The organism is Pseudomonas sp. PL-6 (genome assembly GCF_054110165.1).
Genome location: NZ_CM134189.1, coordinates 3399504 through 3457174 on the forward strand (window position 1 = coordinate 3399504; position 57671 = coordinate 3457174).

43 protein-coding genes and 4 tRNA genes (1 of these 47 only partly in view) are annotated in these 57671 nt (G+C 62.7%); 11 read left to right on the top strand and 36 right to left on the bottom strand.

Annotated features, from left to right (window positions below; genetic code table 11):
• Position 1: 1 nt before the first annotated feature.
• The 5 genes from ACW9UL_RS14455 to ACW9UL_RS14475 all read right to left on the bottom strand — a co-directional run bounded on the left by ACW9UL_RS14455 (position 2) and on the right by ACW9UL_RS14475 (position 2951).
• Positions 2 to 77: transfer RNA gene (locus tag ACW9UL_RS14455), tRNA-Ala, on the bottom strand.
• A gap of 49 nt (positions 78 to 126) precedes the next feature.
• Positions 127 to 202, bottom strand: a tRNA-Glu gene (locus ACW9UL_RS14460).
• A 60-nt stretch (positions 203 to 262) separates the two neighbouring features.
• A tRNA-Ala gene (locus ACW9UL_RS14465) sits at positions 263 to 338 on the bottom strand.
• Positions 339 to 515: 177 nt separating this feature from the next.
• Positions 516 to 1997 (bottom strand): glutamate--tRNA ligase, encoded by a 1482-nt coding sequence (gene gltX / locus ACW9UL_RS14470; RefSeq protein ID WP_122108484.1) that lies wholly within the window; start codon positions 1995 to 1997, stop codon positions 516 to 518.
• A gap of 33 nt (positions 1998 to 2030) precedes the next feature.
• Positions 2031 to 2951 (bottom strand): LysR family transcriptional regulator, encoded by a 921-nt coding sequence (locus tag ACW9UL_RS14475; RefSeq protein WP_457787434.1) that lies wholly within the window; start codon positions 2949 to 2951, stop codon positions 2031 to 2033.
• 104 nt (positions 2952 to 3055) lie between these two features.
• Here ACW9UL_RS14475 and ACW9UL_RS14480 point away from each other — a divergent pair, with 104 nt between their 5' ends.
• From ACW9UL_RS14480 to ACW9UL_RS14490, 3 genes are read left to right on the top strand one after another with little or no spacing between them, the layout of a single operon-like run.
• A complete protein-coding gene (locus tag ACW9UL_RS14480) occupies positions 3056 to 4105 on the top strand; it encodes an HlyD family secretion protein (protein WP_457787435.1) in 1050 nt (349 codons plus the stop codon).
• Positions 4095 to 5645 carry an MDR family MFS transporter gene (locus ACW9UL_RS14485; RefSeq protein ID WP_522731729.1) on the top strand — a complete coding sequence of 517 codons (1551 nt, stop codon included), beginning with the start codon at positions 4095 to 4097 and terminating at the stop codon, positions 5643 to 5645. The genes ACW9UL_RS14480 and ACW9UL_RS14485 overlap by 11 nt, the downstream gene beginning before the upstream one ends.
• Before the next feature lie 43 nt (positions 5646 to 5688).
• The gene (locus ACW9UL_RS14490) at positions 5689 to 6579 is read left to right on the top strand and encodes an EamA family transporter (protein ID WP_457787436.1); all 891 of its coding nucleotides are present in this window, start codon (positions 5689 to 5691) and stop codon (positions 6577 to 6579) included.
• Positions 6580 to 6648: 69 nt separating this feature from the next.
• Here ACW9UL_RS14490 and uvrB read toward each other — a convergent pair whose 3' ends face one another.
• Entirely contained in the window at positions 6649 to 8664 is a 2016-nt protein-coding gene (gene uvrB / locus ACW9UL_RS14495) for an excinuclease ABC subunit UvrB (protein WP_457787437.1), read from the bottom strand.
• 236 nt (positions 8665 to 8900) lie between these two features.
• Between uvrB and ACW9UL_RS14500 the strand changes: the two genes are divergently transcribed.
• Together ACW9UL_RS14500 and ACW9UL_RS14505 are read left to right on the top strand one after the other, a co-directional pair.
• The gene (locus tag ACW9UL_RS14500; protein ID WP_457787438.1) at positions 8901 to 10097 is read left to right on the top strand and encodes an amino acid aminotransferase; all 1197 of its coding nucleotides are present in this window, start codon (positions 8901 to 8903) and stop codon (positions 10095 to 10097) included.
• Between the two features lie 258 nt (positions 10098 to 10355).
• Positions 10356 to 10431 (top strand) — tRNA-Asn (locus ACW9UL_RS14505).
• A gap of 621 nt (positions 10432 to 11052) precedes the next feature.
• Here ACW9UL_RS14505 and ACW9UL_RS14510 read toward each other — a convergent pair.
• The 23 genes from ACW9UL_RS14510 to mtnA form a co-directional block, all read right to left on the bottom strand.
• The gene (locus ACW9UL_RS14510) at positions 11053 to 11376 is read right to left on the bottom strand and encodes a ComEA family DNA-binding protein (protein ID WP_457787439.1); all 324 of its coding nucleotides are present in this window, start codon (positions 11374 to 11376) and stop codon (positions 11053 to 11055) included.
• Between the two features lie 86 nt (positions 11377 to 11462).
• A complete protein-coding gene (locus ACW9UL_RS14515; RefSeq protein ID WP_457787440.1) occupies positions 11463 to 13463 on the bottom strand; it encodes a polysaccharide biosynthesis protein in 2001 nt (666 codons plus the stop codon).
• A 105-nt stretch (positions 13464 to 13568) separates the two neighbouring features.
• On the bottom strand, positions 13569 to 14573 hold the full coding sequence (locus tag ACW9UL_RS14520) for an MraY family glycosyltransferase (RefSeq protein WP_457790967.1): 1005 nt from the start codon (positions 14571 to 14573) through the stop codon (positions 13569 to 13571).
• Positions 14573 to 15532: an NAD-dependent epimerase/dehydratase family protein gene (locus ACW9UL_RS14525; protein WP_457787441.1), complete on the bottom strand. Its 960-nt coding sequence runs from the start codon at positions 15530 to 15532 to the stop codon at positions 14573 to 14575. The genes ACW9UL_RS14520 and ACW9UL_RS14525 overlap by 1 nt, the downstream gene beginning before the upstream one ends.
• Positions 15532 to 16725 (bottom strand): glycosyltransferase family 4 protein, encoded by a 1194-nt coding sequence (locus ACW9UL_RS14530; RefSeq protein WP_457787442.1) that lies wholly within the window; start codon positions 16723 to 16725, stop codon positions 15532 to 15534. Before ACW9UL_RS14530 ends, ACW9UL_RS14525 begins: the two co-directional genes overlap by 1 nt.
• A gap of 173 nt (positions 16726 to 16898) precedes the next feature.
• Complete coding sequence (locus tag ACW9UL_RS14535; RefSeq protein ID WP_457787443.1) at positions 16899 to 18062, bottom strand: glycosyltransferase; 1164 nt, start codon at positions 18060 to 18062, stop codon at positions 16899 to 16901.
• A 116-nt stretch (positions 18063 to 18178) separates the two neighbouring features.
• Positions 18179 to 19921 carry a hypothetical protein gene (locus ACW9UL_RS14540; protein ID WP_457787444.1) on the bottom strand — a complete coding sequence of 581 codons (1743 nt, stop codon included), beginning with the start codon at positions 19919 to 19921 and terminating at the stop codon, positions 18179 to 18181.
• The gene (locus ACW9UL_RS14545; RefSeq protein ID WP_457787445.1) at positions 19918 to 21240 is read right to left on the bottom strand and encodes a glycosyltransferase family protein; all 1323 of its coding nucleotides are present in this window, start codon (positions 21238 to 21240) and stop codon (positions 19918 to 19920) included. The genes ACW9UL_RS14540 and ACW9UL_RS14545 overlap by 4 nt, the downstream gene beginning before the upstream one ends.
• Positions 21240 to 22295: a glycosyltransferase family 4 protein gene (locus ACW9UL_RS14550; protein WP_457787446.1), complete on the bottom strand. Its 1056-nt coding sequence runs from the start codon at positions 22293 to 22295 to the stop codon at positions 21240 to 21242. The genes ACW9UL_RS14545 and ACW9UL_RS14550 overlap by 1 nt, the downstream gene beginning before the upstream one ends.
• A gap of 715 nt (positions 22296 to 23010) precedes the next feature.
• On the bottom strand, positions 23011 to 24033 hold the full coding sequence (locus ACW9UL_RS14555) for a hypothetical protein (protein WP_457787447.1): 1023 nt from the start codon (positions 24031 to 24033) through the stop codon (positions 23011 to 23013).
• A gap of 8 nt (positions 24034 to 24041) precedes the next feature.
• Entirely contained in the window at positions 24042 to 29366 is a 5325-nt protein-coding gene (locus ACW9UL_RS14560; RefSeq protein WP_457787448.1) for an FkbM family methyltransferase, read from the bottom strand.
• Between the two features lie 24 nt (positions 29367 to 29390).
• Entirely contained in the window at positions 29391 to 30650 is a 1260-nt protein-coding gene (gene wecC, locus ACW9UL_RS14565; RefSeq protein ID WP_457787449.1) for a UDP-N-acetyl-D-mannosamine dehydrogenase, read from the bottom strand.
• 2 nt (positions 30651 to 30652) lie between these two features.
• On the bottom strand, positions 30653 to 31786 hold the full coding sequence (wecB, locus tag ACW9UL_RS14570) for a non-hydrolyzing UDP-N-acetylglucosamine 2-epimerase (protein WP_457787450.1): 1134 nt from the start codon (positions 31784 to 31786) through the stop codon (positions 30653 to 30655).
• Positions 31787 to 31845: 59 nt separating this feature from the next.
• Positions 31846 to 33342, bottom strand: coding sequence for an MBL fold metallo-hydrolase RNA specificity domain-containing protein (locus ACW9UL_RS14575; RefSeq protein ID WP_457787451.1), 1497 nt, complete (start codon positions 33340 to 33342; stop codon positions 31846 to 31848).
• Between the two features lie 218 nt (positions 33343 to 33560).
• Positions 33561 to 33845: an integration host factor subunit beta gene (ihfB, locus tag ACW9UL_RS14580; protein ID WP_003243558.1), complete on the bottom strand. Its 285-nt coding sequence runs from the start codon at positions 33843 to 33845 to the stop codon at positions 33561 to 33563.
• A gap of 357 nt (positions 33846 to 34202) precedes the next feature.
• Positions 34203 to 35885 (bottom strand): 30S ribosomal protein S1, encoded by a 1683-nt coding sequence (rpsA, locus tag ACW9UL_RS14585; RefSeq protein WP_021445094.1) that lies wholly within the window; start codon positions 35883 to 35885, stop codon positions 34203 to 34205.
• A gap of 146 nt (positions 35886 to 36031) precedes the next feature.
• On the bottom strand, positions 36032 to 36697 hold the full coding sequence (gene cmk, locus ACW9UL_RS14590) for a (d)CMP kinase (protein WP_021445093.1): 666 nt from the start codon (positions 36695 to 36697) through the stop codon (positions 36032 to 36034).
• Complete coding sequence (locus ACW9UL_RS14595) at positions 36694 to 38934, bottom strand: bifunctional prephenate dehydrogenase/3-phosphoshikimate 1-carboxyvinyltransferase (protein ID WP_457787452.1); 2241 nt, start codon at positions 38932 to 38934, stop codon at positions 36694 to 36696. The genes cmk and ACW9UL_RS14595 overlap by 4 nt, the downstream gene beginning before the upstream one ends.
• On the bottom strand, positions 38931 to 40040 hold the full coding sequence (gene hisC / locus ACW9UL_RS14600; RefSeq protein ID WP_457787453.1) for a histidinol-phosphate transaminase: 1110 nt from the start codon (positions 40038 to 40040) through the stop codon (positions 38931 to 38933). The genes ACW9UL_RS14595 and hisC overlap by 4 nt, the downstream gene beginning before the upstream one ends.
• Positions 40041 to 40136: 96 nt before the next feature.
• Positions 40137 to 41231 carry a prephenate dehydratase gene (pheA, locus tag ACW9UL_RS14605; RefSeq protein ID WP_021445090.1) on the bottom strand — a complete coding sequence of 365 codons (1095 nt, stop codon included), beginning with the start codon at positions 41229 to 41231 and terminating at the stop codon, positions 40137 to 40139.
• A 1-nt stretch (position 41232) separates the two neighbouring features.
• Entirely contained in the window at positions 41233 to 42318 is a 1086-nt protein-coding gene (gene serC / locus ACW9UL_RS14610) for a 3-phosphoserine/phosphohydroxythreonine transaminase (protein ID WP_122108509.1), read from the bottom strand.
• A gap of 122 nt (positions 42319 to 42440) precedes the next feature.
• A complete protein-coding gene (gene gyrA, locus ACW9UL_RS14615; RefSeq protein ID WP_021445088.1) occupies positions 42441 to 45209 on the bottom strand; it encodes a DNA gyrase subunit A in 2769 nt (922 codons plus the stop codon).
• A 322-nt stretch (positions 45210 to 45531) separates the two neighbouring features.
• On the bottom strand, positions 45532 to 46608 hold the full coding sequence (gene mtnA, locus ACW9UL_RS14620; protein WP_457787454.1) for an S-methyl-5-thioribose-1-phosphate isomerase: 1077 nt from the start codon (positions 46606 to 46608) through the stop codon (positions 45532 to 45534).
• A 169-nt stretch (positions 46609 to 46777) separates the two neighbouring features.
• Between mtnA and ACW9UL_RS14625 the strand changes: the two genes are divergently transcribed.
• From ACW9UL_RS14625 to ACW9UL_RS14645, 5 genes are all read left to right on the top strand, one after another.
• Positions 46778 to 48097: a TRZ/ATZ family hydrolase gene (locus tag ACW9UL_RS14625; protein WP_457787455.1), complete on the top strand. Its 1320-nt coding sequence runs from the start codon at positions 46778 to 46780 to the stop codon at positions 48095 to 48097.
• A gap of 159 nt (positions 48098 to 48256) precedes the next feature.
• Complete coding sequence (ubiG, locus tag ACW9UL_RS14630; RefSeq protein ID WP_122108512.1) at positions 48257 to 48955, top strand: bifunctional 2-polyprenyl-6-hydroxyphenol methylase/3-demethylubiquinol 3-O-methyltransferase UbiG; 699 nt, start codon at positions 48257 to 48259, stop codon at positions 48953 to 48955.
• Positions 48955 to 49626 carry an N-acetylmuramic acid 6-phosphate phosphatase MupP gene (mupP, locus tag ACW9UL_RS14635; protein ID WP_457787456.1) on the top strand — a complete coding sequence of 224 codons (672 nt, stop codon included), beginning with the start codon at positions 48955 to 48957 and terminating at the stop codon, positions 49624 to 49626. Before ubiG ends, mupP begins: the two co-directional genes overlap by 1 nt.
• Before the next feature lie 54 nt (positions 49627 to 49680).
• A complete protein-coding gene (locus ACW9UL_RS14640) occupies positions 49681 to 50421 on the top strand; it encodes a YciK family oxidoreductase (RefSeq protein ID WP_021444340.1) in 741 nt (246 codons plus the stop codon).
• A 242-nt stretch (positions 50422 to 50663) separates the two neighbouring features.
• Positions 50664 to 51590: a GGDEF domain-containing protein gene (locus ACW9UL_RS14645; RefSeq protein WP_021444341.1), complete on the top strand. Its 927-nt coding sequence runs from the start codon at positions 50664 to 50666 to the stop codon at positions 51588 to 51590.
• 102 nt (positions 51591 to 51692) lie between these two features.
• Here ACW9UL_RS14645 and rluB read toward each other — a convergent pair whose 3' ends face one another.
• From rluB to ACW9UL_RS14670, 5 genes are all read right to left on the bottom strand, one after another.
• Positions 51693 to 52850, bottom strand: a complete 1158-nt coding sequence (gene rluB / locus ACW9UL_RS14650) for a 23S rRNA pseudouridine(2605) synthase RluB (RefSeq protein ID WP_122108515.1) — start codon at positions 52848 to 52850, stop codon at positions 51693 to 51695.
• An 82-nt stretch (positions 52851 to 52932) separates the two neighbouring features.
• Positions 52933 to 53115 (bottom strand): DUF1289 domain-containing protein, encoded by a 183-nt coding sequence (locus ACW9UL_RS14655; protein WP_021442447.1) that lies wholly within the window; start codon positions 53113 to 53115, stop codon positions 52933 to 52935.
• Positions 53116 to 53212: 97 nt separating this feature from the next.
• Positions 53213 to 54004, bottom strand: coding sequence for an SMC-Scp complex subunit ScpB (gene scpB / locus ACW9UL_RS14660; protein WP_457787457.1), 792 nt, complete (start codon positions 54002 to 54004; stop codon positions 53213 to 53215).
• Entirely contained in the window at positions 54001 to 54813 is an 813-nt protein-coding gene (locus ACW9UL_RS14665; protein WP_122108521.1) for a segregation and condensation protein A, read from the bottom strand. The genes scpB and ACW9UL_RS14665 overlap by 4 nt, the downstream gene beginning before the upstream one ends.
• 14 nt (positions 54814 to 54827) lie before the next feature.
• The gene (locus ACW9UL_RS14670) at positions 54828 to 56042 is read right to left on the bottom strand and encodes a tryptophan--tRNA ligase (RefSeq protein ID WP_397496868.1); all 1215 of its coding nucleotides are present in this window, start codon (positions 56040 to 56042) and stop codon (positions 54828 to 54830) included.
• 163 nt (positions 56043 to 56205) lie between these two features.
• Here ACW9UL_RS14670 and ACW9UL_RS14675 point away from each other — a divergent pair, with 163 nt between their 5' ends.
• Positions 56206 to 56559, top strand: a complete 354-nt coding sequence (locus ACW9UL_RS14675) for a PA2779 family protein (RefSeq protein WP_457787458.1) — start codon at positions 56206 to 56208, stop codon at positions 56557 to 56559.
• Here the strand turns inward: ACW9UL_RS14675 and ACW9UL_RS14680 are convergent.
• The gene (locus tag ACW9UL_RS14680) at positions 56556 to 57182 is read right to left on the bottom strand and encodes an L-threonylcarbamoyladenylate synthase (RefSeq protein WP_021442452.1); all 627 of its coding nucleotides are present in this window, start codon (positions 57180 to 57182) and stop codon (positions 56556 to 56558) included. The two genes, ACW9UL_RS14675 and ACW9UL_RS14680, sit on opposite strands and share 4 nt — an antisense overlap.
• Before the next feature lie 13 nt (positions 57183 to 57195).
• Positions 57196 to 57671, bottom strand: partial view of a PHP domain-containing protein gene (locus tag ACW9UL_RS14685; protein WP_397496869.1) — the 3' portion only. 391 nt of this gene lie beyond the right edge of the window; 476 of the gene's 867 nt are visible here — the last part of the coding sequence; its start codon lies beyond the right edge, outside the window; its stop codon occupies positions 57196 to 57198.

Consider the following 57671-nt stretch of genomic DNA (forward strand, 5'->3'; position numbering starts at 1 on the left):
TTGGTGGAGCTAAACGGGATCGAACCGTTGACCTCTTGCATGCCATGCAAGCGCTCTCCCAGCTGAGCTATAGCCCCGAAACCTTGCGGTCTGGCTGCAACGCCTGAGCGTTGCGGCTGGAATAAGTGGCGTCCCCTAGGGGACTCGAACCCCTGTTACCGCCGTGAAAGGGCGGTGTCCTAGGCCACTAGACGAAGGGGACGCAAGACCCTGATCGTGAATCGATCTACACCGATTCTGGCACTCCCGGAGGAGTCGAGATTGGTGGAGCTAAACGGGATCGAACCGTTGACCTCTTGCATGCCATGCAAGCGCTCTCCCAGCTGAGCTATAGCCCCATCTCGAGGACGGGGCGCATGTTAAGAGCGCCCCGATTGGCTGTCAACAACATTTTTCCTGCCAGCCAAAAGTTTTTGCCACTAGAACAACTACTTAGGGTCGCGCGACGTCCCGTAGGGTGCGCCGTGCGCACCGCCACAACCGAGAGTGCCGCGGTGCGCGCGGCACACCCCAGCTCAGGCGATGCTCGCCAGCAGCTTCTCCCACTCCTTGGCTTCTTTCTTCGAAGTACCGCCGAGCAGCTCCAGCGCCTGGCGCAGACGGAAGCGGGTCAGGTCCGGACCGAGGATTTCCATGGCATCGAGCACCGACACCGAGCTGGCCTGGCCGGTGATGGCGGCGAACATCAGCGGCATGGCGTCGCGCAGCTTCAGCTCCAGGTGCTCGACCACCGCCTGGATGCAGCCGGTGATGCGCTCCTTTTCCCACTGGCGCAGGGCCTCGAGCTTCCACAGGATCAGCTGCATCAGCTGGCGCACCTGGTCGGGTGACAGTTTCTTGTGCTCGAACAGCTTGGCGTCCAGGTTCAGGCCGCCGGAGAAGAAGAAGCCGGCCAAGGGCGCGATCTGGCTGAAGGTTTCCACCCTGCCCTGCACGTGCGGCGCGATCTGCATCAGGTACTCGGGATTGAGCGCCCACTTCTGCACCTCGGCGGCGAAGGTCTCCACCGGCAGCTCGCGCAGCCACTGGCCGTTGAGCCAGGAGAGTTTTTCCAGGTCGAAGATCGGACCGCCCAGCGACACCCGGTTGATGTCGAAGTGCTCGATCATCTCGTTCAGGGAGAACTTCTCGCGCTCGTCCGGCATCGACCAGCCCATGCGGCCGAGGTAGTTGAGCATGGCCTGCGGCAGGTAGCCCATGCGCTCGTAAAAGGTGATGCTGGTGGGGTTCTTGCGCTTGGACAGCTTGCTCTTGTCCGGATTGCGCAGCAGCGGCATATAGCACAGCGCCGGTTGCTCCCAGCCGAAGTATTCGTAGAGCTTGATCAGCTTGGGCGCCGACGGCAGCCATTCCTCACCGCGCAACACATGGGTGATGCCCATCAGGTGGTCGTCGACCACGTTGGCCAGGAAGTAGGTGGGCAGGCCGTCGGCCTTCATCAGCACCTGCATGTCCATGCGATCCCAGGGGATCTCGACGTCGCCGCGCAGCATATCCGGCACCACGCAGACGCCCTCGCTCGGCACCTTCATCCGTACCACGTGCGACTCGCCGGCGGCGATGCGGCGCTGCGCCTCGGCCGGGTCGAGGTGCATGCAATGACCGTCGTAACGCGGGGTTTCCTTGTTGGCCATTTGCTGCGCGCGCACCTCGTCGAGGCGCTCGGCGCTGCAGAAGCAGGGGAAGGCATGGCCTTTGCCGACCAGTTCGTCCGAATACTGCTTGTAGATCGCGCCGCGCTCGCTCTGCCGGTACGGGCCGTGCGGGCCGCCGACGTCCGGGCCCTCGTCCCACTCGATACCCAGCCAGCGCAGGGCGTCGAAGATCTGCTGCTCGGACTCGCGGGTCGAACGCAGCTGGTCGGTGTCCTCGATGCGCAGGATGAACTGACCGCCGTGCTGACGGGCGAAGCACAGGTTGAACAGCGCGATATAGGCGGTGCCGACGTGGGGATCGCCGGTCGGCGATGGCGCGATACGGGTACGAACGGTGGTCATGAAGGCTCTCGGACAGTCGAAGCGTGGGTTCAATCAAGCCGGCGATGTTAACAGGCCGGGGGCGCCGGGCTCCAGCAGGCCGCCGGCGCTGAGCGGCAGGCTGGCCATGAGGAAATCGAGGAAGGCCTTGACCTTCATCGCCTGGAACCGTCGCGAAGGATAGACCGCATAGACCTCACCCAGCGGCAGGCGCGCCTGGCTCAGCAGCTCGACCAGACGACCGGCGCGCACCGCCTCGTCGCTGATCATCAGCGGCAGGCCGGCGATGCCGGCGCCGGCCAGCGCCGCCTCGCGGGCGAAGGTGATGTTGTTGCAGGTCAGCACCCGCTGGCAGGGCACGCTCTCGCCGAGCAGCGGCCAGTAACGCGGCGCGTCGTGCTGCAGGAGGATGGCGCGATGCCCCTCCAGCTCGGCGACGCTGCGCGGTGTGCCGTGCGCCGCCAGGTAGGCCGGGCTGGCGCACAGGCGCCGGCCGCTCTCGAACAGCTTGCGCGCGATCAGCGTGGAGTCCTGCGGCTGGCCGACCTGGATGGCGATGTCCACGCCCTCCTCCAGCGGATCGACCAGGCGCGAGCTGAGCTCCACCTCGGCGCTGATCTGCGGGTACTGGCGCATGAACTCGCCGAGCACGCGACCGAGAAACAGCTGGCCGAACTCGATCGGCGCGCTGATCCGCAGCAGCCCCGAGGGCTCGCGCTGCAGCTGCATCACCGCCTGCTCGGCCTCGGCGAAGTCGAGCATGATCTGCCGGCAACGCTCGTAGTAGGCCTGGCCCACCTCGGTCAGGCGCAGCTTGCGCGTGGTGCGGTTGAGCAGGCGCACGCCGAGGCGCTCCTCGAGCAGGGCGATGCGCCGACTCACCGTGGATTTTTGCATGCCCAGGCTGCTGGCCGCCTGGGTGAAGCTGTGGCACTCCACCACGCGGGTGAAGATCAGCGCGTCGTCCAGCCCCATGATTGTTCCCCACAAGCAACAAAGTTTGCCAAGTCTACCGGCTACTAGCGAAAAGTGAACATCGTTAAATTTGCTTACATTTTTCACCCAAGCCGAGCCCCCGCATGCCCGCTCCCCTGCAACACCGCCTCCTGCTCTTCACCACCCTGCTCGGCCTGCTGGCCGCCGCCCTGTTCGGCCACTGGTTGCTGGTCGGCCGTCACCTGCAGAGCACCGACAACGCCTACGTGCAGGGCGAGATCACCCGGGTATCGAGCCAGCTGAACGCGCGCATCGAGCGGGTGCTGGTGCGCGACAACCAGCACGTCGAGGCCGGCGCGCTGCTGGCGGTGCTGGAGGACAGCGATTTTCGCCTGGCCCGCCAGCGCGCCCGCGCCGCCCTGGCCAACTACCAGGCGCAACTCGACCAGGCGCGCAGCAAACTGGCGCAGCAGAGCAGCCTGATCGCCGCCAGCCAGGCTGAAGTGGCCGCCAGCCAGGCCACCCTGGAACGCGCCCAGCTCGATCTCGGCCGTGCCCAGGCCCTGCGCAAGCCCGGCTACGTCTCCGAGGAGCGGGTCACCACCCTGGCCGCCGACCAGCGCGTGGCGCGCTCGCAGCGGGCCAAGGCCGCCGCCGACCTGCAGGCGCAGCGCCAGCAGACCGCGGCGCTGGAGGCCGAGGTGAAACGCCTCGACGCGCTGATCCTCGCCGCCGGCGTCGACCTGGAGCAGGCCGAGCTGGATCTCGCCCGCACCCGGATCCACGCGCCCATCGGCGGCTTCGTCGGCCAGCGTGCGGCGCGCGAAGGCCAGGTGGTACAGAGCGGCAGCTACCTGCTGTCGCTGGTGCCGGATCGCGACATCTGGGTGCAGGCCAACTTCAAGGAAACCCAGATCGGCCGCATGCGCCCCGGCCAGCGCGCCGAGCTGGTGTTCGACAGCTACCCCGGCACCCCCATCGAGGGCCGCATCGACAGCCTGTTCGCCGCCTCCGGCGCGCAGTTCAGCCTGCTGCCGCCGGACAATGCCACCGGCAACTTCACCAAGGTGGTGCAGCGCATCCCGGTCAAGCTGACCTTCGCCGCCGACCACCCGCTGCAGGGGCTGATCCGCCCCGGCATGTCGGTCGAGGTGCATGTCGACATCCGCGACGACGCCCAGCATGGCGGCTGATGCCCTGTTGCGCCCGACGGCGGAGCCCAGCCGGCGCGACTGGATCGCGGTGATGAGCGCCATGCTCGGCGCCTTCATGGCGGTGCTGGATATCCAGATCACCAACGCCTCGCTCAAGGACATCCAGGGCGCGCTGGCTGCCACCCTCGAGGAAGGCTCGTGGATCTCCACCTCCTACCTGGTCGCCGAGATCATCATGATTCCGCTGACCGCCTGGCTGGTGCAGCTGCTCTCGGCGCGGCGCCTGGCGCTGTGGGTGTCACTGGGCTTTCTCGCCTCCTCGCTGCTGTGCTCGATGGCCTGGAACCTGGAGAGCATGATCGTCTTCCGCGCCCTGCAGGGCTTCACCGGCGGCGCACTGATCCCGCTGGCCTTCACCCTGACCCTGATCAAGCTGCCGGAGCACCACCGCGCCAAGGGCATGGCGCTGTTCGCCATCACCGCCACCTTCGCCCCGTCCATCGGCCCCACACTGGGCGGCTGGCTGACCGAGAACTGGGGCTGGCAGTACATCTTCTATATCAACGTGCCGCCGGGCCTGCTGATGATCGCCGGGCTGCTCTACGGCCTGGAGAAGAAGGCGCCACACTGGCCGCTGCTGCGCACCACCGACTACGCCGGGATCCTCACCCTCGGCCTGGGCCTGGGCTGCCTGCAGGTGTTTCTCGAGGAAGGCCACCGCAAGGACTGGCTGGAGTCGGGCCTGATCCAGGGCCTGGGCAGCATCGCCCTGATCAGCCTGGCGCTGTTCGTCATCCTGCAGTTGTCGAAACCCAACCCGCTGATCAACCTCGGCGTGCTGCGCGAGCGCAACTTCGCCCTGGCCAGCATCGCCAGCCTCGGCCTGGGCGTGGGCCTGTACGGTTCGATCTACGTGCTGCCGCTGTACCTGGCGCAGATCCAGGGCTACAACGCGCTGCAGATCGGCGAGGTGATCATGTGGATGGGCCTGCCGCAGCTGCTGCTGATCCCGCTGGTGCCCAAGCTGATGACATTCGTCTCGCCGAAGTGGCTGTGCGCCCTGGGTTTCGCCCTGTTCGGTGCGGCCAGTTTCGCCTCGGGGGTGCTCGAGCCGAACTTCGCCGGCGAACAGTTCCAGCACATCCAGCTCATTCGCGCGCTCGGCCAGCCGCTGGTGATGGTGACCCTGTCGCTGATCGCCACCGCCTACATGCTGCCGCAGGACGCCGGCTCGGCCTCGAGCCTGTTCAACATCCTGCGCAACCTCGGCGGCGCCATCGGCATCGCCCTGCTCGCGACCCTGCTGGATGCCCGCGCCAAGGTCTATTTCGACTACCTGCGCGAAGCCCTGGTGCCGACCAATGCGCAGCTGGACGAACGCCTGCAACTGCTGACCCAGACGCTCGGCAGCGAGCAGGCGGCGCTGGCCAAGCTCAGCGAAATCGCCCACCAGCAGGCGGCGATCATGGCCTACAATGACGCCTTTCATTTCATCGGCATCGCCCTGGGCCTGAGCATGCTCGCCATGCTACTGACCCGCCGCCTGCCAGCCGGCGCCACAGGTAGCGCCGCCCACTGACCCCACGCGCCCACTGCGGCGCGTTTTTTCGTTGCGGTATTGCATGCTCAAAACCTCCCGCGCCCTGCTGCTGATCGGTGCCTTCGCCACCATCTACATCGGCTGGGGCACCACCTACCTGGCCAACCATTTCCTCCTGCGCGAGCTGCCGCCCTTCGTCATCGGCTGCCTGCGCTTCGCCCTGGCCGGCGGCCTGGCGCTGCTGTGGGTGGCGCTGAGCGGGCAACTGCGCCTGCAGCGCAGCGACTGGGGCGGCGTGCTGATCGGCGGCCTGTCGCTGATCGCGGTCGGCCAGGGCGCGCTGATCTACGCCAACCAGTACCTGCCCACCGGCATGCTGGCGATGCTCTATACCACCCTGCCGCTGTGGAGCGTGGCGCTGGAATGGCTGCTCGGCGAACGCCCGCCGCTCTGGGTGCTGGCCGGCCTGGCGCTGGCCTGCGGCGGCATCGTGCTGCTGATGAACAACGCCCTGGGCAGCGCGGCCAGCGCCGAACAATGGCTGGCCGGCGCCATGGTGGTGGCGGCGACGCTGTTCTGGGCCTGCGGCGTGTGGCTGCTGCGCGGCCGCCCGGCGTTTCGCTCCAGCTGGCTGGGGCTGAGCCTGCAGATGCTGATCGGCGCCCTGCTGCTCGGCCTGTTCGGCCTCTGGCACGGCGACTGGCAAGGCCTGCAGCTGGCCGCCACCTCCAGCCAGGCCTGGCTGTGGCTGGCCTACCTGGTGCTGCCGGTGAGCCTGGGCGTTTACCCGGCCTACTTCTGGCTGCTGCGCGAGGTGCGCCCGAGCCTGGTGGCCACCTTCGCCTTCGTCAACCCGGTGGTGGCGCTGCTGCTGGGTTACCTGCTGCTGGGCGAACAGTTGAGCCTGCTGGCGCTGCTGGCCTGCGCGATCACCCTGGGCGGGGTGATGCTGATCATCTTTGGCCGGCGCTAACGGCTCACGTAGCCCGGATGCAATCCGGGGAAATCTCCCGCCTTAACATCCCCCCGGATTGCATCCGGGCTACACCTGCAACAGGCGCTCGCGCAGCTTGTGGATCTCGTCGCGCAGCTGCGCCGCGGCCTCGAACTCCAGGTCGCGGGCCAGCTGGTACATCTTCTCTTCCAGCTGGCGGATGCGCTTGGCGATCTCGCTCGGCGAACGCAGTTCGCTCTCGTAACGGGCGCTCTCCTCCGCCGCCTTGGCCATGCCTTTGCGCTTGTTGCTGCGCGCGCCGGGCACGGTGGCGCCTTCGAGAATGTCCTGGACGTCCTTCTTCACCCCCTTGGGCACGATGCCATGGGCGGCGTTGAAGGCGATCTGCTTGTCGCGGCGCCGCTCGGTCTCACCGATGGCACGCTCCATCGAGCCGGTGATGCGATCGGCATAGAGGATCGCCTTGCCGTTGAGGTTGCGCGCGGCGCGGCCGATGGTCTGGATCAGCGAGCGCTCGCTGCGCAGGAAGCCTTCCTTGTCCGCATCGAGAATCGCCACCAGCGCCACCTCGGGCATGTCCAGGCCCTCGCGCAGCAGGTTGATGCCGACCAGCACATCGAAGGCGCCGAGACGCAGGTCGCGGATGATCTCCACCCGCTCCACGGTATCGATGTCCGAGTGCAGGTAGCGCACCTTGACGTCGTGATCGCCCAGGTAGTCGGTGAGGTCCTCGGCCATGCGCTTGGTCAGGGTGGTGACCAGCACCCGCTCCTCGACCGCCACGCGCAGACGGATCTCCGACAGCAGGTCGTCGACCTGGGTGCGCGCCGGGCGCACCTCCACCTCGGGGTCGACCAGACCGGTGGGGCGCACCACCTGCTCGACCACCCGCCCGGCATGCTCGGCCTCGTAGGGCCCGGGCGTGGCCGAGACGAAGATGGTCTGCGGGCTGGCCGCCTCCCACTCCTCGAAGCGCATCGGCCGGTTGTCCAGCGCCGACGGCAGGCGGAAGCCGTACTCCACCAGGGTTTCCTTGCGCGAACGGTCGCCCTTGTACATGGCACCGACCTGCGGCACCGAGACATGAGACTCGTCGATCACCAGCAGCGCCTCGTCCGGCAGGTAGTCGTACAGGGTCGGCGGCGGCTCGCCGGGACCGCGCCCGGAGAGGTAGCGCGAGTAGTTCTCGATGCCGTTGCAGTAGCCCAGCTCGAGGATCATCTCCAGGTCGAAACGGGTGCGCTGCTCCAGGCGCTGCGCCTCCACCAGCTTGCCCTCACCGCGCAGGTAGTCCAGACGCTGCTTGAGCTCGACCTTAATGTTCTCCACCGCACCGAGCAGCGTCTCGCGCGGGGTGACGTAGTGGCTCTTGGGGTAGAAGGTGAAGCGCGGCAGCTTCTTGATCACCTCGCCGGTCAGCGGGTCGAAGGCGCTGATGCTCTCGACTTCGTCGTCGAACAGCTCGACGCGGATCGCCTCCAGTTCGGATTCGGCGGGGAACACATCGATCACGTCGCCGCGCACGCGGAAACTGGCGCGGGCGAAGTCCAGGTCGTTGCGCGTGTACTGCAGCTCGGCCAGGCGGCGCAGCAGGTCGCGCTGATCCATTTTGTCGCCGCGGTCGAGGTGCAGCACCATCTTCAGGTACTCCTCGGGGCTGCCCAGGCCGTAGATCGAGGAGACGGTGCAGACCACTATCACGTCCGGCCGCTCGATCAGCGCCTTGGTCGCCGACAGGCGCATCTGCTCGATATGGTCGTTGATCGAGGCATCCTTCTCGATGAAGGTGTCGGACGACGGCACATAGGCTTCCGGCTGGTAGTAGTCGTAGTAGGAGACGAAATACTCCACCGCGTTGTGCGGGAAGAACGCCTTGAACTCGCCGTACAGCTGCGCGGCCAGGGTCTTGTTCGGCGCCAGCACCAGGGTCGGGCGCTGCACCTGGGCGATCACGTTGGCGATGGAAAAGGTCTTGCCCGAACCGGTCACGCCGAGCAGGGTCTGGTGCGACAGGCCCGCCTCCAGGCCTTCGACCATCTGCCGGATCGCCTCCGGCTGATCGCCGGCCGGCTTGAAGCGGGTTACCAGTTGAAATTCCGTCATGACTGACCTCGACAAACGGCTGTGACGCGCCCTGACAGACTACGTCAAAGCTGCTAACTGCGGGCGATGGACAAACCCGCTCGAATTACCTGGCGAAAGCCCTTAATTCAGGCGTTTGCGCTGTCGCCCCCCAGACTCAGGGTCGCTATACTAGCGCCCCGTTTACGCGACCCCCTAGCGCGAGTTTTCGGGGTCGCCTGGCCTCCCACCCTCACCTTCGAGCTGCCGCATCCATCATGAGTCTCTTCTCCGCCGTCGAAATGGCTCCGCGCGATCCCATCCTGGGCCTCAACGAAGCGTTCAACGCTGACACCCGCACCACCAAGGTCAACCTCGGCGTGGGCGTCTACTACAACGAGGAGGGGCGAATTCCGCTGCTTCGCGCCGTAGCCGAGGCCGAGAAGGCGCGCATCGAGGCCCACGCACCGCGCGGTTACCTGCCGATCGAAGGCATCGCTGCCTACGACCAGGCGGTGCAGAAACTGCTGTTCGGCGCCAATTCCGCCCTGCTCGAAGGCGGCCGCGTGATCACCACCCAGGCCCTCGGCGGCACCGGCGCGCTGAAGATCGGCGCCGACTTCCTCAAGCGCCTGCTGCCCGACTCGGTCGTGGCCATCAGCGACCCGAGCTGGGAGAACCACCGCGCGCTGTTCGAATCCGCCGGTTTCCCGGTGCAGAACTACCGCTACTACGACGCCTTCAGCAACGGCGTCAACCGCGGCGGCCTGCTCGAAGACCTGCGCAACCTGCCGGCGCGCTCCATCGTCGTGCTGCACGCCTGCTGCCACAACCCGACCGGCGTCGACCTGCAGCTGGACGACTGGAAGGCCGTGCTGGAAGTGCTGCGCGAGCGCGAGCACGTGCCTTTCCTCGACATCGCCTACCAGGGCTTCGGCGACGGCATCGAACAGGACGCCGAAGCGGTACGCCTGTTCGCCGAATCCGACCTGGAGTTCTTCGTTTCCAGCTCCTTCTCCAAGTCTTTCTCGCTGTACGGCGAGCGCGTCGGCGCGCTGTCCATAGTCACCAGCAGCCAGGAAGAAGCCGGGCGCGTGCTGTCGCAGCTCAAGCGCGTGATCCGCACCAACTACTCCAACCCGCCGACCCACGGCGCCACCGTGGTCGCCAGCGTGCTCAACAGCCCCGAACTGCGCGCCATGTGGGAGGCCGAGCTGGGCGAAATGCGCGAGCGCATCCGCGGCATGCGCCTGGCCATGGTCGAGCAACTGGCCGCCCTGGGCGCCAAGCGCGACTTCGGCTTCGTCGCCGAGCAACGCGGCATGTTCTCCTACTCCGGCCTCACCGTGGAGCAGGTCGAGCGGCTGAAGAACGAGTTCGGCATCTACGCCGTCGGCACCGGCCGCATCTGCGTCGCCGCGATGAACAAAGGCAACCTGGACAGCGTCACCCGCGCGATTCATGCCGTGCTGTAAGCCTCTGCGATAAACAAAAACGCCGGCTCGAAGCCGGCGTTTTTTATGCGCCGCACAACAACGCAACGTAGGAGCGGCTTTCGGCTTTAGCGTCCTGCGTCACTCTACCTCCTGCATCCATGCACTCGTAGCCGCGATCTGTCGCGACTAAAGCCCCTTCCCACGACACCAACGCTGAACGCCCCGAATCCTGGCCACCTAGAAGTCACTGCAAAGTGTTGACTTCTCTTTTTTAATCAGTAACATACGCGCCGTTGTTCCGCGATAGCTCAGTCGGTAGAGCAAATGACTGTTAATCATTGGGTCCCTGGTTCGAGTCCAGGTCGCGGAGCCAAATTTAAAGCCTCGGTTCATAGCGGGGCTTTTTCGTTTTCGGCGGACTCTCACCAGGGACTGCGTCCCAGGTTATTCGCTTCGTTCACCCCTTCGGGGCCGCGCTAAAGCGCGTTCGGCTGGCGCCGTCGAGTCCAGGTCGCGGAGCCAAATTCGAGAACCCAGCCTAACCGCTGGGTTTTTTATTGCCTGTGGACTCTCACCAGGGACCCTGTCCCAGGTTATTCGCTGCGCTCACCCCTTCGGGGCCGCGCTAAAGCGCGTTCGACTGACGCCCTCGAGTCCAGGTCGCGGAGCCAAATTTGAGAACCCAGCCTAACCGCTGGGTTTTTTATTGCCTGTGGACTCTCACCAGGGACCCTGCCCCAGGTTATTCGCTGCGCTCACCCCTTCGGGGCCGCGCCAAAGCGCGTTCGGCTCGCGCCGTCGAGTCCAGGTCGCGGAGCCAAATTCGAGAACCCAGCCTGACCGCTGGTTTTTTTATTGCCTGCGGACACTCAACCTAGGGTGCGCCGTGCGCACCGGCAGCACTCGAGAGCCAAGGCCTGGCGCCGACAAAATACGCCGCCTAAAAGCAAAAAGGCCGGTCAAGGACCGGCCCAAATGGCAACGCCGCCAGGCGTCAGTTCACACTCAACTTGTCGCGATTCTTCTCCAGCGTCGCCTGGCCAATCCCCTTGACCTCCAGCAACTCGTCGACCGACGCGAAGTTACCGTGTTCCTCACGGTACGCCACGATCGCCTTGGCCTTGGTCTCGCCGATACCCGCCAGCTCGCGCTGCAGGGTATCCGCATCGGCGGTGTTCAGATTGACCACGGCCACCTGCGCCACCTGCACGGCAGCCGGCTTGGCGCTTTCGGTTTTCGGCGTTTCGGCGGCCACGGCAGCCAGGGAGAGAAAAGCGAGAACAGCGAACAGCAGGGAAGAAAGACGGGCTTTCAGCATGATTATCGTCCTTGTCATTAGTTCATCTGAATGGGACTTCCTCAGTCCACGAAGTACAAACTAGACGCTGATACCCGTCTGTCAAATCAGGAGTCGGAACGGCGCTGCTGATGAATCCAGTCGACGATCTCCCCCTCGGGTCGGTAACCACTCACCGTTTCGCGCAGCAGTTGCCGCACGCGGTCGTAGTCATCGCGCTCCACGGCGTCCAGCAAGTCCTGCAACACCCGCTTGTAGACATCCCACGGCAACATTTCCTCGTTGGCCCGCATGATCATCGGATGCTCGGTTTCGCTGACGTTGTCGCCGATCAACAGCTCTTCGTAGAGCTTCTCGCCGGGCCGCAGGCCGGTGAACTCGATGGCGATATCGCCATGCGGGTTGCGCTCCGAACGAACACTCAGGCCGCTCAGGTGAATCATCTTCTCGGCCAGATCGAGAATCTTCACCGGCTGCCCCATATCCAGCACGAACACATCGCCCCCCTGTCCCATGGCCCCAGCCTGGATCACCAGCTGAGCCGCCTCCGGGATGGTCATGAAGTAGCGGGTGATTTTGGGATGGGTCACGGTCACCGGCCCGCCGCGGCGGATCTGCTCGTGGAAGCGCGGGATCACCGAACCGGACGAGCCCAGCACATTGCCGAAACGCACCATGTTGAAACGCGTCTTGTTGACCCGGTGCACCCCATCCTCGCCGAACAGCACGGGAGCCGATTCGCGGCTGAGCGCCTGCAGGATCATCTCCGCCAGACGCTTGCTGCTGCCCATCACGTTGGTCGGCCGCACCGCCTTGTCCGTGGAAATCAGCACAAAATGCTCGACACCGGCCTGAATTGCCGCCTGGGCGGCGTACAGGGTACCCATCACATTGTTCAGCACGCCCTCGGCGATGTTGTGCTCGACCATCGGCACATGCTTGTAGGCCGCCGCGTGGTAGACCGTCGCCACGCGCCAGGTCCGCATCACATCCAGTAAACGCCCGGGATTACGCACCGAGCCCAGGATGGGCACCAGCTGCAAAGACAGGTATTCGCGCCGAATACGCTGCTCCAGTTCGGTGTGAATGCTGTAGAGGTTGTATTCCGAGTGCTCGAACAGCACCAGCACCCTGGGGCCGCTGGCGACGATCTGCCGGCACAGCTCGGAACCAATCGAGCCACCGGCCCCGGTCACCATCACCACCTGATCGCGGATGCAGTATTCCAGCAACGCCTGATTCGGCGGCACCGGATCGCGTCCGAGCAAGTCGGCGATATCGACCTCCTGCAAGTCGTCGACCTTCACCCGTCCGCTGGCCAGGTCCATGAACCCGGGAACCGTGCGGACATGCAGCGGAAAGCCCTCTAGGCACTCGAGGATTTCACGGCGTCGAGCCCGCGACAGCGAGGGCACCGCCAGCAGGATTTCCTGCGCCCCGGTCTCTTCGATCATCTGCTGGATGTGTTTGGGCTTGTAGACCTGCAGGCCGGCGATGATTCGCGTGGCGATATTGTCGTCGTCATCGACGAACGCCACCGGCTGCATGGAGCGCCCCATGCGCAGGGCGGCAACCAGTTGGTTGCCTGCCGCACCGGCGCCATAGACTGCCACCTTGGGCAAAGACCCCGCACGACTGGCATTCACGAACGGCATCTGCCGCGCCGCCACATACCAGTCGCCCATGAAGTACTGACGCATCAGCAAGCGCAGCCCGCCGATCATGAACAGGCTCAGCCACCAGTAGTTGAACACCAGCGAACGAGGCACCAGCGCTGGCGGCTCGCGATACCAGTAGACGGCCAGCGCCAGCGTCAGGGCGGAGAGCGTGACCGCCTTGAAGATCGCCAGCAGCGCATCGTTGCCGAAATAGCGCATCACCGCGCGGTACATACCCAGGCGGATAAAACAGGGAATGGCGATCAAAGGCGCCGCGGCGAACAGCCAGAGGTGGTCGCCCCAGGGATCGATGCGCTTGTCGAACCCCAGGCGCACCACGAATGCCAGCCACAGCGCCAGCCAGACCAGGCCGATATCCACCGTAACCTGCAGCAGGCGCTTGTAGCGCCGCGGCAACTTGACCAGCCTCTTGCGCAGCTTATCCGTCATCCGTTCCTCTTGATCGTCCAGTGGCGGTCCATCGACCTCATATCGACCCGCATAACTCGAATAACGCCAAAGCTCCGCATGCGCTCCCGATAAACGGTGCCAGGGCTACTCCGCTGCACCTGCCTCGAAACGCCATGCCAGCCACGCCAAGGGACTATAGGCCAGAAGCAATCCCGCAGCGCCATCCAAATAGCCCAGCGCCACGCCAGCGGCCAGGGGCAACAGCCAGAGCAGATTCAGCAGCGCCACCGCCAACGTCACCGGCAGATGCCGCTGAAACCGGCGCGAGGCGAACTGGTAAGCATGGCTGCGGTGCGCCTCGTAGACCCGCTCGCGCCTCAGCAGGCGGTGCAGCAAAGTCCAGGTCGCATCCACCACGAACACTCCGAGCAGGATTAGCCAGGCCCACAACAACTCGCTCGCTACCCATGCAGCCTGCACCACCAGAGCGCCCAGTATCAAACCGATAAAGCCACTGCCGGCATCCCCCATGAAGATCCGCGCCGGTGGGAAGTTCCAGTACAGAAAACCCAATGTCGCCAGCCCCAGTGCCAACGGCGTCCAGGCCAGGGCCTGATGGCCAAGCAGCCCATAGAGCAACGCCCCCCCGAGGCACACGCAGATGGCCTCGACCGCCGCGATACCGTCTATGCCATCCATGAAGTTGTAGAGATTGAGCAACCATACCAGGCCGACCAGCGCCAGCCCATGACCCAGCCAGCCCAGCTCCAGCGGCACATCGACCACCCGCAACGGCGGCAAGCCGCCCAGCCACGTCAACACCCAGGCTGCCGCGATGAAATGCCCGAGCAAACGCCAGCGCGCCGCGACATGGCCGTGGTCGTCGAGAAAACCCAGCGCCGCCACCCAGGCGCCGCCACCCAGCAGCGCCCACATCGCCGGCCAAGGCAGCACCTCCTCCACGGCCAATATGGGCAGTACCGCGAGAAACGCCAGGACAATGGCCAGTCCGCCGCCACGCGGAGTTGGCACCGCATGCGAGCTGCGTGCATTGGGCACATCCAGCAGGCTGCGCGCCAGTGCGTAGCGACGCACCCCACCGGTCAGCCCCCAGGACACCAGCAGCACGCCCAGCAGCCATAACGGCATCATTGCCCGCCCCCCCGGACGAAGTCCTGCACAGTGGCGACCAATGCCTCATCGACGCCCTGCGGCGCCTGCCAATGCAGCAAGGCGCGGGCCTTGCCGCTATCGACCCGCAACTCGCCACACAGGCGTTGCGCCGCCGCCGCCCGCCCTAGCAGGAGCAGGCCGGCATACAGCCAGGCGCCGGGCAGCGGCACCAACCAGGAGCGCGAGCCAAGCGCGGCGGCCAGCGCGCGACTCAGCTCGGTCACGGACAGATCCCGACCATCGCTCACCAGAAAGCGTTGATTGGCGGCCGCCGGATGACTCGCGCAGCAGGCGAGAAAATCGACCAGGTTCTCCAGCGCCACCAGACTGCGCTGATTGTGCAAACTCCCCAGCGGTAGCGGCAGACCACGCGCCAGCGCCTGCATCATGCGCCGGAAGTTGGCCCCTACGCCGGGCCCGTAAACCAGCGGCGGCCGCACCACCACCCACTCCATGCCATGCTGCTCGCAGAACGCCCGCACGAGCTGCTCCGCCTCCCACTTGGAACGGGCATAGGCATCCTGTGGGTTCGCCGCGTCCTGCTCGGAGAAAGGCAGGCCCGGCAGACTGACCTCGCCATTGACCTTGATCGAACTGACCAAGACGAAGCGCCGCACCCCGGCATGGGCCGCGGCCTTGAGCAAGGCACGCGTCCCCTCCACGTTGACCGCTCTGAACGCCGCCAGCGGGTCCTGCTCGCTCTCCTCCATCACATGCACCCGAGCGGCTGCGTGCACCACCACTTCGACCCCGCGCAGCGCCTGCGCAACAACTTGCCCCCTGGCCAGATCGCCCAAGGCCCGCTGCTCGCACTGAAGATCGCCCGCCGCCAGCACGCGCACGCCAGCAACCGGCTGCATGGCAGGTTCACGCGCTAGACGGCGCAGCAGCGCCGCGCCAACCAGGCCATTCGCCCCACTGACCAATACCTGCATCAGACCGGCTCCAGCAGCTGCAGGATGTCCTGCGCCATCTCGTCCATGATCCGCGCACGCCCGTAGCGGTGGACGAACGCCGCGCGATCAGTCAGCCCAAGCTCCAGTCGCTCGAAACTTTCAAGCGCCGCCTCGACATCGCAGGGCGCAAAAACCGCGGTATTGGTCAGCTCGGCGGCGATGAACTCTGCCGCATAGCCCGCGACACCGGCCCAGATGGGTTTACCGGTCGCGGCATACTCGAACAGCTTGGAAGGCAGAACTCGTCTGAAGGCAGAGTAATCGTTCAAATGGAGAAAGAGCACATCCGCTTCGCGATAGAACTCCAACAGATGCTCCCTAGCCACGGGAGGGAGCAACTCGACATTATCCAGATCCATCGGCCGCAGCGCCTCACGTAGGAGCTCACTACGCCCGCCGGCCCCCACGACACGGAAATGAGCACGTCCGCGCAAGCGCCTGGCCAACTCCGGCAAAATCAGGTGCATGCCCTGCCCGTCGCCGAGATTGCCGGCGTACAACACCTGCACCGGCTCGGCAACCGGGCGCGGCAATGCCTTCTGCATGTCCGCCGTGAATCTCACGAAGGCCTCATCCACTCCATTGGAAAACACGGGAAAGTGCCGCATCGGATAGCGCGGCTGGAAATAACCGAGAAAGCCTCGGGAAACCAGGCTCACCCGATCGGCCCGCACTACCGCCGAACGCTCCAAAGAGCCAAAGGCCAACTGCAACGGAGCGGCAACCCACCTCGGGAAGAGCACATAGAGGTTCTCGACAAAAATATCTCTGATATCCAGATAAAGCCGCGTCTTACGACGATAGGCGACCCATGCCCCCAGCACCGCGGTCATCAGACGAGATGAGGTAGCCACCACCAGGTGATAGTTCCCGGCAGCTGTCAGGCAACGAACCCGTCGGGCGTAGCGCCAAAAGGAAACGGCCTGGCCGACGAACCCCTCGCGCATCTGCGGCAGGTGCACACGCCGGACATACAACCCAGGCGACTCCTCGGACGAGTCGACTTCGGATGCATGACAGGCATAGCGATTGGGCTGGGTCGTTAGCACGTCGATTTGTATATCCGCACCGGCGCGGCGCCGAAGAGCTTCAACCAGAGCCAGTGCGCGAAAGGAACCCGCCGACAGATCAGGGGGATAGAAGAAGGTAAGCAGCAGTATTCGCTTAGACATACATATCCGCAGTGACGCAGCAGTCGGCACCTGCATGCCACAGCAGGACGCCCCCCCTCTTCACCATGACACTCATCATGCGCACTCAACCCTTCTTTGCTGACGATCTGCTGCTTCAGTTTCGCAAGCGCGCAAGCTTAACGAACCCTATCCGAAAGATTGCAAAAAAATTGCTAACCCAAGACCCGGCGATACATGTCGATCAACAGATGCTCCTGCACCTCCCAGCTCAGCGCGGCCGCGGCAGCGCGAGCCCGCTGCGCATGATGCTGGCGAAGCCGGACATCCGCGACCATGCGCCGTAGCGCGTCGGCAAGCGCCTCACTATCGCCAGCCGGTACCAGTAGGCCAAGATCGTGCTGCCTAACGATGCGGCGGATCTCCGGCAGGTCGGAAGCGACCACCGGCAAACCGGCCTGCACATACTCGAATAGCTTGTTGGAATCGGTGGTGTAGTGATTGAGGCAGGTATTTTCGATGGGTTGTACACCGATATCCGCGGACGCCGTATAACGCGGCAGTTCGGCCAGCGGCACCGTCGGAACAAAACGAACACGTTGTTCCAGCCCCAACTCTGACGCCTGAGCGCGCAATGCGTCGTGCAACGGGCCACCGCCCACCATTACCAGACAGGCCTCTGGCACCTGAGCCATTGCTTGCACCAGCAGACACAAGCCTCGCCCCGGCTGTTGCCCACCTTGGTAAATTACAACTGGCCACTGCCGATCCCAGCCCAGCTCAGTCCGTATACGATTACTACCCTGCGCGCAGTAGTGCCTGGGACGGTTCTGCAACACCAATGGCCGGGGCACTTTGTAGGCCCGGGCAAAAAACTTGGAACGCGCATCCGTGGTGGTAATAGCACCGGACGCACGTGGCATGATCTTTCGCTCAAGCCAAGCTACAAGCGGCCTGATAGAACGATAGCCTTCTCGATGCGTGCTGATTTCATGAGCGTCATACACCAACGCGGACCGGCACCAACAAGCGGCAAGCCAAGCCAGTGGCAGCATGTTTACATCGTGAGCGTGCACCACATTGGGCCTGGCTCTGCACACCGATACCAGCATGCTCAGTTGCGTACCCAGGCGCGACAGTGCTCGCAAGAGCAGCCCTAAGAAAGAGGATCTCCCGCGCGACTTTTTCGCCGCGAGTTGCCTGCTGCCATGGCGAGCACCAAAGCGGCGCACATCAAAGCCAGCCGCCAGCCTTTCGAAATCCAGGGCAACCCCGGGCGCCGCCAGCGCATTCACCGTCACGACATAGCCAGCCTGTGCCAGAGTCTGCGCCTCATTGAATACTCGGGCGTCATTGAGAAATGTGTTCCACACCAACATTTCAACTCGCGCACTCGCTTTAAATCCATCAGCCATCGACTGCAATATAATTCGCTCTTCTTAGTCGTAAGGAATGAAGCTGGGAGTCAGCTAGTTCAAAGCCACATCAACCGCGGTCAAGCTTCAACTTCTGTTTTCGCCGAACGGCTCTCCAAGGCCTCAAGCCGCTCGAGAATCTTGGGCGCCAAGGCCAACGCCTGACGATACTGTCGACGCTGACAATGTTGGTCCAAGGCGAAACACAATGCAGCCAACTCAACCTGTTCCAAGGGATACTCGCTCAGTTCAGGAGAAGCTACCTTTGCGTTCTCGAACACAGCGGCGAGTTCATTAAACCAGTATCCGAGCACCAACCAACCAGCACCAAGCGGCTCCAGCGCCCAACGAGTCCAGTTTAGAAAATAGGCCATACCATCAGGATGCTGGTAGAGGTCAGCGGGTTGAATATCCGGAACATGGATATACAAGGGCAGTTCCTGCAACCTGGAAACTATCCTTGGATAGGCCGCCAGCAATTGCTCGAATATGTTTTGATCGTCACTGCCATTAACTGCAACTTCCAAACCATTGAGCGCCTGTATATCCAAACGCTGCCAAAGCATTGGATGCGAGCGCTTATAAAGCATCTGCAGGCGTTCCGGCGGTCTGATCGACATGAGCTTGGCATTGAGTTTACCAACCACAGGAACAAGATTCTTGATTTCAACGCCAGCGTCGGCAGGACACTCATAAATAAGGCATTGAAGCTCTCCAACCTTTGTGACACCCAGCAATGGGAATGCCGGAAGCTCGGCAATTCCCTCCAACATCAGGGTTGACTCATGGATAGCTGCGGCACTTCGATTAGCGGCAAACAACTTGAGAAGATAAGCCTTACCGCCGGCCTCGACTCGCAAGGATGCAGCGTTTAAAACAGCGGTTTCCTGCCATGAAAAACTGACAGGACCATCAATATAGCCTGTATATTCCTGCAGCACGGGTTTTACCCAATCGGCACGTCGCGCAGGCATCATCAGACTCCACAGAGAGCTTTGCTCTTTGGTCAAGGCAGGCATCAGAACCTTGCCATGAAAGAACAAAGCATCCAACCTGGCACGCTGACGCAAAAGCGCATTGGCATCAGTAACCAGGGTAACGGCTTTTTGCAGTACCTGGCGACTGAGCAGCAAAGCCACAATTCCCAGGATCACACTCGGCTGCGACAGCAGCAAAAAATCAGCGACCAAGAAGCCAAAGACCACAAAGAAGCCTAGCCCCGAAAGCACATTGAGCAATGTAGCCAACTTGGTGGGTGCATTTGCAAGCCGCCGCTCAAGCTCTGTATTGAAAGATACTACTGCGGCAAAAATCAGCGTAACGAGCAAGAGATAACTCAACTGCACCGCTGCCATTGCAGGATAAAAGCATGTCAACAAGAACAAGCTCAGCGAAACAAATACCGCAGCAGCAACTATTCGCGAGAACCGCAGATAAGCATCTCGAGCCTGATCATCCTGATTCTCAAACAACGCCATCTTATGACTTCGTTGCAGCAACCTCCCTGCCCCCGAGACCGTTGCAACACCTATGACGCGCTCAGCAAGCAAGTGCAACAGGAAAACCCCCAGCGTCCCCAGGCAAAGCAAGCCAATCAGGCTATCTCGGCCGAGTGCAGCCAAATCGGGAGGGAGGTAGCTGGGGATACCCTCGGAGCCGAGCAGAATTACGACCTTCAAAGGCAAGAAAGCCGCAAGCAAGGCGGCGACCTGCGATACAAGCGTCAAGCAAACGATCAGCAACGTATGTCCAAAGGCTACCCGCCCGATTTTCTTGCCCAGGGACAACAACCAGCGGAGCGAACGCAAAACCGTAAACATCATTCAAGTCCCGTCTTGGCCCAGTCCAGCAACTGTACCGCGCGAACCTCCCAGGTGTTGCTAGCGATGAAATCACCCAGCACCCCGGCGTCAGGCTGGCAGCGGCAGGCGTCGTCCAGCGCACGACAGAACGCCTCCAGGGAGTCGACCGTCCAGGTATAGGGGTAGCTGGCTATCTGCGGCATTCGAAAAGACACGACGGGTAACTGCAAGGCGAGATACTCATAGATCTTGATCGGATCCACGCCATCGGCAAGCGGACCCATGCGGAACGGGATGATGGCCGCACTCCAGCGGGCGGCATATTCATGCAGTACGTGCCAAGGCTTGGGGCCCAACAGCACGATGTTGACGGGCAACTGCAACCCGGCAGGCTCAGAGTGGCCAATGATCTCGAAGCGCAGATGAGGACGCATCTCGGCCACTCGCTTCAAGGCATCCCAATCAAACCACGCAGGCGAGAGATGCCCGAAGTAACCGACGATGCTCGGCTGGACGGGCTGGCGCCGATACTCAGCAGAGACATAATCCCGCTCCACCGCATTCGGCATCAGCAGTACCCGGCTGCCAGTTGCGAGGTCTTGCATCTTGCACACCAGCGGCCCGGAAACGCAAAGAGTCGCATCGCAGTCACGCACCAACTGACGTTCGACCGACGCATTGAACCAGCGCGCCATGCCGACCTTGGCGAACTCCTCCCAGTCATCCCGACAGTCGTAAACGACACCCCAGCCGCGCTGCCGGAACAGATCGACGAAGCGCTCGACGCCCGGCAAGGGATAAGAGACCACGAACAGCTTGCGACAGCCTTGCAGGTCCGTATTTGCAAGTGTTTCCAGGAGCGTCAAGGTGATATCGACCGGACTTTGCAATAGCAGTGGATGTTGCGACTCGGGCAAGCCTTCATCCGTGCGTGAGCGGTGATAACTGAAAAACACCGCAGCGCCCGAACGCAGCAGCGCTTGCGTCTGACGGATCGGGCGGTTGCCGCGCGTCCCCTGCACCGAGGTGGTGCCGGAAAACAGCACCACCAGCGACTTTTGCTCCTCCCGCGCCCGCTGCGCCAAGCCCCTCCATTCGCCGGCGATCTGCGCCACGAGCTGTGGATCCGCTGTTTTAGGCCCCGTAGCGGCACGACGCTCATGCCAGAGCCGCCAGAGGTCGAGGGGCAAGCGAATCAGACTCCTGGGTGAACGCATCGCCGAGGTCAGCAACAGACCCAGGCGATAGCTGAAACTCGTCACCACCCGCTGGTGCTCTTGCCGCAGCGCCTGCAACTGGGCCTGCAACTCCTGTTGAGGTGGATCAGTACGCTTGTGCATCACGACTCCAGCGCCGCATTGAGTGCTGCCATGAAAGCTGCTGGGCCGTAGGTGGAGGACAAGTGTTCGTACATGTGCCGGCAAGTCTCTTGATCTGGCACTGCCAGAAGCGCTTTGGCAGCCTGCTCGAACTGCTCGGGCTGCCAGATATCCACTCGCTTGATCATGTCCGAATCGGGAAAGACTTCGCGAAACACCGGCAGATCGTTGGTGATCAACGGACAACCGCACATAAGCGCCTCGGCAGCCGCCATGCCGAAGGACTCATCCCGAGAGGTGACCAGCATGGCCCCGCCAGAATCACCACACCGGCGATAGAGCGCTGCCAGCGCCTGATTGTCGATACGGTCGATCCAACGCAGCGAGTCCAGCAACTCAAGTTTGCCTGCTAGTTCAAACAGTGCCTCTCCGGTTTCAGCAGGTGCGGTATAGCCTCCCACCATTGTCAATTGGACCGTACCAAACAGCTCCTTGAGCATATGGGCATAGATCAATGCCAACCGCCAGTTCTTGTGCCCATCGAGCTTGCCCACCCAGATAAAATGCCGCACGCCCGCTGCGGAATCTTCACCGCCATGCTCCGGCTGCAGAGAGAAAACCCCGTGATCCAGCACATTGGGCAACACCTGTGGCGTAATGCCTGGCAGGCGCTTGGCGACGAGTAACGCAGAATAATGCGTAGGCACCATAACACCCGCCAGACGCCCGACATCGAGATGATTGAGATAAGCAAGACCATTGGCGGTGGTGGTATGCACATCCAGCCATACCCTGCGCGGCGGCTGCCACCATGTCGGAAAGCTCTGAGCCAGCAGTTCTGGTGTATCGATCACCACCACGTGATCATACCCACCCTGCCTCAACAGGCTGCGGTATGAATGATCAGTCCCGAAGTACGCGCCCTGCTGCAGCGGCAATAAGGCGCGCAAGCCATTATCCTGGCTGAAGAACAAATCACAGCGATGCCCCTGTTGCCGCATGGCTTGCTGTCGCAGCAGCAACTGAGTTGAAACCCCACCAACAATGCCATAGCGGTAGGCGTAAAGCAGGTTCAAGAAAATACTCCATAGCGACACTCGTCGGCCAGTGATCGCGCGTACTGCTGTAAAGGATCATCTGTTTCTGGAAGAGATGGCCACCAGATGATTCGACACCCTTGCAACTGCAAACGTCCAAGTCGTCGCGCAATGGGCTCGCTGATATCGCGAAGAATCAATTGACTGACCGGTGCCATATCCAAACGGGCGACCAGCAAGTTCGAGTCATTAGTAGACCAAACATCGTTATGCAGTGAAATGTCAGCCGCAGCCTGGGCAAATTCAATGGAATTACAGCGCAACGCAGTGGCAGACAAAGAAACCATTGCCGATCTAGTTGCCCCCCCCCCAACACGCCCCCTAACGCTCCGGCGGTAGGTAGAAAAAAGCGCATAAACTCTGGGAAAAACTTGGAATGATCGCCACGATATGGGTAGTGCCTGAAGCAGTAGATCCCCCAAACGGTAACGCAAGCTGTTTATGAGCGCATCCGTTTCTGCACGTGCAGTCTCAGCCTCTACGCGCAACATGCGAATCAGCAATTCATTAGCCGAAAAAGGCATCATGCATCCTCACCCCAAAACCAGGCCACGACAGTTCAACCTCGGCACAACAGAGGTACCAACCGGCAAACTCCAATATTTCACTAAAACAATCAAAAAACCTCAAAGAGCAAGCATCACAGCCCCACCAACACCACTATCGCGAAAGCCGCCGAACCTCACCGCCAAGCTCACAACTCAAGCACTTCACCTATAATATTTAACGCATCCTCAACCGTTTCACCGACATGCCCTCTCTCATCAACTATCATGTAAACCTTAAAAAGCGCACCACATCGCCTTAAATGACAAAGCATATTAGAAAAATGACATTCCAAATGATGCCTATCAAACACATTCTGAGCTAGCAGAATCCTGCCCGTCGCCATATTCCTGACGAGCAAGTTTATCTCTGGATTATTCTCAACCTCACTACCAAGGCGAGACACACCAATAAAATCCAAAAACTTATCAACACTTCTCCTAACCTCATACCTCAATATATTCGCCTGAGCATTAATTGCAACCGCCTTTGATCCAGGCATCTTTATTGAGGCAGATATAGCAGCAAAGCCACCACCAGACGACCCCCAGAATACAACATCTTCAATAGTCAAACCCAGAAGACGCAGATAAAACCTGACAATATCACAAACGCCTTCGCTGACACCGCCATCAACATCACCTATATACCACCCTAAATCTAAACAACCATCCAGACTCACAGACGGATCCGATATAACAAGGACACCACCTGGAAACACACCCTTCTCAGCCCATGAATACCTATTAAATACGGGCGGCGCAGTCTTCTCTCTGTCTATAGCGCCTGATAACAACACAAATAACTTATTTTCACGCTTCCTTGCCGGATAGAACAACCAATAAAAATCCCATCCTCCTACGCTGGATTTAACTGCACAATCCGAGATCCCAACCTCCGACAATGGCTGCTGCTTAAATAAAAAAACAGATCTTGACGCACTCGAGAACCTCTGCCCCTGCTTATCCTTAAAAAAGGCCGTAACGAAGTATCTACCCGCCCCCACACATTCAAACAAAAACTGGCTATCCTTCGTATACCCTGTCTTACAAATAACCCCACCATTGAAATAGACATAGTAAGCAAAAATATAATCCCCGACACCACCAACCTTGCAAAACAACGTATTACCAATCAGTTCTAAGTCGCAAGAAAAATCTTCCAAACCCATGAGCAACCTCAAAACAATTCTAACTCTTTAGAAACAATACTTTTCTTCGAAACCTTGGCACAAGCATGCGCAGAGGACAGTCTAGAGTTTCTTACGAACAAATCTGGATTCTCATACAGGCACTTAATTGATGAAGCCAGCCCCTCATAACTTTCAGCCTTAACAACAAAAGTCAATTCAGGATCGACAAACTCCGTCACAGCACCAACATCACTAACAACAGCAACCAGACCAGATGAAATTGCCTCATCCCTAGAAACGCCCTGAGTGTCGTAGCGAGATGGGCAGAGGAAAACTCCATATTTCTTATGCAGAGCAGCAATTTCATACTGAGAGAGAAACTTCTTCTCTATCGTGACATTTGTATACTTCTTCAGCGGCTCAACTGTCTCATCAAATAAAGCACCATTCCCGATAATATGAAAAGCAAGCTCCCCAAAGAATGGCTCTCTCGCCAGCTCTTCAATGCACTTCACCGCCAAATCGTTTGCATACACCTTGGAAGAATATGGCCTGATCGAGAGAATTTTCTTTCTCTGTTCAGGATCTTTTTCCGCATAACTAAACAGATCTGTATCCACAGGATTGTGGATAACATGATAGCGCTCGTCCGGCAACCTGAACCCCAGATCCTCCATCACCTCTTCCGCAAAATATTTTGATACAAACACCATCTGCAGATTGGCCGGCATTGGGTTCAAAAGTGCGCGCCAGAACACCATTCGCTTTTCGCTGACGGCTATTGCAGCCTTCTCTTGCTCAGGCGTTTCTATATTAAATTTGCGCCTATACCAAGGCTGAATATCAGCCCCATGCACCCAGACCGTCACCTTGATATTATCAATAAAGTCCTTTAGCACTTCCCACATATCCGGATCGAGGAAGTGTACCAATATATGGCGATAACGGCCGCTGGCCAGCATCCGTCGCAGGGCTTGTTGAGAGCCCGTGGTCACATCGATGTCCTGAAACTCATGCCAACTGATGGGCTGATCTTTACGCAGACGGAAAATATCGACGCTAACCCCATACTCGCGGTAGGCCTTTACCCGGCTATGCACAAAACCATTGCGATACAGGTCGTCATAGCTGGGGTAATGGTTGGTAAGCAGCAGTACATCGGACTGGCCAAGGATATTGGCCGGCTCCAGATCGAGATGCCCCAATACCAGACGATGAATCTTGCAACTACCACCGGCATAGACGCGCAACCCTAGACGCACATAATGGGTGCCATCCAGCGGCGTGATGTAAGTGTTGCGATTGGCCTGTAGCACCTCATGCCCCATGCGCTGCTTATCGGCATCCAGATACAGCACGACCAACGACAGGTTGAGCCCCGGGTCTATCTGCAGATGCAAGGGTATGCGCTGGTCTTTTTCTGCGCGCAGCTGCTCCTGCAAGCTGAGCAGCGGCAGGTTCTTGGCGGCGTAAAGGTATTCGTGCTTGCCATCCGGCAACTTCGAATCGACCTCCAGCAACGGACCAATCAGGCGCGCACTGATCGCCTCATTGCGGGTCAGCTTCACGCTGCGCTCTTCATCTTTCGACGCTGCCAGGCCGTGTCCGTTCAGCCAGGTAAAGGGCTCTCCCAGCAATGCATGGGCGAGCTGAGCACCATCCAGCCACGGAGCATGCTCGAGGTCGCTCTGCATTGGCGCGATGCCCTCGGCCATCGCGTCGAGATCCGCCAGAGATATACCTTGATTGACCGCCACATCGTCGATCTGCGCAGTTATGCCGCTTGCCGCATCGCTACCCGCACCTTCACAGTAGTTGAAGCTGTCGATCGCCAGCTGATCCACAACGCTGTACTTCAAGTCCGCCAGAGCCTGCAGCCATTCTCGGGCGTTCTGTGTCTGGGCGAACGCCGGATGAATGACAGCCCGCCGGGCAGCCAGGAACTGCCCGGTATGATAGGCACTTCCCGCGTTGTTCAGCACCGCCGCCCCTTGCCCGTCTGCACTGTAGTAGGCCGCCTTGCCGATCACCTGCGCAGCGCTGTAGCGGGTGGCCAGCGCCATATCCAGCAGATAGTGGGCACCATAGTAATCCGCAGCATGCATGCCGCAAACCCAGCGCTGGTCGCCGGCAAGCTCCTGCAAATGTTGCTCGCGCAGCGTTCTACCTGACACAGCCCGGCCTTTGAGCGAACTACTTTCGAGTAGCGCTTGCGCAGTAGCTTCTTTCAGCGAGTTGCCACAAACCAGTAGCAGTTCCAGCTCAACGCCCTGTTGCCTCTGCGCATTGGTGATAGTAGCCAGTGCCTCATGCTGGTCGTTTGCCATGGCGATAACCGTAAACGCCGGCAGTTGACGAGCACGGGGTTGCCCGGTGATTTTCTCCAGGATGTAGTTCAACCGATCGGCGTAGGTATGCTCGCTCATCGCCTTGCGCAAGCCTGCCAGGCGCAGTCTATCAACCGTTGAGTCGACTTCGAGCTGCTCGAGCCGGCGGCGGATTTCATTGCCGCTGTCGCTAGTGACAACCAGATCGCCGAACATCAGACGCACGCCACGTGAGTAATTGCTGATGGTCAGGGTATTGGACCCCAACAACTCATAGACGCGCCGAGCAAACATGGTCTGCGATTGCTTGATGGAATTAAGATTGATCGCATAGCGATAGCCCTTATAGGCCTTGTCGATCTCGGTAAACGGCAGCGTTCCAACAATGTGGGGCTGATATTCGACTGGGAATTGATAGTTGGGATCGTTCTTGCCGTAGTTTCGGTCGTAGATCTCCAGAGGTCGATAGGCTGGCAGCTCCCTGACAAAGCTTTCCAAGTCTCGGGTTCGCTCCGGATAGCGCACATAATAGGCTCCGGCAAAGCAGAAGGCGTCTTTACGGGCATACTTTTCAATCGGGTTGTGCACCGCTGGCTGACAGGCAAACGGCAGGAAATAGACATGCTCGTGCCCAAGGGCCGCCTTGTACCGGTGAATACAGTCCATATCCGTGGTAAAGACGAAGTCAAACAACTGCGCAGTGGTCAGGAAGGTTTCGAAGTGAACCGGGTCTTCCTTGTTCCAGAACAACGTGGGAATATGTCGTTCACGGCACCAAGCGACAATACCCTGCAATTCCTGGCTACAGTGTCCTACTTTACTGCCCCATAGTTCGTCCTTCCCACGCCAGGCTGATTCGATGAACAGCACTTCAGGTTGAAACGCCTCCAGTTCCGCCGACCAATTTCCAGGCGTCAGTTGAAGAAGTTGACACTCCGACTGATAAGAACCAAAGGTGAAGTCATCCATGATACAGGCCATGCGAACCTGGTTATTCGGTTCATAGGCCAAGACATCGGTCCGCAAATCCCCGTGGTCATTGGCTGTCGGCGGTGACAACAATTCCGCCTGCCGGGGCACATCACGGCCAGGTCGCACTTGTTGACGCAGGCGCCACAGACGCACAGGCAGCTTGAGGGCATCTCTGAACGAAACGCTTGCGGCACGCAGATGCAGACCTGCTTTGTAGGCCAAACTGCTGCGGAGCGAAGACAAAGCTCGCTGGGCATCGGCCTTCGCCTGCCGGGCCTGCTTTAATTCACCGTTCAGTTTCTCTGCGCGCTCCTGCAGTACACGTGTACGCTCCACCTGCTCGCTTAGTTTCTGCTTTAACTGCGGGATCTCCTGCCCCGTCGCTTGACGGTATTTAAAATTGGCACTATCAAGCTGCTGCTGGGCTGTCTGGAGCCGGCTCTCAAGTTTAATTTTCTCGTTCAAGACGTTCTGCAAATTTTCCTTCAGGGAGTGAACGCTCTTCACAATCTCTGCATTAGCTTGAGCCTGATGCTCTTGCTCCTTGAGAAGCGCTCTCAATTCTGAAATCCTCTCATGGGCACCTACGAGAGCCTCTTCAAGCTGAGGTACGGTCTGACTGGTCGCTAGGTGGTGTTGGTTGAGCTGATTAAGTTCCTCAATTCGGGCACTTAGCTCCTGCTGAACATCACGATAGTGTCTAGCTAGCTCCTCCCGCTCACCCTGAACACTTTGAAGCAATTCTTCCAGCGCACGGGCATCAGCCTCTAGACGAGTACGGACTTGGGCGTGCTGCTGCTCCTGTTGCGCCATGCGCTGTTGTAACTCAGCCACGTAACTGGCCTGCTCTGCGAGTTCCTCTTTGAGCTGCGGTACCTGATGCCCCGTTACGTGCAGATACTTTTCGTTGGCTTGGTTCAGAAGCTCTGAACGCCTGGCCAGTTCCACTTGAAGTAAATCAACCTGCCGCTCATGCTGAGCCAGTTGCTCTCTGAGGCCAGAAATTTCACGCTCAGCGAACTCCTTATGGTTTGCCCAGCGCTCAAGACCCATTTCATGAGCCGCCTTTTCTCGCTCAAGCTGGAGAACGGCCCTTTCAGCCTCTAAACTCTGACTGACAGATAGCTTTTGCTCCTCAAATTCTAACTCCTTGATACGCAGTTGCTGTTTTTCAATATTCAGCTTGAGCAAATCAATATGCGAACTGGCTTCCCGGTATTTAGCGGAGGCCTGATCACGCTGCTCTGCCAACCGTTTGATACGCTCGTTGGTCTCACGATATTTGAGATTGCAATCTTGCAAATTACTCCGAAGCTCAGCCGTTTCTTTTTTAAAGGCATAAAGCTGTCGAGCCTTTTCTGCAAGTAGCAGAGGCACATCATCAGACATGGAAATAAAATTTTCATGCTGAAAAACATGCGTAGGAGTCGCATTAAAGGTAGCGCAATACAAGTAACCAAGTGCATTGAGCTGGCTACTCAGCAACTCAAAATCCTCTGCGGTTTGGCTCTCGACATACAAAATCGGCTTATCTCGCTGAATCAGCTGTTGCGCCCCCTTTATAACGTCGCCTTCCATCCCTTCAACGTCGATCTTGATCATCCTGACCGGATAGGGCCATTGCATTTGGTCCAATGACACAAGTTGAATACTATCTTCATCGGCATCCTGAACCTGCTCCAGCGACTGAGCACCTAGATTAGCTGGGTCAAGATGGGAAAAACGGGCCACGCCTTCGTTCGCGGCCACGCCAACCTGATGCACGACTACCCGGTCACCCTGACCATTGAGCTCGGCAGATCGCATCAATGCGTCACATAGATGCTTGTTGGGCTCAAACGCATGCACCCGACAACCGGCAACACTCGCAAGATATAAGGTGTGATTGCCGATATTGGCCCCCACATCCAAAACCAAGTCACCAGGCTGCAGACGTGCAGCCATATCGCGCAGCATCTCAAGCTCGTAGGGCTGCTGGTCCTTGACGATCCGCCCTTGGATATAGTCCCTTTCGGCATCTGGCAGGTAGATGCTATAGCTGGCCCCATCCAGCAAGAGTTGCTGCTTAATCATTATCTATGCCTTGTAATTAACGTCTTACTTCCACAAGCCTCGGGTATCTACTGCCTTTATATGCTCTGGCAGAGAGACGTTCTTGAACTCCTGATGATCCACCAGCAGCACAATGATCGCCGCGCGACTGAGGGCCTCATCAATGCTAACTAGAGAGGCGTTGCTCAAGGCGGCTGGAAGTCTATCGATATTGGGCTCGACCATCATGACGTCACCGGGATGACGGCGTAGCAATTCGGACGCAATAGCCAATGCAGGACTCTCACGCAAATCATCGATGTCGGCCTTGAATGCCAGCCCGAAGCAAGCAATAGCAACGTCACTAGCTGTCTTGCCCGGGTTGGCTGCCAGGTACGCACCCAGCGCCTGATCTACTTTGCCCAGCACCCATTCCGGCTTGCTGTCGTTGACCTCACGAGCTGTGCGGATCAAGCGCGCCTGCTCCGGGGTCTTGCTGACGATAAACCAGGGGTCTACTGCAATGCAGTGCCCGCCCACTCCCGGGCCAGGTTGCAGGATATTGACTCGCGGATGACGATTGGCCAGCGCAATCAGCTCCCAGACGTTGATATCGAGCTTGTCGCAGATGATCGACAACTCATTGGCAAAGGCAATGTTGACATCACGGAAGCTGTTTTCGGTAAGCTTCGCCATCTCGGCGGTGCGCGCGTTGGTAACAACGCATTCCCCCTCCACAAAGGTCTTGTAAAGGGCGCAGGCTGCTGCTGAACATTTCGCTGTCATGCCACCGACGACACGGTCGTTTTGTACCAACTCGCGCAGCACGTGGCCAGGCAAGACACGCTCAGGGCAGTGGGCAACGCGAATATCGGAATCTTCGCCGTGGGTTTGCGGGAAGCTCAGATCCGGCCGAGCCTCGGCCAACCAGGCAGCCATCTGTTCGGTGGCGCCAACAGGCGAGGTGGATTCGAGAATTACCAGGTCCCCCTGCTTCAGTACCGGTGCGATGGCTTTGCTGGCAGCCTCGATATAACTCAGATCCGGATCATGGTTATCCCCCTTGAACGGAGTGGGCACCGCGATCAAGAAGGCATCGGCAGGTTCAGGCTTGGTGGTGGCTTTTAAGTAACCCTCGGTTACGGCTGCATGTACGACCATATCCAGGTCGGGCTCGACAATATGGATTTCACCTCGATTGATGGTATCCACTGCGTGCTGATTAACATCTACGCCTATGACCTTGAGCTTACGTGAGGCGAAGACGGCGGCGGTCGGCAGGCCAATGTAGCCAAGCCCGATAACGGAAATAGTCTTGAACGGCATGATCACTGCTTCTTAAGTTGGGAAAGGGATTCGAGAATGCGCTGGCAGGCTTTGCCGTCACCGTAGGGGTTGTGAGCGAAGCTCATCTGACAGTAAGCCGCTTCGTCGGTGACGAGGGTTGTAATAGCGGACGTGATCGCTGCCACGTCGGTGCCGACCAGCTTCACCGTGCCAGCTTCGACGGCTTCTGGGCGCTCGGTAGTGTCACGCATTACCAGGACCGGCTTCCCAAGCGAGGGCGCCTCCTCCTGGATACCGCCAGAGTCGGTCAGGATCAGGTAAGCCTGATTCATCAGGTAGACGAACGGCAGGTAATCGAGCGGCTCGATCAGGTGCACATTGTCGATACCCGCCAGCAGACGATTGACGGGCTCGCGTACATTCGGGTTCAGGTGAACGGGGTAGACGATCTCCACCTCAGGGAAACGCTGAGCGGTCTCGGCTAGCGCCTGGCATATGCGCTCGAAGCCATCACCGAAGCTTTCCCGGCGATGCCCGGTGACCAAGATCAACTTGCGATCCGGATGCAGGAAGGGGAAACGGGAAGCGAATTGCGTTTGCAATGCGCCGTCCGTGTCCAGCTTTGCGACGACCTGAAGCAGGGCATCGATAACCGTATTCCCGGTGACAAGGATACTGTCAGGGTCGACACCCTCCCTGAGCAGGTTGCCGCGAGAGGTATCGGTCGGTGCGAAGTGCAGTGTAGCGAGTGCGCCAGTGAGTTTTCGATTGCCTTCTTCAGGCCATGGGGAATAGATGTTGCCGGTGCGCAAGCCCGCTTCCACATGAGCAACCGGAATCTGCTGATAATAGGCAGCGACACTGGCCGCGAAAGTGGTCGCCGTATCGCCATGCACCAACACTACGTCAGGCTTGAAGCTCGCCAGCACTTCACGCATGCCTAACAGGATTGAGCTGGTGACGTCGGTGAGATCCTGACCTGGTTTCATGATATTGAGGTCGAAGTCCGGCACCAGCTCGAACAGGTCGAGCACCTGATCGAGCATCTGTCGATGCTGACCGGTAACGCAGACTTTCGCCTCGAAACGTGGATCATCCTGCAGCGCCAGCGCCAGCGGCGCCATCTTGATAGCCTCTGGACGCGTCCCGAAGACACAGAGCGTTTTTATCGTCATCTAAACCACACCACTCACGTTCTACTTTTCAATAAACAAAAATATGCCGCACCCCGAAGTCATTCGGAGCCAGCAATCAAAAGACGCGCACTGCGGGACGCTTGCTCGTAGCGAGAAGCTAGCGCGTTAGCAAGTGCTAGCTTACTAGCCGAATCGCCATGCACGATCCGCACCTCTGACGGCCAATGGCGCATCCGAGTAACGAATCCGACCAATCCTTTTTGGTCGGCATGCGCCGAATAACCGCCCATGGTATGGACTTGCGCCCTTATGGCATAGCGCTGCTCGTCCATTTCCACGAATCCGCCCTTCGGCCCGAAGCGCTGGATCTGCCTGCCGACCGTGCCTTCGGCCTGATAACCGACGAACAATACATTATGCCGGACATCGCCGAGCATGGCCTTGAGGTAGTTGACGATCCGGCCACTGGAGCACATGCCGTTACCGGCGATGACGATGGCCGGCTGCGCCGTTTGCACCAGGCGGTTGACCATGGCCAGGTGAGCCTGATGGCTGTCCACCGTCAGCAGGTTGTCGAAGGCCAGCGGCTTGCGCCCACTTCTGACTCGCGCCAGCGCTTCGGCATCCCAAAAGGGTTCAAGTTCCCGGTAGACCCGGGTAAAGCGACTGGCGAGCGGAGAATCCAGGATGATCGGTAGGTTGTGCCAATTGATGGCCGAGGCGCTCCCCCTCACCCTGCCTCCCCTCACCCCTAGCCCCTCTCCCGAAGGGAGAGGGGGATTAAGAGCGGCACTCCGCCTCTTGCGGTGAATGATGTCTTCCAGCTCATAGAGCAGCTCCTGGGTGCGGCCAATGCTGAAGGCCGGGATCAGGACCGTGCCTTGGTCGGCCAGGGCCTGCTCGAGCACCTGTTCGAGGCGTTTGCGGCGGTTGCGTCGGTCTTCGTGCAGGCGATCGCCGTAGGTGCTCTCGATGACCAGAATATCGGCGCGGTGCGGCGCCTTGGGTGCCGGCAGTATCGGTGCATGGGGCGCACCGAGGTCGCCGGAGAAGACCACGCGCCTGCGCTCGCCTGTCGCCGGATAGTGCAGATCCACTTCCACATAGGCCGAGCCGAGGATATGGCCGGCGCGCTGCAGGCGGATCCGCGCCTTTAGCTGCGCGCTATCGATCAGGCTGAACCACGTCTTGTAGGGCAAGGCGACGATGCGCTGCTCGATCAGCTTGAGGTAGCGCGCAACCTTGGCTTGATCGCGACTGAAGCCCAGCTTGAAGGCGTCCTCCAGCACGATGGGCAGGAGCTTCGCCGAGGGTTCGCTGCAGAGGATGGGACCTTTGAAACCTGCGGCCAGCAGGTAGGGAATGCGCCCGACATGGTCGATATGCACGTGGGTGGCGACCAATGCGCGGATACCGGCGAGGGAGAAGTCGATATCGAGTCGGTTGGCCCCTGCCCGCCCCTCTGGCGAGGTTTCGGCTCCCTGGAACAATCCGCAGTCGACAAGAAGCGCATGCTCGGCGTCCATCTGCAACTGATGGCAGGAGCCGGTCACGCCGGAAACGGCGCCGTGATGAAGAATGGAGGGGTACCGCACGAGTCAATCCCTTAACGCTGACGAAAACTACAGGGACTCAGCCCCAAGGTGCGGATCACTTAGTTCGGCAAAGAAGGTGCCGACGAATCAAATATGAAGCCAGCTAAGTGGCAATGTGATACCCCGCACATTTTGCATGCTTTTTATTTTTTCGCAAGCAAGACGAAGGTTTGACGCCACGGGACTGGTCGGTCAGCGAACGCCCTCGCCGAGCGGTACTACTCGTCTTCGTTAACCCGATCGCGCAGCTCTTTGCCCGGCTTGAAATGTGGCACGAACTTGCCGTCCAGGCGCACCGACTGGCCGGTTTTCGGGTTGCGGCCCACGCGCGGGGCGCGGTAGTGGAGAGAGAAACTGCCGAAGCCGCGAATTTCGATGCGGTCGCCAGTGGCCAGTGCCTGGGACATTTGTTCCAGCATGGTCTTGATAGCCAGCTCGACATCCTTGGAGGACAGCTGACCTTGGTGGGTGACAATTCTTTCGATCAACTCCGACTTGGTCATGGTTTTCCCTTCTTTTTCAAGCGGCTAGATCACTCGATAGAGTGGTTTTAGCATGCTGATCAGGATTTGAACAGCCTAAAAAACAAGGTGTTAGCGCAATCTGGGGAGTGATCGCCTTATATAGCCGAGCGCATGCGCGCAAGCCCTTGCCCGGCAACGCCGCGCAGGCCATGGCGGCATCGGGCATATACCGCACCTTTGTACGCATGCCGGCGGAAACCACCCTACCCCACAGCCATGGCGCTTCACGCGCGAGGTTTGCGGGTAAATCCATCTCGACAGTGGCGAGATTCAGGAGGGCGAGAAACAAAAAGGGCGACCCGAGGGTCGCCCTTTTCTTGATGGAGTTACCCGAACTTAGTTCTGGTTTTCCATCTGAGCACGGATCAGATCACCGATGGTGGTCGGGCCGGTGCTTTCAACGTCTTGCTTGTTACGCAGTTCCTTCATCGCGTCCTTCTCGTCCTCGACGTCTTTCGACTTGATGGACAGGCTGATAACGCGGGACTTGCGGTCGACGCTGATGATCTTGGCTTCGACTTCGTCGCCTTCCTTCAGGACGTTGCGCGCGTCTTCAACGCGGTCACGGCTGATTTCGGAGGCTTTCAGGGTAGCTTCGATCTCGTTGCCCAGGTCGATGATGGCGCCCTTGGCATCCACTTCCTTCACGACGCCGCGGACGATGGTGCCCTTGTCGTTGATCGAGACGTAGTTGCTGAACGGATCGTCTTCCAGCTGCTTGATGCCCAGGGAGATGCGCTCGCGCTCCGGGTCAACCGACAGGATGACGGTTTCCAGCTCGTCGCCCTTCTTGAAGCGACGCACGGCTTCTTCGCCGGCTTCGTTCCAGGAGATGTCGGACAGGTGAACCAGGCCGTCGATGCCGCCGTCCAGACCAATGAAGATACCGAAATCGGTGATCGACTTGATGGTGCCGGAGATCTTGTCACCCTTGTTGAACTGACCGGAGAAGTCTTCCCACGGGTTGGTCTTGCACTGCTTGATACCCAGGGAGATACGACGACGCTCTTCGTCGATGTCCAGAACCATGACTTCCACTTCGTCGCCGACGTTGACGACTTTCGACGGGTGGATGTTCTTGTTGGTCCAGTCCATTTCGGAAACGTGTACCAGACCTTCAACGCCTTCTTCCAGCTCAGCGAAGCAGCCGTAGTCGGTCAGGTTGGTGACGCGCGCCATGACGCGGGTGTTTTCCGGGTAACGGGCCTTGATGGCAACCCACGGATCTTCGCCCAGCTGCTTCAGACCCAGGGAGACACGGTTGCGCTCGCGGTCGTACTTCAGGACCTTGACGTCGATCTCGTCGCCAACGTTGACGATCTCGGACGGGTGCTTGATGCGCTTCCAGGCCATGTCGGTGATGTGCAGCAGGCCGTCTACGCCGCCCAGGTCCACGAAGGCGCCGTAGTCGGTGAGGTTCTTGACGATACCTTTGACCTGCTGACCTTCCTGCAGGGATTCCAGCAGGGCTTCGCGCTCGGCGCTGTTCTCGGCTTCCAGCACGCTGCGGCGGGAAACGACAACGTTGTTGCGCTTCTGGTCCAGCTTGATGACCTTGAACTCGAGCTCTTTGCCTTCCAAGTGAGTGGTATCACGCACCGGACGGACATCGACCAGGGAACCCGGCAGGAACGCGCGGATGCCGTTGACGTCAACGGTGAAGCCGCCTTTGACCTTACCGTTGATAACGCCCTTGACCACTTCTTCAGCGTTGAACGCAGCTTCCAGAACCAGCCAGGACTCAGCGCGCTTGGCTTTCTCGCGGGACAGCTTGGTTTCACCGAAGCCATCTTCAACCGCGTCCAGCGCAACGTGGACTTCGTCACCAACCTTGATGGTCAGCTCGCCTTGTTCGTTGAAGAACTGGTCGAGCGGGATGACGCCCTCGGACTTCAGACCGGCATGGACGGTAACCCAGTCACCGTCGATGTCGACGACGATGCCGGTGATGATGGCGCCCGGCTGCATGTCGAGGGATTTCAGGCTTTCTTCAAAAAGTTCTGCAAAGCTTTCGCTCATGTTGATTCCTGTTGTCAAGGGCGGGGATTCGCCCAAACCACACTCCAGACAATGTGGGTTCGTTCATGTAAAAAGAGGCCTGCGGGACTAGGACTGGTCTCCCGCATGCCTCCTTGCGAGCCGGTCAGCTTAGGCAGCTGTGGCTCTTACCCGGCGAGATCGCGATCGGCGACCTCGCGCAGAATGCGCTCTAACACTTGCTCGATGGACAGCTCGGTGGAATCCAGCAGGATTGCGTCGGCAGCCGGCTTGAGCGGCGCCACCGCGCGCTGGGTATCGCGCTCGTCGCGCGCCCGAATCTCGTCGAGAAGACTCGCGAGATTAACATCATCGCCCTTGGCCTTCAACTGCAAGTAGCGGCGACGCGCACGCTCCTCGGCACTGGCGGTGAGGAAGACCTTCAGCGGCGCATCGGGAAACACCACGGTGCCCATGTCGCGGCCATCGGCCACCAGCCCCGGCGCCTCCTGGAAGGCGCGCTGGCGCTGCAGCAGCGCCTCGCGCACCGCCGGCAGCGAGGCGACCATGGACGCGCCGGCGCCGATCTGCTCGTTGCGGATGGCGTCGGTCACTTCCTCGCCTTCGAGGACGATGCGTTTGCCGGTGAACTGCACATCGAGGTGGGCGGCCAGTTGCTTGAGCGCCTCCTCGTTGGTCAGGTCGATGCCGTGGTTGCCGGCGGCGAAGGCCAGCAGGCGGTACAGCGCACCGGAGTCGAGCAGGTTCCAGCCCAGTTGCTTGGCCAGCAGGGCACAAAGCGTGCCCTTGCCGGAACCGCTCGGCCCGTCGACTGTGATCACCGGGGCGTTCATGCCTTGCCCTCTTCGGCCACCTGGATGCCGACTTCGGCCGCCAGGGCGAGGAAGTTGGGGAAGGAGGTGGCGACGTTGGCACAGTCGTGAATGCGGATCGGCGCGCTGGCGCGCAGCGAGGCGACGCTGAAGGACATGGCGATACGGTGGTCGCCGTGCGCCCAGACTTCGCCGCCGCCGATGGCGCCACCTTCGATGACGATGCCGTCCGGAGTCGGCTCGGCCTTCACGCCCAGGGCGACCAGACCGTCAGCCATGACCTGGATACGGTCGGACTCCTTGACCCGCAGCTCCTCGGCGCCGCGCAGCACGGTACGGCCGGAGGCAGCGGCGGCAGCGACGAACAGCACCGGGAATTCGTCGATGGCCAGCGGCACCAGGTCTTCGGGAATATCGATGCCCTTGAGCTTGGCCGAGCGCACGCGGATATCGGCCACCGGCTCGCCGCCCACCTCGCGCTGGTTTTCCAGGCTGATATCGCCGCCCATCAGCTTGAGGATGTCGATCACCCCGGTGCGGGTCGGGTTGATGCCGACGTGCTCCAGCACCAGCTCAGAACCTTCGGCAATGCTCGCCGCCACCAGGAAGAAGGCCGCCGAGGAAATATCGGCCGGCACTTCGATACGGGTAGCACTGAGCTTGTGCCCGGACTCGACAGTGGCGGTGCTGCCCTCCACGCTGACCGGGTAGCCGAAGCCGCGCAGCATGCGCTCGGTGTGGTCGCGGGTCGGCGCCGGCTCGGTCACAGAGGTCTTGCCGGCGGCGTACAGGCCGGCCAGCAGCAGGCAGGACTTGACCTGGGCGCTGGCCATCGGCATCTCGTAGTCCATGCCGGTCAGGCGCTGGCCGCCCTTGATGGTCAGCGGCGGACGCCCTTCCGGACCAGTCTCGATCACCGCGCCCATTTCACGCAGCGGCTTGGCCACACGGTTCATCGGACGCTTGGACAGCGAGGCGTCGCCGGTCAGGGTGGTGTCGAACGGCTGCGCAGCGAGCAGGCCTGAGAGCAGGCGCATGGAGGTGCCGGAGTTGCCCATGTACAGCGGCCCGGCCGGCGCCTTCAGGCCATTGAGGCCGACACCATGAATGGTCACCCGACCGTGGTGCGGGCCTTCGATCACCACGCCCATGTCGCGGAAGGCCTGCAGGGTGGCCAGGGCGTCTTCGCCTTCGAGGAAGCCCTCGACCTCGGTGGTGCCTTCGGCCAGCGAGCCGAGCATGATCGAGCGGTGCGAGATGGACTTGTCGCCGGGCACGCGAATGCGTCCGGACAGGCTGCTACCGGGTTTTGCCAGGAAAATCAGATCGGTCGAGTGCATAGCGTCCACATAGGCCCTGCGGGCCAGAATTTTGCTGAAATGTTCGCGGGCCACGCGGGCGCGGGTGAACACGCCCAGCAGTTGATGCCCATCCCCGGCGTCGACCGCGTCGCGCAGGGCGTCGAGGTCGTCGCGAAAGGTGTCCAGGGTGCGCAGCACGGCCTCGCGGTTGGCGAGGAAGATATCGTGCCACATCACCGGATCGCTGCCGGCGATCCGCGTGAAGTCGCGAAAGCCGCCGGCGGCGTAACGGAAAATCTCCAGGTTCTCGCTGCGCTTGGCCAGCGAGTCGACCAGGGTGAAGGCCAACAGGTGCGGCAGGTGGCTGGTGGCGGCAAGCACCTGATCGTGGTGCTCCACCTCCATCGACTCGACATCCGCACCCAGCTCGCGCCACAGGCCTTCCACCAGCGCCAGCGCCGCCTCGTCGCTGTGCTCGCAAGGCGTCAGGATGACCTTGTGACGGCGGAACAGCGTCGCCTTGGCCGCCTCCACCCCGCTCTGCTCGGAGCCTGCGATGGGGTGGCCCGGCACCAGCCGCACGCTCTTGCCGGCGAAGGCCAGGCGCGCGGCGCGCAGCACATTGCCCTTGGCACTGCCGACGTCGGTCAGCACCGCATCGCCGAGATCGAGCTTGGCCAGCTCGGCCAGCAACTTCTCCATGGCCAGGATAGGCACCGCCAGCTGGATCACATCGGCACCCTGACAGGCGGCGGCCAGATCGGTCTCGCAGCGATCGACCACGCCCAGCTGCACCGCCAGGCGCCGCGACTCGGCATCCAGATCGACGCCCACCACCTCGCGGCACAGGCCGCGCTCGCGCAGGCCCTTGGCGAAGGAGCCGCCAATCAGGCCGAGGCCGACCACCACCAGGCGGCCGATCTTAGGGGCGCTCGATTGCACTGCGGTGACAGTCACGCCGACAACACCTTGGCCAGGGCCTCGAGGAAGCGCGCGTTCTCCTGCGGCAGACCGATGGATACGCGCAGGAAATGGGGCATGCGGTAGCCGGCCATCGGCCGCACTATCACGCCCTCGCGCAGCAGCGCCTGGTTGATCGCCGCGGTGTCGCGGCCAAAGTCGACGGCAATAAAGTTGCCTTTGCTGGGAATCCAGCTCAGACCCAGAGCGCGCAAGCCATCCTGCAGCTGCTGCATGCCGGCATCGTTGAGGCGACGGCTCTCGGCCAGGTACTCGGCATCGGCGAGCGCCGCGCAGGCAGCGGCCAGCGCGAGGCTGTTGACGTTGAACGGCTGGCGCACGCGGTTGAGCACATCGGCGATGGCCGGCGAGCTGATCGCATAGCCCACGCGCAACGCCGCCAGGCCATAGGCCTTGGAGAAGGTGCGCGAAACCAGCAAGTTCGGGTAGCGGGCCAGGTAATCGAGGCCATCCGGCAGCTCATCGCCTTCGGCGTATTCGATATAGGCCTCGTCCAGCACCACCAACACCGACTCCGGCACCTTGGCCAGGAAAGCGTCTAGCGCGGCCGGGCCGAACCAGGTGCCGGTCGGGTTGTTGGGGTTGGCGATGAACACCACGCGGGTATTGGCGTCGATGGCCGCGAGCATGGCGCCCAGGTCGTGGCCGTAGTCCCTGGCCGGCACCACCTTGCCCTGCGCGCCGACCGCCTGGGTGGCGATGGGGTAGACGGCGAAGGCGTAGTCGCTGAACACGGCGTTAAGCCCCGGCGCCAGGTAGGCGCGGGCGACCAGCTCGAGAATGTCGTTGGAGCCGTTGCCCAGGGTGACCTGCGCCGCGCCCACGCCGTAGCGGGCGGCCAGCGCGGTCTTGAGGGTGAAGCCATTGCCATCCGGATAACGGGTCAGCTCGTCCAGTTCGGCACGGATCGCCGCCAGCACCTTGGCGCTGGGGCCGAGTGGGTTCTCGTTGCTGGCCAGCTTGACGATACCGGCCGGATCCAGACCCAGCTCGCGGGCCAGCTCGTCGACCGGCTTGCCCGGCACATAGGGGGACAGCTTCTGCACGCCTGGCTGGGCCAGGGCTAGGAAATCGCAACTCATCACAAACCTCATTGTCTCGACCGAGCGCCACAGGCCTCGCAGGAGCGACTTCAGTCGCCAATATCGCGGCTCAAGCCGCTCCTACGAGGACGCGGGTTACAGCACCGCCTTCGGATAGGAACCCAGCACCTTGAGCGCCACGGCCTCCTGGCCGATCTTCTCCAGCACGTCCTTGATCAGCGGATCGCGGTGGTGACCGACGAAATCGATGAAGAACACGTAGGTCCACTTGCCGCTGCGCGACGGCCGGGTCTCGATGCGGGTCAGGTCGATGCCATTGTTGTGGAACGGCACCAGGAGCTCGTGCAGCGCGCCCGGCTTGTTGCGCATGGAGACGATGATCGAGGTCTTGTCGTCGCCGGTGGGCGGCACTTCCTGGCTGCCGATGATGAGAAAGCGCGTGGAGTTGTCCGGGCGGTCCTCGATCTTCTCGGCCAGCTTGGTCAGGCCATACAGATTGGCCGCCATGTCGCCGGCGATGGCCGCGCTGTTCCACTCGCTCTTGACCCGCTTGGCGGCGTCGGCGTTGCTGGAGACCGCCACGCGCTCGACGTTCGGGTAGTGCGCATCCAGCCACTTGCGGCACTGCGCCAGGGACTGGGCGTGGGAATAGATACGGGTGATCTTGTCGGTCTTGGTGGTCTCGCCGACCAGCAGGTGATGGTGGATGCGCAGCTCGACTTCGCCGCAGATCACCATGTCGTGCTCGAGGAAACTGTCGAGGGTGTGGTTGATCGCACCCTCGGTGGAGTTCTCCACCGGCACCACGCCGAAGTTCACCGCACCGGCGGCCACTTCGCGGAACACCTCGTCGATGGCCGCCATCGGCACGCTGATCACCGCGTGACCGAAATGCTTCATTGCCGCGGCCTGACTGAAGGTGCCTTCGGGACCGAGATAGGCGACTTTCAGCGGGTTCTCCAGGGCCAGGCAGGAGGACATGATCTCGCGGAACAGCCGCGCCATTTCCTCGTTACCCAGCGGGCCCTGGTTGCGCTCCATGATGCGCTTGAGCACCTGGGCCTCGCGCTCGGGGCGGTAGAACACCGGCGACTCGCCTTCCTTGAGTTCCTTCATCTTCACCCGCGCCACTTCTTCGGCGCAGCGCGCGCGGTCGCTGATCAGCTCGAGGATGCGTTCGTCGAGGTTGTCGATGCGCAGGCGCAGGGCCTGCAGTTCCTGCTCGGACATCTCAGCCATGCTCCTTCTCGAACTCGGCCATATAGGCCACCAGCGCCTCGACCGCATCCATCCCGACCGCGTTGTAGATGGAGGCACGCATGCCGCCCACCGAGCGATGGCCCTTGAGATTGAGCAGGCCGCGCGCGTCGGCACCGGCGAGGAAGACCTTGTCCAGCTTCTCGTCGGCCAGGCGGAACGGCACGTTCATCCAGGAACGGGCGTTGTGGGCGATGGGGTTGCTGTAGAAATCGCTGCCGTCGATGGCCTTGTACAGCAGGTCCTTCTTGGCGCGGTTGATACGCTCCATGGCCTCGACGCCGCCCTGCTCCTTGAGCCACTGGAACACCAGGCCGGACAGGTACCAGGAATAGGTGGCCGGGGTGTTGTACATCGAGCCGTTGTCGGCCGAGACCTTGTAGTCGAGCATGGTCGGGCAACTGGAGCGGGCGCGGCCGAGCAGGTCCTCGCGCACTATCACCACCACCAGGCCGCTGGGGCCGATGTTCTTCTGCGCACCGGCGTAGATCAGGCCGAACTGCGAGACGTCGAGCGGGCGCGAGAGGATGTCCGAGGACATGTCCGCCACCAGCGGGGTGTCGCCGGTCTGCGGCACCCAGTCGAACTGCAGGCCGCCGATGGTCTCGTTGCTGCAGTAGTGCAGGTAGGCCGCGCCCTTGGACAGCTGCCAGTCGTTCTGCCCCGGGATGGCGAAGTAGTCGTGCGCCTTGGCGCTGGCGGCGACGTTGATGCGCCCGTAGCGACGCGCTTCCTCGATGGCCTTCTTCGACCAGATGCCGGTCTCGACATAATCGGCCACGCCCTCTTCCGGCAGCAGGTTCAGCGGAATCTCGGCGAACTGCTGGCTGGCGCCGCCCTGGAGAAACAGCACCTTGTAGTCGTTGGGCACGGCGAGCAGGTCGCGCAGGTCCTGTTCGGCCTGGCTGGCGATGGCCACGTACTCGTCGCTGCGGTGGCTCATTTCCATCACCGACAGGCCCTTGCCCTGCCAGTCGAGCATCTCGGCCTGGGCGCGTTCCAGTACGGCGGTCGGCAGCGCGGCCGGGCCGGCGCAGAAGTTAAAAGCTCGCTTGCTCACGTCTGTCTCTCTCAGATTCACAGAACGCCACCACCAGGCGATGGCATGTCCACACTGTTACCGCGCCTGTGGGGGCGCTTCAGCGGCGACAGTCGCGGCCAAAGCCCCCACGGAGCCCGATTTCACTCCTCGCTGCCGTCCTCGGCGTCGGCGACCGGCGCCTCGGCGGATTCGGCGACTTCGGCGCCCTCCTCGCCTTCGACCAGCTCCTCGTCCTCGACCACGGTCGGTTCCTGCACCCGCTCCAGGCCGACCAGGGTCTCGTCCTTGGCCAGCTTGATCAGGGTCACGCCCTGGGTATTGCGGCCGGAGCTGGAGACCTCGTCGACGCGGGTACGCACCAGGGTACCCTGGTCGGAGATCAGCATGATTTCCTCGCCGTCCTGCACCTGGATGGCGCCGACCAGCTTGCCGTTACGTTCGTTGCTGACCATGGCGATCACACCCTGGCCGCCGCGACCGCGACGGGGGAAGTCGCCCAGGTGGGTACGCTTGCCATAGCCGCGCTCGGAGGCGGTGAGGATCTGCGCGCCGGCTTCGGGGATCAGCATGGAGATCAGGCGCTGGCCTTCCGGCAGGCGCATGCCGCGCACGCCACGGGAAATACGGCCCATGATACGCACGTGTTTTTCCTGGAAGCGGATGACCTTACCGCCGTCGGAGAACAGCATGACTTCCTTGGCGCCGTCGGTGATGGCCGCGGCGATCAGGGTGTCGCCCTCCTCCAACTTCAGCGCGATCAGACCGGCGCTGCGCGGACGGCTGAACTGCACCAGCGGGGTCTTCTTCACGGTACCGAAGGCGGTGGCCATAAAGATGTAGGCGCCGGTCGGCTCGTCGTTGGCCAGTTCGGTCTCGCCGTCTTCGGCCGGCTCGGCGGCAGGCGCTTCGGCCTCGACCACTTCGCCTTCGATCAGCACGCCTTCGTCGTCCAGGTCTTCGTCAGCACCGGCGCTCTGCTGCAGGGCTTCCAGGTCGATCTGCAGCATCGCGGTGATGCGCTCGCCCTCGTCCAGCGGCAACAGGTTGACCAGCGGACGACCGCGCGCGGTACGCGACGCCTCGGGAATCTCGAAGGTGCGCAGCCAGTAGACCTTGCCCTTGCTGGAGAACAGCAGCAGGGTGGCGTGGCTGTTGGCGACCAGCAGGTGTTCGACGTAGTCCTCGTCCTTCACCCCGGTGGCCGACTTGCCCTTGCCACCGCGGCGCTGCGCCTCGTAGGCGGCCAGCGGCTGGCTCTTGGCGTAGCCGCCATGGGAGATGGTGACCACGCGCTCTTCTTCGGTGATCAGGTCGGCGATGGTCAGATCCATGCGCGAGGCGACGATTTCGGTACGGCGGGCGTCGCCGAACTCGGCCTTGACCTTCTCCAGCTCCTCGCGAATCACTTCCATCAGCCGCTCGGGGCTGGTCAGGATGTGGATCAGCTCGCCGATCAGCTGGAGGATTTCCTGGTACTCGGCCAGCAGCTTCTCGTGCTCCAGGCCGGTCAGGCGGTGCAGGCGCAGCTCGAGGATGGCCTGGGCCTGCTCCGGCGACAGGTAGTACTTGCCGTCGCGCAGGCCGTATTGCGCATCCAGGCCTTCCGGGCGGCAGGAGTCGGCGCCGGCGCGCTCGACCATGGCCTCCACGGCAGACGATTCCCAGGCGGTGGCGATCAGGCGCTCCTTGGCTTCGGCCGGGGTCGGCGAGGCCTTGATCAGCTCGATCACCGGGTCGATGTTGGACAGGGCGACCGCCTGACCTTCGAGGATATGACCGCGCTCGCGCGCCTTGCGCAGCTCGTAGACGGTACGCCGGGTCACCACTTCGCGGCGGTGACGGACGAACACCTCGAGCATGTCCTTGAGGTTCAGCGTCTTCGGCTGGCCGTCGACCAGCGCCACCACGTTGATGCCGAACACGCTCTGCATCTGGGTCTGGGCGTACAGGTTGTTCAGCACCACGTCCGGCACTTCACCACGACGCAGCTCGATCACTACGCGCATGCCGTCTTTGTCGGACTCGTCGCGCAGCTCGGTGATGCCTTCGATCTTCTTCTCTTTGACCAGCTCGGCGATCTTCTCGATCAGACGCGCCTTGTTCAGCTGGTACGGCAGCTCGGTGACCACCAGCTGCTGGCGGCCGCCGACCTTGTCGATGTCCTCGACTTCGACGCGGGCGCGGATATAGATACGCCCGCGACCGGTGCGATAGGCCTCGATGATACCGGCGCGGCCATTGATGATGCCGGCGGTGGGAAAGTCGGGACCCGGGATGTACTGCATCAGGTCGTCGACGGTCAGGTCGGCGTTGTCGATCAGCGCCAGGCAGCCGTCGATCACTTCACCGAGGTTGTGCGGCGGGATGTTGGTGGCCATGCCCACGGCGATACCGGACGAGCCGTTGACCAGCAGGTTCGGCACCTTGGTCGGCATCACCGCCGGAATCTGTTCGGTGCCGTCGTAGTTGGGCACCCAGTCGACGGTTTCCTTGTCCAGGTCGGCCAGCAGCTCATGCGCCAGCTTGGCCATGCGCACCTCGGTGTAACGCATGGCCGCGGCGTTGTCGCCGTCCACCGAACCGAAGTTGCCCTGGCCGTCCACCAGCATGTAGCGCAGGGAGAAGTCCTGGGCCATGCGCACGATGGTGTCGTACACGGCGGTGTCGCCGTGCGGGTGGTACTTACCGATCACGTCACCGACCACACGGGCGGACTTCTTGTACGGCTTGTTCCAGTCGTTGCCCAGCTCGCTCATCGCGAACAGCACGCGACGGTGCACCGGCTTCAAGCCGTCGCGCGCGTCCGGCAGTGCACGCCCGACGATCACGCTCATCGCGTAGTCGAGGTAGGACTGTTTCAGCTCGTCTTCGATATTGACCGGGAGGATTTCTTTGGCCAGTTCGCCCATGAGAAGCCTGGTTCCTTTTTCTGGTGAAACTCCGCGTCATTCTTCCTGAACGCCATGGAGTACGTCGCCATGGCCTCAGGCCATCAGCGACTCACGACAAATCAACGAGTTATGCCACGATTCGATGCAGTGAAGGCGGCCGCGAGCAGCCCCCTTGAAAACTGCCGGAGATTACCACAAAGCGTGCCGCACACCTACCCCGGAACCGGCCCAGGGCGGGACGAGAGGGCGGCGGGCCAGCCCGCCGCGAATGGCGAGGGTCGAGGGCCGGTGGACGCCGCGAACGACACCACCTCACCTTGTGCGAAGCAGCACAGCCAGCTCAGTGCAAACGCTTGCGACACATCAACTGGGCCATCTTGGCGCTGTCCGGGCGCTCGACCACACCTTTCTCGGTCACGATGTAATCGATCAGATCAGCAGGCGTCACGTCGAACACCGGATTGACCACCGCCACCTCCGCCGCCACCCGCTGCCCGGCGACTTCCAGCAGCTCGGCACCGTCACGCTCCTCCAGGACGATGTCCTCGCCGCTTTCCAGCGCCATGTCGATGGTCGAGCTGGGCGCCACCACCATGAAGCGCACGCCGTGGTGCATGGCGTTGACCGCCAGCTGATAGGTGCCGATCTTGTTGGCCACGTCACCGTTGGCGGTGATGCGGTCGGCGCCGACTATCACCCAGCTGATGCCCTTGGTCTTCATCAGGTGCGCCGCCGCGGCGTCGGCGTTCAGGCTCACCGGCACGCCGTCGCCGGCCAGCTCCCAGGCGGTCAGACGCGCGCCCTGCAGCCAGGGCCGGGTCTCGTCGACATGCACGTGCTCGACCAGGCCCTCCAGATGAGCCGCACGGATCACCCCCAGAGCGGTGCCGAAGCCGCCGGTGGCCAGGGCGCCGGCGTTGCAGTGGGTCAGCAGCACCTGCGGATTGCCCTGATGCTTGCGGATCAGCTCCATGCCCAGCTGGGCCATGGTCAGGTTGGCTTCGCGGTCGCTGGTGTGGATGGCGACGGCCTCGGCTTCGAGCTGGGCCAGCACCTCTTCGCCGTCCTTGAGCCGCTGCAGGCGCTCGCGCATGCGCTGCAGCGCCCAGGACAGGTTGACCGCGGTCGGCCGCGACTCGCCGAGCCGGGCGAAGTCGGCCTCCAGCGCCGCGCGCCAGTCGCCGCCGGCCTGCAGCCGCGCACGCGCCGCCAGCACCAGACCATAGGCGGCGGCGATGCCGATGGCCGGCGCACCGCGCACCACCATGTCGGTGATCGCCTCGGCCACCGCTGCCGCCGAATCGAAGCGCAGCCAGGTCTGGCGCTGCGGCAACCGACGCTGATCGAGCAGGTACAGGGCGCCGTCGCGCCAGTCGATTGCCTGAACCTTCTCCGCCGCCAGCAATTGCTCGCGCATCGCACACCTCGCCCTTCGCCGCCAAAAAATCGCGGATTATACGCAGACAAGCAGCTGCCGACCGAAGAATCCAGCCGCGCCGCGCCGGCCTTCGACTTCAAGCGCCGGATGTTCCTCTATACACTGGCGACCTTCACACGCAACCCTCACGCCAAGCGGACCGCCGACCATGCCCGACGCCCCTCTCGACCTGCTGCTCCTGCCAACCTGGCTGGTGCCCGTGGAGCCGGCCGGCGTGGTGCTGCGCGAACATGCCCTGGGCATCCGCGACGGCCGCATCGTCCTGCTCGCGCCGCGCGCCGAGGCCCTGCGCCAGCCCGCCCGCGAGGTGCGCGAACTGCCGGACTGCCTGCTCGCCCCCGGCCTGGTCAACGCCCACGGCCATGCCGCCATGAGCCTGCTGCGCGGCATCGCCGACGACCTGCCGCTGATGACCTGGCTGCACGAGCACATCTGGCCGGCCGAGGCCAAGTGGGTCGACGAGGCCTTCGTCCGCGACGGCACCGACCTGGCCATCGCCGAGCAGCTCAAGGGCGGCATCAGCTGTTTCTCCGACATGTACTTCTACCCGCAGGTCGCCGCCGAGCGGGTGCACAACGCCGGCATGCGCGCGCAGATCACCATTCCCGTGCTGGACTTCGCCATCCCCGGCGCGCGCGACGCCGCCGAGGCGCTGCGCAAGGGCCTGCAGCTGTTCGACGACCTCAAGCAGCACCCGCGCATCCGCATCGCCTTCGGCCCGCACGCGCCCTACACGGTGAGCGACGACAAGCTCGAGCAAATCCGCGTGCTGGCCGACGAGCTGGACGCCGGCATCCATATGCACGTGCACGAGACCGCCCAGGAAGTGACCGAGGCCCTGGCCCAGCGCGGCGAGCGGCCGCTGGCCCGCCTGGCCCGGCTCGGCCTGCTCGGCCCGCGCTTCCAGGCCGTGCACATGACCCAGATCGACGACGCCGACCTGGCGCTGCTGGTGGAGCACAACTGCAGCGTGATCCACTGCCCGGAATCCAACCTCAAGCTGGCCAGCGGCTTCTGCCCGGTCGAGCGCCTGTGGCAGGCCGGGGTCAACGTCGCCATCGGCACCGACGGCGCGGCGAGCAACAACGACCTCGACCTGCTCGGCGAGACCCGCACCGCCGCGCTGCTGGCCAAGGCCGTGGCCGGCTCGGCCACCGCCCTGAACGCCCACAGCGCGCTGCGCATGGCTACCCTGGGCGGCGCCCGCGCGCTCGGCCTGGACGCCCAGATCGGCTCGCTGGAAGTCGGCAAGCTGGCCGACCTGGTCGCCTTCGACCTCTCGGGGCTGGCCCAGCAGCCGATCTACGACCCGGTCTCGCAGCTGATCTACGCCAGCGGCCGCGACTGCGTGAAGCACCTGTGGGTGGGCGGCAAGCAGCTGCTCGACGAGCGCCGCCTGACGCGCATGGACGAAGACGAGCTGATCGCCCGGGCCAGGGCCTGGGGCGAGCGGATCGCCAAGCGGTAGCCCGGATGAAATCCGGGAAATAGCGGTCCGTCCAGGCCACAACGCCGATACGACTGCGACAAACTGACATACATTGAGAGTCCCCGCGTCGCCCAATGCCGCCGCCGAAACTGGCAACATGGGCGGCATACCGAATTCAAGGCTTTTGCAGAGAACCCTATGAGCAACGTCGACCGCGCCGAAATCGCCAAATTCGAGGCCCTGGCCCATCGCTGGTGGGACCTTCAGAGCGAGTTCAAACCCCTGCACGACATCAACCCGCTGCGGGTCAACTGGATCGACGAACGCGTCGGCCTGGCCGGCAAGCGCGTGCTGGACGTCGGCTGCGGCGGCGGCATTCTCAGCGAGGCCATGGCCCAGCGCGGCGCCACGGTGATGGGCATCGACATGGGCGAGGCGCCGCTGTCGGTGGCCCAGCTGCACCAGCTGGAGTCCGGCGTCGAGGTGGAGTACCGGCAGAGCACCGCCGAAGCCCTGGCCGAGGAACTGCCCGGCCAGTTCGACGTGGTCACCTGCCTGGAGATGCTCGAACACGTGCCCGACCCGTCCTCGGTGATCCGCGCCTGCCACAAGCTGGTCAAGCCCGGCGGCCAGGTGTTCTTCTCCACCATCAACCGCAATCCCAAGGCCTACCTGTTCGCGGTGATCGGTGCCGAGTACCTGCTGCGCCTGCTGCCGCGCGGCACCCACGATTTCAAGAAATTCATCCGCCCCTCCGAGCTGGGCGCCTGGAGCCGCGCCGCCGGCCTGGAGGTCAAGGATATCGTCGGCCTGACCTACAACCCGCTGACCAAGCACTACAAGCTGGAAGCCGACGTCGACGTCAACTACATGATCCAGACCCTGAAGGAGGCCTGATGCGCCTGCGCGCGGTTCTCTTCGACATGGACGGCACCCTGCTCGACTCGGCGCCGGACTTCATCGCCATCACCCAGGCCATGCGCGCCGCCCGCGGCCTGCCGCCGCTGGCGGACAAGGCGATTCGCGACCAGGTCTCCGGCGGCGCCCGCGCCATGGTCGCCTGCGCCTTCGCCGACGACCCGGACTCGGCCGCCTTCGAGGCCCTGCGCCAGGAATTCCTCGAACGCTACCAGGAGCACTGCGCGGTGCTGACCCGCCCGTTCGACGGCATCGACGCCCTGCTCGGCGACATCGAGCAGGCGCGCCTGCTGTGGGGCGTGGCCACCAACAAGCCGCTGCGCTACGCCGAGCCGATCATGCAGCGCCTGGGCCTGGCCCAGCGCTCGGCCGTGCTGGTCTGCCCGGATCACGTCGAACAAAGCAAGCCGGCGCCGGACATGCTGCTGCTGGCCTGCGAGCAGCTCGGCGTGCAGCCCGGCGAAGTGCTGTTCATCGGCGACGATGCGCGCGACATCGAGTCTGGCCGCGCCGCCGGCTGCAAGACCGCGGCGGTCACTTACGGCTATATCCACCCCGACGACAACCCACGCCACTGGGGCGCCGACGTGGTGGTCGACCACCCGCTGGAACTGCGCGCCGTGCTCGACCACGCGCTCTGCAGCTGCTGACTCGTTGGGCTTCGCTGCGCTCAACCCAACCTACGCCATCACGAGATACGATCCATGTTCGACTATCAAGCCCGCCCCAACCTGCTCAAGGATCGGGTGATCCTGATCACCGGCGCCGGTCGCGGCATCGGCGCGGCGGCGGCCAAGAGCTTCGCCGCCCATGGCGCCACCGTGCTGCTGCTGGGCAAGACCGAAGCCAACCTCAGCCAGGTCTACGACGAGATCGAGGCCGCCGGCCATCCGCAACCGGTGGTGATTCCCTTCAACCTGGAAACCGCCCTGCCGCACCAGTACGACGAACTGGCGGTGATGATCGAGAACGAATTCGGCCGCCTCGACGGCCTGCTGCACAATGCCTCGATCCTCGGCCCGCGCACGCCGCTGGAGCAGCTCTCCGGCGACAACTTCATGCGCGTGATGCACGTCAACGTCAACGCCATGTTCATGCTCAGCAGCACCCTGCTGCCGCTGCTCAAGCTGTCGGACGACGCCTCGGTGCTGTTCACCTCCAGCAGCGTCGGGCGCAAGGGCCGCGCCTACTGGGGCGCCTACGCGGTATCCAAGTTCGCCACCGAGGGCCTGATGCAGGTGATGGCCGACGAACTGGACGGCATCGGCAACGTGCGCGCCAACAGCGTCAACCCCGGCGCCACCCGCACCGCCATGCGCGCCCAGGCCTATCCGGGCGAGAACCCGGCCAGCCGTCCGCTGCCGGAGGAGATCATGCCGGTCTACCTCTACCTGATGGGCCCGGACAGCAGCGGCGTCAACGGCCAGGCCTTCGACGCCCAGTAAAGCTAAGGCAGACCCGGCGCCCGCCGCCGGGTTACGCCGCGACAGAAATCCGCCGCCCGCCGGCGCAAGCGGCATCAGATTGCCACCTCCCCGCCGGACAACCGGCAAAAGCCGGCCATTGGCCACCTTTCACGATACATAAGTGACTGACTTCACAGGGCTTTCGCCGCATTTGAACCAGCTGGCATGAAATTCGCTCTAACCCTCTCGTCGTCGCTACATCGCGCCAGAGGATCAGCTCCATGGTTCCCCCTAACCAGACCAACACCATCGATTTCGACGCGGCCAAGCTGCAGCGTCTGGGCTTCACCGGCAACCGCAACCTGCCACTCAAGCCCGCCAGCCTGGTCGAGCTGCGCCAGCAGCTGGGCCTGCAGCTGCAGACCAGCCTGGACGCCGAGCGCATCGTCAGCCTGTTCTTCCGCGAAGTGCAGCGCCTGGTGCCGCTCGATGCCCTGGCCTTCGCCCATCCGACCCACGACCTGCGCCTGGAGCTGGGCGAACGGGCGCCGCACTCGGCCGGCTACCGCCTGAGCCACGAGGGCGAGTACCTGGGCGAACTGATCTTCCGCCGCAAGCTGCGCTTTGCCGACGACGAACTGGCGCAACTGGAATCGCTGCTGGCCTGCCTGCTGTTTCCGCTGCGCAACGCCCTGCTCTACCGCACCGCGCTGCAGAACGCGCTGCGCGACCCGCTGACCGACACCGGCAACCGCATCGCCATGGACCAGGTACTGCAGCGCGAGGTGGACCTGGCCCGGCGCAACCTGCAGCCGCTGTCGCTGCTGATGCTGGATATCGATCACTTCAAGCAGATCAACGACAGCCACGGCCACGCCCTCGGCGACGAGGTGCTCAAGGCCGTGGCGCAGACCCTGAAGAACCAGCTGCGCAATATCGACATGGTGTTCCGCTACGGCGGCGAGGAGTTTCTCGTGGTGCTCTCCAACACCTGCCGCGAGGCCGCGGCGCTGGTCGGCGAGCGCCTGCGCTACGCCGTGCTGGAACTGCAGTGCCTGGACGGCGGCCGGCCGATCGAGGTGTCCATCAGCCTCGGCTGCGCCAGCCTGCTGCCGGGCGAGTCCAGCGAAAGCCTGCTGCGCCGCGCCGACGGCGCCCTGTATATCGCCAAACGCGAGGGACGCAATCGCCTGACCATGGCGGGATAGAGGCCACGGCAAGCTGCAGGTTCGTAGCCCCAAGGGTGACAAACACGAATGGCAGGACAAAAAAAGGGGCCCCATACGGAGGCCCCTTTTTCTGGCTGACGCTTAGCGCTTGCGGCCGAAGCCCGGACGCTGGCCGTCGCCGGCCGGCGGACGCTTGCTCGGCGCAGCCGGGCGCGGTTTGCGCGCGGGACGCTCGGCCAGCTCCACCGCCGGGCGCGGCTGGCGTTTCTTCACGTCGCTCGGTCGCTCGGCCACCGGCGTGCCGCGACCACCCTCGCGACGCTCGCCGCTGTCCTTGCGTGGTGCGCGCTGCGGACGTTGTTCACCGCCCTGCGAACGCGGCGCACGGGCCGGACGGGCGCCTTCTCCGGCCGCCTCGTCCGCGGCCGGGCGCAGCACGCGCTTGGCCCGCGGGTCCACCGGCTTGGCCGACTTGCGCTGCAGACGATCGAGCTTCTCGCGCACCTTCTCCTTCATCGCCGGCAGCGCCTGCGGGGTCAGGCCGACCTCGGCGCTGAGGATGTCCACCTCGCGCTGGTCCATCTCGCGCCAGCGGCCCATGGTCAGCTCGGAGGTGAGGAATACCGGACCGAAGCGCACCCGCTTCAGGCGACTGACCACCAGCCCCTGGGACTCCCACAGACGACGCACCTCGCGGTTGCGGCCTTCCATTACCACGCAGTGGTACCAGTGGTTGAAGCCCTCGCCGCCGGGCGCTTCCTTGATGTCGGTGAACTTGGCCGGGCCATCCTCGAGCATGACGCCGCGCTTGAGGTTCTCCAGCATCTCCTCGGTGACTTCGCCGCGTACGCGCACGGCGTACTCGCGGTCCATCTGATAGGAGGGGTGCATCAGGCGGTTGGCCAGTTCGCCGTCGGTGGTGAACAGCAGCAGCCCGGTGGTGTTGATGTCGAGGCGACCGATATTGATCCAGCGCCCCTCTTTCGGCCGCGGCAGGCGGTCGAACACGGTGGGCCGGCCTTCCGGATCGTCGCGGGTGCAGATTTCGCCGTCCGGCTTGTTGTAGATCAGCACGCGGCGCACCGAGCCGGCGATCTCTTCGCGCTTGAGCAGGCGGCCGTCGAGGGCGATGGCGTCATGGCTGTCGACGCGCTGGCCGAGGCTGGCGGTGGCGCCATTGACCTTGACCCGACCTTCGCCGATCCAGGTCTCGATCTCGCGACGCGAGGCCAGGCCCAGACGAGCCAGGACTTTCTGCAGTTTCTCGCCTGCAGGACGCGGTTGTTCGTGCTCTGTCATCTTGGGCACCTCCCGGTGTAGTAACGGATGATCGAAGGGGCGCGAATCATACGCGCGGCAGGACTCTTAGGGTAGCCGAGAGTTACAACTTGCGCCGGCCGGTCGCCTGCAGCGCCAGCAGGCGCATGTCGGCCTCGGCCAGCAGCGCCCGCCGCCCGGCCTTGTCCAGACGCTTCCAGCCCTTGATTTCCTGGCGGCTGCGACCGCAGCCCAGGCAGATATCCTGCTCGAATTCGCAGACCTTGATGCAGGGACTCTTGCTCATGACGGCTACCTTGCGGGCATTGATCGAATGCGGGCAAGGATAAAGACAGCAGGCGCCTAGGCGGGATTGAAGAATTGCATGCCGCGCTTAAACAGACTCAATGCAACGACTCGTCGGCATCCAGGTCGGCCATACGCTCGTCGCCCTGCTCCTCGTCTTCGACCAGGCGCAGGTCGTCGAAATCGGTCTTCAACCCCTGCTCCATGGTGTCCAGTTCGGCCAGCAGGCTACGGAAGCTGGTTTCCTCGCGCGGTTCGGCGACTTCGCCGCCTTCCTGCAACGCCAGGTCGGCGCGCGCCTGCAGCCCTGCCGGCACCTCGGCGTCGTCGTCCAGGGCCAGCTCGGGCTCCGGCTCCAGCTCGCGCAGGGCGGCCAGCGGCGGCAGCTCGTCGAGGCTCTTCAGGTTGAAGTGGTCGAGAAAGCCCTTGGTGGTGGCGAACATGGCCGGGCGCCCGGGCACGTCGCGGTAGCCGACCACGCGAATCCACTCGCGTTCGAGCAGGGTCTTGGTGATGTTGCTGTTGACCGCCACGCCGCGCACGTCCTCGATCTCGCCGCGGGTGATGGGCTGGCGGTAGGCGATCAGCGCCAGGGTTTCCAGCAGCGCGCGCGAGTAGCGCTGCGGACGCTCCTCCCACAGCCGGCCGACCCAGGGGGCGAAACGCTCGCGCACCTGCAGGCGGTAACCCGAGGCGACCTCCTTGAGCTCGAAGGCGCGCCCCTCGCAGGAATCGCGCAACAGCTCCAGCGCCGCCTTGAACTGCGCCGGCTCCGGTCGCTCGCCCTCCTCGAACAGCTCGTACAGGCGCTCCAGGGACTGCGGCTTGCCGGAAGCCAGCAGAAAGGCTTCGAGCAACTGGGCCAGTTCGCGGGGGTCGGTCAGGTTCATTCGGCTCGGGCTCGGACGTGGATGGCGGCGAAGGGCTCATTCTGCACCAGCTCGACCAGGGATTCCTTGATCAATTCGAGCACCGCCATAAAGGTCACCACCACCCCCAGGCGCCCCTCCTCGGCGGCAAACAGCTCGACGAAGGGCACGAAAGCGCCGCCCTTGAGGCGTTCGAGCACCTCGCTCATGCGCTCGCGGGTGGACAGCGCCTCGCGGGTGATCTGGTGACTCTCGAACATGTCGGCGCGGTGCAGCACCTCGGCCATCGACAGCAGCAGCTCTTCCAGGCTGACCTCCGGCAGCAGCTTGCGCGCCCGCGCCTCGGGGGCGTCCAGGCGCGGCACGACGACGTCGCGGCCGACCCGCGGCAGCTCGTCGAGGCCCTCGGCGGCGGCCTTGAAGCGCTCGTACTCCTGCAGTCGGCGGATCAGCTCCGCGCGCGGATCGTCCTCTTCCTCCTCGGCCTCGGCCGAGCGCGGCAGCAGCATGCGCGACTTGATCTCGGCGAGCATGGCGGCCATCACCAGGTATTCGGCGGCCAGCTCCAGGCGCACGGTGTGCATCAGCTCGACGTAGCCCATGTACTGGCGGGTGATTTCCGCCACCGGGATGTCGAGGATGTCGATGTTCTGCTTGCGGATCAGGTACAGCAGCAGGTCCAGCGGCCCCTCGAAAGCTTCGAGAAACACCTCCAGGGCGTCCGGCGGGATATACAGGTCCAGCGGCAGCTCGGTGACCGCCTCGCCGTAGACCAGGGCGAAGGGCAGTTCCTGCTGCGCGCCGGCCTGGCTGTCGACGGATTCGCTCATCGGCTGCGGCTCCTTCATCGGTACTTCAGGCCCATGGCCAGGCGCACCTCGGCCAGGGTGTCGCGGGCCTCGTCGCGGGCGCGCTCGGCACCCTCGGCGAGAATGCTGCGCACCAGGTCGGGGCTGTCCTCGTAATCGATGGCGCGCTGCTGCAGCGGCGCCAGTTCGCTCTGCAGCGCCGTGCACAGCGCGCCCTTGCAGTCCAGGCAGCCGATGGCGGCGCTGCGGCAGCCATTGACCACCCAATGCAGCTGCTCGTCGCTGGAATACAGCTGGTGCAGCGGCCACACCGGGCAGCGCTGCGGCTCGCCCGGGTCATCGCGGTGCACCCGTGCCGGGTCGGTGGGCATGCGCCGCAGTTTTTCCTCGATCTCGGCGTCGCCGTCGCGCAGGAAGATCGCGTTGCCGCTGGACTTGGCCATCTTCTGCCCGTCCAGCCCGGGGATGCGCGCGAGCTCGGCGAGCAGCGGCTGGGGTTCGGCGAGGATCACCTTGGCGCTGCCCTCCAGATAGCCGAACAGGCGTTCCTGATCGCCCAGGGTGATGTTGCTCTGCTCCTTGAGCAGCGCCCGCGCGGTCTCCAGCGCCTCGCCGTCACCCTGCTCCTGGTAGGCCTTGCGCAGGCTGCTGTAGAGCTTGCCGGCCTTCTTGCCGAGCTTGCCGATGGCGGCCTCGGCCTTGAGTTCGAAATCCGGCTCGCTGCCGTACAGGTGGTTGAAACGCCGCGCCACTTCGCGGGCGAACTCGATATGCGGCAGTTGGTCCGCTCCCACCGGCACCACGCCGGCGCGGTACAGCAGGATGTCCGCCGCCTGCAGCAGCGGGTAGCCGAGAAAGCCGTAGGTGGACAGGTCCTTGCCGGCCTGGCGCTCCTGCTGCTCCTTGTAGGACGGCACCCGTTCCAGCCAGCTCAGCGGGCAGATCATCGACAGCAGCAGGTGCAGCTCGGCGTGCTCGGGCACCTGCGACTGGATGAACAGGGTCGCCGAGCTGGGGCTGACGCCCGCCGCCAGCCAGTCCACCGCCATGTCCATGACGTGCTGCGACAGCTGGCCGACCTCGGCATAGTCGGTGGTCAGCGCATGCCAGTCGACGATGCAGAAGAAGCAGTCGTACTCGTGCTGCAGCTTGACCCAGTTTTTCAGCACGCCATGGTAGTGCCCGAGGTGTAGACGGCCGCTGGGGCGCATGCCCGACAGCACGCGCCGCTCGGAGTCGATAAGGCTCAAACCGGTTTACCTAAACGAACAGACAAGGCGGCGAAGTATAGGGCAGCCAGGCGCCGAACGGAAAAACCCCGACGGGAACGCCGTCCACCACGCCCAGTCCAAACATTGATGCCGGCGTCGGCTCGCCGCGCCGGGGCCCATGACAACCCACCGGGAGCACACCATGAACAACAATGCCCTCTCCCTCTGCGCCAGCCTGCTGTTCGCCTGCCTGTTCGCCTTGGCCCTGCCGGCCCAGGCGCAGATGATCGGTACCGAGGAAATCCTCAGCGAACAGAACCTCGCCGCCGAACGCGCCAAGCTCGACGCCCTGCTCGCCCGCAGCGACGTGCAGCAAGCCCTGCAGGCCATGGACGTACCACCGCAACTGGCCCGCGAACGGGTCAACGCCATGACCCCGGCGGAAATCGCCAGCCTGTCGCAACGCCTCGACAGCCTGCCGGTGGCCGGCGCGCTGAGCGGCACCGACTTCATCATCATCTTGCTGGTGGCGATACTGGTGGCGCTGATTCTCTAGGGCTTGAGAAAAGGCGAGGGATCGCCACAGCCGACGCGGACGATTTCCGGCTCGTCGTCGGCCAGGTTGACCACGGTGGAGGCCTCCAGGCCACCGAAGCCGCCGTCGATGATCAGCTCGACCTGGTGTTCGAGGATCTGGCGCATCTCGTAGGGATCAGACAGCGGCAGGTCGTCGCCCGGCAGGATCAGGCTGACGCTCATCAGCGGTTCGCCGAGCTGCTCCAGCAGCGCCAGGGCGATGGGGTGGCCGGGCACGCGCAGACCGATGGTGCGCCGCTTGGGGTGCAGCAGCATGCGCGGCACTTCGCGGGTGGCATTGAGGATGAAGGTGTAGGGCCCCGGGGTGTGGTTCTTCAGCAGGCGGAAGGCGGCGGTATCGACCTTGGCGAACAGGCCGATCTGCGACAGGTCGCGGCACACCAGGGTGAAGTTGTGCTTGTCGTCGAGCTGGCGCAGACGGCGGATGCGCTCCACCGCGTTCTTGTCGCCGATGGCGCAACCCAGCGCATAGGACGAATCGGTCGGATAGACCACCACGCCGCCGCCGCGGATGATCTCCACCGCCTGTTTGATCAGGCGCGCCTGGGGATTCTCCGGGTGAACCTGGAAAAACTGACTCACGTTTGCTCCCTGCTCATGAAGTGACAGCGGGTGGCTGTGCATGTTCGAAGCGCTTCCAGAGCGCCGTCAGGTCGTCGGGCAACGGGCGGTACATGCCCAGTTCGGACCAGTCGCCCGGCGCATGGAAGTCGCTGCCGACGCTGGCCATCAAGCCGAATTCGCGCGCCAGAATCGCCAAGCCGCCGACCTGCTCGGCCGGCTGCATGCCATTGACCACTTCCAGGGCATGCCCGCCCGCCGCAACGAAGTCGGCGACCAAACGCCGACGCTTACTGCGAGTAAAGTCGTATTGCCACGGATGCGCCAGGCTGATCCAGGCTTTGGCCGCGCGCAACGTGCCGACCGCGTCCTCCAGCGCCGGCCAGTGCTGCTTGACGTCGCCCAACTTGCCCGAACCGAGCCACTTGCGAAAGGCCTCAGCGCGGTCGCGCACATGCCCGGCGCGCACCAGGAACTCGGCGAAGTGCGGCCGCGCCGGCGCATTGCCGC

Bases quoted from the DNA above. Each gene is read 5' to 3' on its own strand.
- gltX (WP_122108484.1), bottom strand. From the start codon at position 1,997: ATGACCACCGTTCGTACCCGTATCGCGCCATCGCCGACCGGCGATCCC.
- ACW9UL_RS14475 (WP_457787434.1), bottom strand. From the start codon at position 2,951: ATGGGGCTGGACGACGCGCTGATCTTCACCCGCGTGGTGGAGTGCCAC.
- ACW9UL_RS14480 (WP_457787435.1), top strand. From the start codon at position 3,056: ATGCCCGCTCCCCTGCAACACCGCCTCCTGCTCTTCACCACCCTGCTC.
- ACW9UL_RS14485 (WP_522731729.1), top strand. From the start codon at position 4,095: ATGGCGGCTGATGCCCTGTTGCGCCCGACGGCGGAGCCCAGCCGGCGC.
- ACW9UL_RS14490 (WP_457787436.1), top strand. From the start codon at position 5,689: ATGCTCAAAACCTCCCGCGCCCTGCTGCTGATCGGTGCCTTCGCCACC.
- uvrB (WP_457787437.1), bottom strand. From the start codon at position 8,664: ATGACGGAATTTCAACTGGTAACCCGCTTCAAGCCGGCCGGCGATCAG.
- ACW9UL_RS14500 (WP_457787438.1), top strand. From the start codon at position 8,901: ATGAGTCTCTTCTCCGCCGTCGAAATGGCTCCGCGCGATCCCATCCTG.
- ACW9UL_RS14510 (WP_457787439.1), bottom strand. From the start codon at position 11,376: ATGCTGAAAGCCCGTCTTTCTTCCCTGCTGTTCGCTGTTCTCGCTTTT.
- ACW9UL_RS14515 (WP_457787440.1), bottom strand. From the start codon at position 13,463: ATGACGGATAAGCTGCGCAAGAGGCTGGTCAAGTTGCCGCGGCGCTAC.
- ACW9UL_RS14520 (WP_457790967.1), bottom strand. From the start codon at position 14,573: ATGCCGTTATGGCTGCTGGGCGTGCTGCTGGTGTCCTGGGGGCTGACC.
- ACW9UL_RS14525 (WP_457787441.1), bottom strand. From the start codon at position 15,532: ATGCAGGTATTGGTCAGTGGGGCGAATGGCCTGGTTGGCGCGGCGCTG.
- ACW9UL_RS14530 (WP_457787442.1), bottom strand. From the start codon at position 16,725: ATGTCTAAGCGAATACTGCTGCTTACCTTCTTCTATCCCCCTGATCTG.
- ACW9UL_RS14535 (WP_457787443.1), bottom strand. From the start codon at position 18,062: ATGTTGGTGTGGAACACATTTCTCAATGACGCCCGAGTATTCAATGAG.
- ACW9UL_RS14540 (WP_457787444.1), bottom strand. From the start codon at position 19,921: ATGATGTTTACGGTTTTGCGTTCGCTCCGCTGGTTGTTGTCCCTGGGC.
- ACW9UL_RS14545 (WP_457787445.1), bottom strand. From the start codon at position 21,240: ATGCACAAGCGTACTGATCCACCTCAACAGGAGTTGCAGGCCCAGTTG.
- ACW9UL_RS14555 (WP_457787447.1), bottom strand. From the start codon at position 24,033: ATGGGTTTGGAAGATTTTTCTTGCGACTTAGAACTGATTGGTAATACG.
- ACW9UL_RS14560 (WP_457787448.1), bottom strand. From the start codon at position 29,366: ATGATTAAGCAGCAACTCTTGCTGGATGGGGCCAGCTATAGCATCTAC.
- wecC (WP_457787449.1), bottom strand. From the start codon at position 30,650: ATGCCGTTCAAGACTATTTCCGTTATCGGGCTTGGCTACATTGGCCTG.
- wecB (WP_457787450.1), bottom strand. From the start codon at position 31,786: ATGACGATAAAAACGCTCTGTGTCTTCGGGACGCGTCCAGAGGCTATC.
- ihfB (WP_003243558.1), bottom strand. From the start codon at position 33,845: ATGACCAAGTCGGAGTTGATCGAAAGAATTGTCACCCACCAAGGTCAG.
- rpsA (WP_021445094.1), bottom strand. From the start codon at position 35,885: ATGAGCGAAAGCTTTGCAGAACTTTTTGAAGAAAGCCTGAAATCCCTC.
- cmk (WP_021445093.1), bottom strand. From the start codon at position 36,697: ATGAACGCCCCGGTGATCACAGTCGACGGGCCGAGCGGTTCCGGCAAG.
- hisC (WP_457787453.1), bottom strand. From the start codon at position 40,040: ATGAGTTGCGATTTCCTAGCCCTGGCCCAGCCAGGCGTGCAGAAGCTG.
- pheA (WP_021445090.1), bottom strand. From the start codon at position 41,231: ATGTCCGAGCAGGAACTGCAGGCCCTGCGCCTGCGCATCGACAACCTC.
- gyrA (WP_021445088.1), bottom strand. From the start codon at position 45,209: ATGGGCGAACTGGCCAAAGAAATCCTCCCGGTCAATATCGAAGACGAG.
- mtnA (WP_457787454.1), bottom strand. From the start codon at position 46,608: ATGCGCGAGCAATTGCTGGCGGCGGAGAAGGTTCAGGCAATCGACTGG.
- ACW9UL_RS14625 (WP_457787455.1), top strand. From the start codon at position 46,778: ATGCCCGACGCCCCTCTCGACCTGCTGCTCCTGCCAACCTGGCTGGTG.
- ubiG (WP_122108512.1), top strand. From the start codon at position 48,257: ATGAGCAACGTCGACCGCGCCGAAATCGCCAAATTCGAGGCCCTGGCC.
- mupP (WP_457787456.1), top strand. From the start codon at position 48,955: ATGCGCCTGCGCGCGGTTCTCTTCGACATGGACGGCACCCTGCTCGAC.
- ACW9UL_RS14640 (WP_021444340.1), top strand. From the start codon at position 49,681: ATGTTCGACTATCAAGCCCGCCCCAACCTGCTCAAGGATCGGGTGATC.
- ACW9UL_RS14645 (WP_021444341.1), top strand. From the start codon at position 50,664: ATGGTTCCCCCTAACCAGACCAACACCATCGATTTCGACGCGGCCAAG.
- rluB (WP_122108515.1), bottom strand. From the start codon at position 52,850: ATGACAGAGCACGAACAACCGCGTCCTGCAGGCGAGAAACTGCAGAAA.
- ACW9UL_RS14655 (WP_021442447.1), bottom strand. From the start codon at position 53,115: ATGAGCAAGAGTCCCTGCATCAAGGTCTGCGAATTCGAGCAGGATATC.
- scpB (WP_457787457.1), bottom strand. From the start codon at position 54,004: ATGAACCTGACCGACCCCCGCGAACTGGCCCAGTTGCTCGAAGCCTTT.
- ACW9UL_RS14665 (WP_122108521.1), bottom strand. From the start codon at position 54,813: ATGAGCGAATCCGTCGACAGCCAGGCCGGCGCGCAGCAGGAACTGCCC.
- ACW9UL_RS14675 (WP_457787458.1), top strand. From the start codon at position 56,206: ATGAACAACAATGCCCTCTCCCTCTGCGCCAGCCTGCTGTTCGCCTGC.